Here is a 55,767-nt window from a genome sequence, read left to right on the forward strand (position 1 = left end):
CGCGTCGCCGTAGGCACCGGTCACCGCGAAGCCGGTCACCTCGGTCTGCCCGTAACCGCGGCCCATGCCGCCGCCGTTGCGGGTGAAGCGGCTCTGATCGGTGGGGACGGTGCCCTCCCAGAGCTGCGCGGCGACACTCGCGCGCAGGTGGGAGAGGTCGTGGCCGGCCTCGCGGTTCAGCGCGACGAGCTGCGCGATGGTCGGGGGCATGAGGTAGGCGTGGGTGCACTTCTCGCCCGCCAGCAGCGGGAGCAGTTCCTCGGCGACCACGCGGCGCACGACCACGTTCTTGCCGCCGTGGACGAAGGCCGGGACGCCCCAGAACTGGTAGTTGCCGATGTGGAACATCGGACCGGCGCCGAGGAAGGACGTCTCCGTGCCGATGTCCCCCATCCAGGCGGCGCTCGCGCCCATGGCGAGCAGGTTGCGGTGCGAGAGCATCGAGCCGGACTGCCTACCGGAGATCGCCGCGGTGTAGATGACCAGCAGGGCGGCGTCGGGGTCGACGTCGGCGACGGGGTCCTCCGGCGATCCGGAGGCAAGGAAGGACTCGTAGGAGTCGGCGCCCTCGGAGTCGTGGCGCAGCCACAACGCCCGGTGGTCGCTGCCGAGTTCGGCCCGGGCCTTGGCGACCGTGTCACCGATCTCCTCGTCCTGCCAGACGACGACCTTGGGGTCGAAGTCCTCGACGGCGAAGGCCATCTCGGGGGCTGCCCAGCGCCAGTAGCCGGGGCAGACCATGGCGCCGATCTTCGCGGCGGCGCCGAGCAGCTCCCAGATCCGGAAGGAGTTCTGGCCCAGCCACAGGATGCGGTCGCCGGAGCCGACGCCCGCGTCCGTGAGGGCGCCTGCGAGTCGGTTGGTGCGCTCGTCCAACTGGGGCCAGGTCAGCCGGACGTCGCCGTCGACGAGGGCGACTCCGTCGGGGAAGGACCGTCGGTGCTCACGGATGATGTCGCCGAACGTCAGGCGGCGGGCGCGGGGGTCTGGGGGTTGTCCCCCGGAATAACTCAGCACGTGGTTGCTCCCCATGGTTGGTCAGACGCGGCCGATGCCGACGCCCTTCACGTTGATGAACTCGTCCAGACCGGCCTTGCCGCCTTCCCGCCCGAACCCGCTCATGCCAACGCCGCCGAAGGGCGTGGCGGGCGAAGTGATCGGGTTCGGCCCGGGGTTGACGTACACCGTCCCGGCCTTCAGGCGCGGCACCAGGCGGTTGACGCGCGCGATGTCGCGGGACTGGATGTAGGCGGACAGGCCGTACTCGCTGTCGTTGGCCAGGGCGACGGCCTGGTCCTCGGTGTCGAACGGGGTGATGACCAGGACCGGTCCGAAGACCTCCTGCTGGGCGAGGTCGCTGCGGTTGTCGACGTCCGCGAAGACGGTCGGGGTCACGAACCAGCCGTCGGAGTCGATGTGTTCGCCGCCGTACACGAGCCGGCCGGCACCGTCCTCGACCGCCTTGTCGACCATGCCCTGGACGCGGTCGCGGGCGGCTTCGTTGATGAGGGGTCCGATGTACGTCGTGGGGTCGAGCGGGTCGCCCACGGGCAGGTGGGCGATCACTCCGGTGACCCGGGCGATGACCTCGTCGTAGATCGGGCGCTCCACAAAGAGCCGAGTGGGCAGTGCGCAACCCTGTCCGGTGTTGCTCATGGCGAAGGCGGCGCAGTACGGGACGACGGTGTCCAGGTCGGTGTCGGCGAAGAGCAGGTTGGCGGACTTGCCGCCGAGCTCGAAGACGACCGGCTTGAGGCTGAGGGCCGCGTCGGCCATGATGCGGCGCGCGGTGGCGGGGCCGCCGGTGAAGGAGATCTTGTCGACGCCGGGGTGGGTGACCAGGGCCGATCCGGCGTCGCCGAGCCCGGTGACGACGTTGACGACGCCCTCGGGGATGCCCGCCTCGCGGGCCAGGTCGGCGAAGAGCAGCGCGGAGAACGGTGTGGACTCGGCCGGTTTGATGACCACGGTGTTGCCGGCGGCGAGCGACGGCGGGACCTTCATCGCCAGCGACAGGGCGGGCGAGTTCCAGGTGATGATGTGGCCGATGACGCCGTACGGCTCGGCGATGGTGTACTCGACGTTCTCGTGCGGGCTGTAGGCCGCGCCGACCATGCCCTCGATCTTGTCGGCCCAGCCGGCGTAGTACTCGGTCCACTCGGCGACGTGCGGTCCGACGTTCTCCGCCCAGCCGCCGATGCACACGCCGTTCTCCAGCGGGCAGATCGCCGCGAAGTCGGGGATGTGGTCGCGCAGCAGCGCGGCGAAGCGGGTGAGCAGCCGGCGGCGCTCGGCGGGGCGCATGGTGCCCCACACCTCGAAGGCCTGGCGGGCGGCCGCGACCGCCTGGTCCACCTCGGTGGGCCCGGCCAGCGGGATGTATGCCTGGATGAGGCCGGTGGCCGGGTTGCGGTGCTCGTAGAGGCCACCGCTGGTGTCGGTGACGTCCTTGCCGCCGATGACCAGACGCGGCTGCGGCAGGTCGCGCTCCGCTCTCTCCTGGTGCAGCTCCACATCGACCGTGACCACGGGTACCCCCTAGAGACCGCGCAACACTGCGCACATCCAGGCTAAATAGCTAACCTATTTAGCCAAGCTAGTCAATAAGTTCAGGGCCTCCGGGTCGCGGCCTACAGACCCAGCGACCGCCCGATGATCTCCAGCATGATTTCCGAGGTCCCGCCGAAGACCCGCTGGACCCGGGTGTCGCGCCAGATGCGCGCGATCTCGTACTCGTTGACATAGCCGTAGCCGCCGAACAGCTGCATGCAGCGGTCGATGACCGCCCAGCCGGTCTCGGAGGTCCAGTACTTGGCGGCGGCGGCCTCCTCGGCCGTCAGCTCGCCCTGGATCAGGGCCATGATGCAGCCGTCCACATAGATCCGGGCGGCGTTCAACTTGGCCCTGATGTCGGCGAGCGCGAACCGGTTGGCCTGGAACTCCCCGATGGGCTGCCCGAAGGCGGTGCGGGTCTTGGCGTAGTCGAGCGCCAGTACGTAGGCCCGCTCCGCGGCCGCCAGCGAGGAGACGGCGATGGCGAGCCGTTCCGTGGGGAGGTTGCCCATCATGTGGTAGAAACCGCGGCCCTCCTGACCGATGAGGTTGTCGGCCGGGACGCGGACCTCGTGGAAGAAGAGCTCGGCGGTGTCCTGGGCCTTCATGCCGACCTTGTCGAGCTTGCGTCCCCGCTCGAAGCCCTCGGTGCCGCGCTCGACGACGATCAGACTGATGCCCTTGTGGCCGGCCTCCGGGTCGGTCTTGCAGGCGACGATCACCAGGTCCGCCAGGATGCCGTTGGTGATGAAGGTCTTGGAGCCGTCGATCACCCACTCGTCGCCGTCCCGGCGGGCGGTGGTGCGGATGCCCTTGAGGTCGGACCCGGCGGACGGCTCCGACAGCGCGAGCGCGCAGATCGTCTCGCCGCTGGTGACGCCGGGCAGCCAGCGGGCCTTCTGCTCAGGCGTGGTGAGGTTCATAAGATAGGGCGGGAGGACGTCGTTCTGCAGCCCGAGTCCTACGCCGACCGAGCTGGTGGCCGCCATCTCCTCGGCCATGATCGCGTTGTAGCGGAAGTCCCGGATGCCCTGGCCGCCGTACTCCTCGGGGAACTGCCAGCCGATGAGTCCGGCCTTGCCCGCCGCCGCCCAGGCGGCCCGGCTCACCTGCCCTTCACGCTCCCACTGCTCGGCGTACGGGGCGCATTCGCGCAGGTAGAAGGTGCGGGCGGTCTCGCGGAACAGCTCATGTTCCTCGGTGAAGATCGTTCGGCGCATGCTCGACTCCACTCAGGCATCTCGCTTATTTAGCTGAAGTAGTTATACGATAGCGCTGTATCGGGACCTGGGCGAGGGAGGGCGCGTGAGCGTACGGGACAAGGTGGCACTCGTCACCGGAGCGGGGCGCGGTATCGGCGAGGCGATCGCCGACCGGCTCGCCGCCCAGGGAGCCGCGGTCGCCGTCTGCGACCTGGACGCGGAGGCCGCCGCCAAGGTCGCGGGCCGCCTCGTCGAGCGGTACGGAGTGCGGGCGACGGGAGTCGGCGTGGACATCTCCGACAGCGCTGCCGTGCACGCGGCCGTGGAGCGGGTCACCGTCGAGCTCGGTCCGGTGGACGTCCTGGTCAACAACGCTGCCGTCGACGTCATCGGCCGCTTCGTCGACAGCACCGAGAACACCTGGAACCGCATCATCGACGTCAATCTGCGCGGCACCATCACCATGACCCGGGCCGTACTGGACTCCATGATCGAGAGCGGGCGCGGCCGGATCGTGCACATCGCCTCGGACGCCGGCCGCGTCGGCTCGTCCGGCGAGGTGGTGTACTCCGCGACGAAGGGCGGGGTCATCGCCTTCGGCAAGGCGCTGGCCCGCGAGGTCGCCCGGCACGGCATCACCGTCAACAGCGTCTGCCCGGGTCCCACCGACACCGCGCTGCTCGGACAGGTCGCCGACTACAGCCAGAAGATGTACGACGCGACCGTGCGGGCCATCCCGCTGCGCCGCGTCGCCCGGCCCGACGAGATCGCCGGTGTGGTGGCCTTCCTCGCGTCCGACGACGCCGCCTACATGACCGGGCAGACGCTCTCGGTCAGCGGCGGACTGACGATGGTCTGAGGTGAGCACTGTGCTGCGTGCCGAACTCCGCGACAGAATCGCCGTGTTGACGCTCGACCGGCCGGGGCAGCTCAACGCCCTCGGTTCCAGGACCGCCGACCAGCTGAAACTGGCCCTCGCCGACGTCCGCGACAACGACGACGTGCGCGCCCTGGTCATCACCGGTGCGGGACGGGCCTTCTCGGCCGGTGCCGACCTCGGTGAGATCGAATCGTTCACGGCACCCGGGCAGTTCCGTGCCTTCGTGGGGCGACTCACCGAGACGTTCGCGCTCCTTGAGGACTTCCCCAAGCCGTCGGTCGCGGCCCTGCACGGGTTCGCCTTCGGCGGCGGCCTGGAGCTGGCCCTCGCCTGCGACCTGCGGGTGGCCGAGCGCGGCACCCGGCTGGGTCTGCCCGAGATGAAACTCGGCGTACTGCCGGGCGCGGGCGGCACCCAGCGGCTGCCCCGCCTCCTGCCGCCCGCGATCGCCAAGCAGATGATCCTCACCGGCGAGCCGATCGACGCGGAGCGGGCTCACGCGCTCGGGCTCGTCAACGAACTCGCCGAGCCCGGCGGTGCGCTCAAGACCGCCGAAGCGCTGGCCGCGAAGCTGGCCGCCGGGGCCCCGCTCGCGCTCGCGGCCGGAAAACGCCTGATCGACTACGGCCTCGGCATGGACCTGGAGGCGGCGATCGCGTACGAGCGCGAAACCGTCGCGGTGCTGTTCAGCACCGAGGACCGGACCGAGGGACTCAAGGCCTTTCGGGAACGCCGACCGGGCGACTTCCGCGGCGTGTAGCAGGCGTACGGCGGGGGTTTTCAGACGTCCCGACTGATCTGGAGGTGGGCCGTGCGGCCACTGGAGGGCATTGCCGTGGTCGAGCTGGGCATGTGGGTGGCGGCACCGGCCGCGGCCACCATGCTCGCCGACTGGGGCGCGGACGTGGTGAAGGTGGAGGCGCCGACCGGCGACCCCAACCGCTACACGCTCAAGCACGTCGGGCAGGACATCGACAGCGCTCCCCCGTTCGAGACCGACAACCGCGGCAAGCGCGGGATCGTCCTCGACCTGCGCTCGCAGGACGGCAAGGACATACTGGAGCGGCTGCTGGAACGCACCGACGTGTTCGTCACCAACCTCCGCCCGGGCGCCCTGGAACGGCTGGGCCTGTCCCCGGACCAGCTGCGCACCCGCCATCCCCGCCTGGTCGTCGGCACATTGACGGGCTACGGCTGGACGGGCGCCGAGCGCGACCGCGCCGGGTACGACGTCTCCGCGTTCTGGGCCCGCCCCGGCATCGCCGCCATGCTCAACCCGGCCGGGGAGCCGCCGCCCGGCATCCGGCCCGGCCTCGGCGACCGTACGGCCGCGGCCAACCTGGTCGCCGGCGTGCTGGCCGCGCTCCTGCGACGCGAACGCACCGGTGAAGGCGGGGTGGTGGACGTGTCCCTGCTGCGGTCCGGTACCTACGCCAACGGAAACGACCTCGCCCTGCAGAACTTCTTCGGCAAGCGCGGCCGTACCCGCCACCGCACCGAGCACGAGTCACCCCTCTACAACTCCTACCGGGCCGCAGACGACCGCTGGTTCTGGCTGGTCGGCCTGGAGGGCAACCGGCACTGGCCCGGCGTCGTCAAGGCGCTCGGCCGTAAGGACCTGGAGACGGACGAGCGGTTCGCGACCGGCAGGGCCCGGCGCGGCCACGTACGCGAGCTGATCGCCGTGTTCGACGAGGAGTTCGCCAAGCGGCCCCTTGACGAGTGGGCCGAGCGCTTCGACGCCGAGGGCGTGTGGTGGGCGCCCGTGCAGACCCTGGCGGAGGTGGCGGCCGATCCGCAGGCGGAGGCGGTCGGGGCGTTCGTCGAACAGCCCGGCATGGGTGACGCGCCGCCGCTGCGGACGGTGGCGACTCCGGTCGCCTTCTGGGGCGTCGACGAGAAGCCGCGCGGCGGCGCACCGACCCTCGGCGAGCACACCGACGAAGTGCTCCGCGAACTCAACTGAACTCATCTATCTGGAGGTACGGCGTGGGCATCCTCGACGACAAGGTCGCCATCGTCACCGGCGGCGGCAGAGGCCTTGGCCGGGCGCACTGTCTGGCGCTCGCCGAGGCCGGCGCGACCGTGGTGGTGAACGACCTCGGCTCGGGCATACACGGCGAGCAGACCGGTGACTCCCCCGCCGACGAGGTCGTCGCCGAGATCACCAAGCTCGGCGGCCGGGCCATCGCCAACCACTCCTCGGTGACGGACTGGGCGGCGACCGAGACCATGGTCGCGGACACCGTCGCCGAGTTCGGCCGCCTCGACATCGTCGTGAACAACGCGGGGATCGTGCGCGACCGCATGCTGTTCTCGATGACCGAGGCCGAGTTCGACACCGTCATCGCGGTGCATCTGAAGGGCACCTTCGCACTCACCCGACACGCGTGCGCGCACTGGCGCGAGGCGTCCAAGCGAGGCGAGCGCGTGACAGGCCGCGTGATCAACACGACCTCCGGGACCGGCCTGTTCGGCAACCAGGGCCAGTCCAACTACGGGGCGGCGAAGGCCGGGATCGCCGGGCTCACCGTCCTCACCGCCCTGGAGATGCGCAAGTACGGCGTCACCGCGAACGCCATCTCGCCCATCGCGGCCACGCGGATGACGGACGGACTGGCCGTCGGCGAGTCCCTCCAGGCCGCCGAGGGCTTCGACCCGCGCGATCCCGCCAACGCCTCCGGAGTCGTCGTCTACCTGGCCTCCGACAGCGCGGCCTGGCTGACCGGCCAGGTCCTGCGCATCGAGGGCAACCGCCTCAACCGCCTGCAAGGCTGGACCGTCGCCGCCGTCCACCCCAGCCGGTCCGGCCAGGCCCTCGCCTACGACGAACTCGTCGACGCCGTACCGCAGTTGTACGCAGCCATGCCCGCGGGTCGGGCGACGGGCGCCGGCCAGTGAAGGGCCACGACGCCGCCGCCCTCGTGCTGCGCGCGACCCTCGGCCCGATGCTCTTCGCGCACGGCTGGAACAAGGTCGCCGGACCGGGCGGGCTCAAGGGCACCACGGGCTGGTTCGAGGCGCTGGGCCTCCAGCCGGCCGAGGTGCACGCCCGCATGGCGGCCGGCACCGAGATGGCGGCGGGCGTCGGCATCACGCTCGGCGCCGCCAACCCGCTCCCCGCGGCGGCGGCCGTCGGCCTGATGACCAGGCCGCGCGCACCGACCACCGCGGCAAGGGCTTCTTCGTCTTCAAGGGCGGCTGGGAGTACGCCGGTGTCGTGGGCGGCGCGGCCGTCGCACTGGCCGCGCTGGGCAACGGTCGGTACTCGCTCGACGCCCTGCTGCGACGCCAACGCGCGGGCGCCGGGCACGCGTTGCTGGCAGCAGGGATCGGAACGGCGAGCGCGGCGGCGCTGCTGGCGCTGTCCTACCGGCCCGAAAAGAAACCTGACGAGACAGATCAGTGAGACCGATGAGGGCAACAAGGGAGAGTCGACATGGACGCGGCTGACTTCAGCGCGGTGCTGTCCGAGGTCCGGCGTTTCGTCCGGGACCGCGTCGTGCCGCTAGAGGCGGAGATCGATGAGACGGACGAGATGCCCGCGGACATCCGCGAGGCGGCCAAGAAGATGGGCCTGTTCGGCTTCGCGCTGCCCGAGGAGTACGGCGGCCTGGGTCTGTCGATGCTCGAAGAGGCCCAGTTGATGTTCGAGTTGGGCTACACGACTCCGTCCCTGCGTTCGATGTTCGGCACGAACAACGGCATCGCCGGTCATGTCCTCATGGTCGGCGGCACGGAGGAACAGAAGGCTCACTGGCTGCCGAGGATCGCCTCGGGTGAGGTTCTGGCGTCGTTCGCGCTCACCGAGCCGGAGGCGGGCTCCGATCCCTCGACGCTCACCACGAAGGCACACCTCGACGGCGACGAGTGGGTGATCAACGGCGCCAAGCGGTATATCACCAACGCGCCGCTAGCTGACGTCTTCATGGTCTTCGCCCGCACCGACCCGGATGCGCCGCGCACCCGCGGCATCTCCACCTTCCTGGTCCCGGCCGGCACCCCGGGTCTCACCGTGGCTCCCAAGGACCACAAGATGGGCCAGTTCGGCGCCTGGACCGCGGACGTGTTCTTCGACGACGTCCGGGTGCCTGCCTCCGCGCTCGTCGGCGGCGAGGACGGCCTGAACCGGGGCTTCGGCACCGCGATGGGCTGTATCGCGCACGGACGGGTCCACATCTCCGCGCTGATGGTCGGCATGGCCGAGCGTCTGGTCGACGAGTCGGTCGCCTACGCGAGCACCCGCAAGCAGTCCGGGAAGCTCATCGGCTCCTTCCAGCTCGTCCAGGGTCTGATCGCCGACGCGCAGACCGACTACTACGCCGGACGCGCCACCGTCCTGGAGGCCGCCCGCGCCTTCGACGCCGGCACGGACACCAAGATCGGCCCGTCCTGCACGAAGTACTTCGCCAGCGAGATGGTGTGGCGGGTCGCCGACCGGGCGGTGCAGGTCCACGGCGGCGCGGGCTACATGCGCGGGGTCGCCGTCGAGCGCTTCTACCGGGACGCCCGGCTGTTCCGCATCTACGAGGGCACCAGCCAGATCCAGCAGGTCATCATCGCGAAGGCGCTGCTGGGTGAGGCGGCGCGCGGCTGAGCGGTTGGCGCAGACAAGGCAGAGGCCCCGGGATGACTCGGGGCCTCTTCTTGTCTTGCCGCTGCCCTCAGATCCCGAGCCGGTCCAGCAGCCGCTCGTGGTACACCGCCGGGCCGCCGAACAGCAGCTGCGAGGACTTGGCGCGCCGGAAGTACAGGTGGGCGGGATGCTCCCAGGTGAAGCCGATGCCGCCGTGGACCTGGATGTTCTCCATGGCGGCGAGCATGTACGCCCGTGAGCAGCAGGCGTGTGCCACGGCGGCGGCGACCGGGAAGTCCGGGGAGTCCTCGTCGGCCAGTCGGGCCGCCTCACGGGAGGCGGCTTCGGCGAGTTCCACCTGGACGAGCATGTCGGCGCACTTGTGCTTGACCGCCTGGAAGGAACCGATCGGCCGGCCGAACTGATGGCGGACGCGGGCGTAGTCCGCGCTCGTCTCCAGGCACCGCCGTGCCCCGCCCGCCTGCTCGGCGGCCAGCCCGACCGAGGCGATGTCGAGGACCCTGGCCATGATGCGGCCGCCCGCCCCCTGCGCCCCGACGAGCGTCGCGGGCACGGCGTCCAGGGTCAGCCGGGCCAAGGCCCGGGTGGCGTCCAGGGTTTCCATCGGCTCCGCCGTGAGTCCCGCGGCTTCCCGCTCCACCGCGAAGAGCGTGGGGCCTGCCACGGTACGGGCGACGACGAGGATCAGGTCGGCCGTCGTACCGTCGACGACGAAGCACTTGCGGCCGCGTACCGTCCAGCCGCCGTCGCCGTCCGGCACGGCGCGCGCGGAGACCATGGCGGGGTCCCAGGAGCCGTGCTCTTCGGCGACGGCGAGGGTGGCCGTGGTGCGTCCGGAGGCGATGCCGGGGAGGAGGCGCGCACAGGCCGCTTTGTCCCCCGATGCCAGCAGGGCCTGGGCCGCCAGGAGGACGGTGGCGAAGAAGGGAGCGCAGAACAGCGCGCGGCCCATCTCCTCCAGGACGACGCCGAGTTCGACCAGGCCGAAGCCGTCACCGCCGTACTCCTCAGGGATCGCCAGGCCCGGCAGGCGCAGTTGGTCGGCCGCCTGGGACCACACCGCCGGGTCGAAACGCGGCTCGCTCTCCATGAGCTTGCGTACGGCCTCCTCAGGCGACTTGGCCTCCAGGAACTCCCGTACGGATGACCGCAGTTCCCGCAGTTCGCTCTCGTCGGCGGTCACGGCCGCACCTCCTTGGCAGCGGCGGTCACCGGTTCCTTGGGCAGGCCCAGGACGCGTTCCGCGAGGATGTTCTTCATGATCTCCTCGGTGCCGCCGAGGATGCGCAACGCCGGGGTGGCGAGGAGGAGTTCGGTCCAGGCGTAGGTGCCCCACTGGCCGGTGTCGGCGATGATCCGGGGGCCGAGCACGTCGGACACGAAGTGCGCCGCCCGGGTCAGGTTCTGGCCGTACATCAGCTTCGACACGGACATCTCGGGGCCCGGCGCCACTCCGGCACGAAGCTTGCGCAGGGCGCGGGCGTTGAGGTGCTCGGTGGCCATGACGTCCACGAGCAGTTCGGCGAGGCGGGCGCGCAGGGCGCGGTCGTCCCACGTCCAGGTGGCCCGCATGAGCGCCGAGAGGTGGTCCGGTGACAGGGCGGCGGCCACCGGGCCCACCCCCTCGCTGCCGACGGTCGCGCGCTCGTTCATCAGGGTGGTCAGGGCGACCGTCCAGCCGCCGTCGACCTCGCCGAGCCGGTGGTCGTCGGGGATCCGGACGTCGGTGAGGAACACCTCGTTGAAGTCCGCGCCGCCGGTCATCTGCCGCAGCGGCCGGACCTCGACGCCCGGCGTGTCCATGGGGACCAGGAAGGCCGTGATACCGCGGTGCTTGGGCGCGTCCGGGTTCGTCCGGGTGAGGGCGAGGCCGATCTGGCTGTGCTGGGCGACCGAGGTCCACACCTTCTGCCCGTTCAGCACCCAGCTGTCGCCCTGGCGGACGGCCCGGGTCGCAACGCTCGCCAGGTCGGATCCGGCGCCGGGTTCGCTGAACAGCTGGCAGGCGATGGCGTCCCCGCGGTACATCGCGGGCAGCCAGCGGTCCTTGATGTGGGGCTGGGCGTGGGCCAGGATCGTCGGCCCGATCATGCCCAGGCCGATCACACTGAGCACACCGGTGTCGGCGACGTCGTACTCCGACTCGACGGCGTCGTAGAGCAGGTCGTGCACGGGGGTCAGGCCCCGGCCGCCGTACTCCACCGGTCCGGTGGTCCAGCCGAAGCCGTTCTCGTGGCGGATCCGCTGCCACTCCCGGGCCCGTTGCACGAACTCCCGCTCCTCGTCGGGCGGGAGGCTGCTGAAGTACGCCATCGAGTCGTCGCCCTCGCCCCAGGTGAAGGCGGTGCGGTCGGGGGCCTTCGCCGCGTGCGCGTCGAGGAAGCGGCGCGCCTCGGCGGCGAAGTCCTGCATGTCGTCGGATTCCATCGCGTTCGCTCCGCGGTCAGAAAGAGGTTCAGGTCGAGAGGATCAGGTCGAGAGGATCGTCACCGCCGACGCACCGGGCGCGCCGTACAAGTGGGTGTAGCCGACGCGCGGTGTGCCGGGGATCTGGCGGGTGCCCGCCGTACCGCGCAGTTGGAGGACGATCTCGTGGATCTGGCGCAGTCCGGACGCGCCGATCGGTTCGCCGTTGCCGAGCAGTCCGCCGTCGGTGTTGACCGGGAGCCGGCCGCCGATCTCGGTGGCGCCCTCGGCGATGAGGCGTTCCTGCTCGCCGTCCTTGCAGAGGCCGTTCTCCGCCATGTGGATGATCTCCGACCCGGCGTCGGTGTCCTGGAGCTGGGCGACGTCGACGTCCTCGGGGCCGATGCCCGCGCGTTCGTACGCGTCCCGGGAGGCGTCCACACTCGGGCTGTCCACGGGCTCCCCGACCGGGAACGACGGGCTCTGCACCTCGAACGCGCCGAGCCTGCGGCTGCGCAGGGCGGTGGAGCGGACCCGCACCGGCTTCCCTGTGTACTTGTGGGCCTGGTCGGCCCGGCACATCACGATCGCCGCCGCGCCCTCGTTCGGGCCGCAATACATGAACTGGCGCAGGGGGTAGTTGAGGACCGGGGAGGCGAGGACCTCCTCGGGCGTGAGGGGCGTGCGGCGCCAGGCCTTCTCGTTGCCGGCCGCGTTGCGGAAGTTCTTGGAGGCCACGCGGGCGAGCGTCCGGTGGGAGATGCCGTGCTCGTGCATATAGCGGTTGATCTTCATGCCGAAGAAGTGGGTGGTGAGGAAGAGCCCGGTCTGCCCGTACCAGGAGGGGATGCCGGCCACGGACGGGTCGGCGGCGAAGGCACCGCGCGGGTGCTTGTCCAGGCCGATGGCGATGGTCAGGTCGTGCTCGCCGGTCTCGATCGCGCGGGCGGCCAGCGCCACCGCCGTACCGGCCGTCGCGCAGCCGTTGAAGACACCGCGCAGGGGTACGCCGGTCAGGCCGAGCCGGCCGACGATCGCATCCGGGTTGGCGACCTCGTAGCTGCCGATGTAACCGCCCTGGATCTGCGGCCAGTTCACGCCCGCGTCGGCGAGGGCCAGCCGTACCGCGTCCGCGCCCATGTCCAGCGCGGGCTTGCCGGGGAAGCGGCCGAAGGGGTGCAGGCCCACCCCGATGATGACGGCCTCGGTCATGACGCCTCCTCCTCGGTCTCCGTGGATTCCTCGGTCTCCGTGGATTCCTCGGTCTCCGTGGATTCCTCGATCTCCGTGGATTCCTCGACCGGGGCGAACGCGAACGTCATGACCTCCGTGCCGTCGTCCTGCACGGTGTAGGGCACCAGCGTCAGCCGCATGTCCTGCCCGATCCGCAGCTTCTCCGGGTCGGGTTCGGTCAGTCGCGCCTCGACCAGCAGCTCGCCGGGGAGCTCGATGTATCCGACGGAGTACGGCTCGAAGGCTTCGGGGCCGTCGTACGGCGGGGACGGCGGGCGGAAGTCCTGGGTCGTGAACGTCCACAGCGTGCCGCGGTCCGCCAGGAGCCGTTCCTTCGACTCGTCGCCGGCGCACCGGACACAGGTCGCGGCGGCCGGGAAGCTCACCAGGCCGCACACCCTGCACTCGGAACCGATCAGCCGGAGGGGCATGGCGGCGGGCGGCCAGGTGAACAGGCCCTCGGCGACGGGGCGTTGTGCCGTCGTCATCTCAGGCTCCGTTCCGGTTGCCCAGGACATCGGCGTTCGGAGCCGCCTTGGCCACCAGGTTCGGGACGACGGAGGACAGCTCCTCCGGCGCCCAGCGGGCGTCGGCACTCGCGGTGGGGCCGTTGACCCAGCCCTCCAGGACCGTGATGCGGTTGCCGACGACGCCGAACACCCGGCCGGTGACCTCGCGCGAGGCGGCCGAGCCCAGCCACACCACCAGCGGCGAGATGGCCTCGGGGGTGAGGTCCTGGCTCTCGGCGGCCTGCTTCATCATCTCTATGTCGTCGGTCAGCCGGGTCAGCGCGGTGGGCGCGATGGCGTTCACCGTCACGCCGTAGCGGGCGAGTTCGGCGGCGGCGATGAGGGTGAGGCTGCCGATGCCGGCCTTCGCGGAGCCGTAGTTGGACTGGCCGGGGTTGCCGAAGATGCCGGACGGGGAGGTCGTGTTGATCACCCGGGCGTCGTTGTCCTGACCGGACTTGGCGCGCTCGCGCCAGTACGCGGCCGCGTGGCGCAGGGTGGCGAAGCTGCCCTTGAGGTGGACGGCGATCACGCTGTCCCAGTCCCGCTCGGTCATCGACACGATCATCCGGTCGCGCAGGATGCCGGCGTTGTTGACCAGTACGTCGAGGCCGCCGTAGGTGTCGACGGCCTGCTGGACGAGCCGGCCGGCGCCCTCCCAGGTGGAGATGTCGTCCGTGTTGGCGACCGCCTCGCCGCCTGCCGCGACGATCTCGTCGACCACGCTCTGCGCGGGCCCGGCGGAGGCGCCGGCGCCGTCCCGTCCGCCGCCCAGGTCGTTGACGACGACCTTCGCCCCGTGCGCGGCGAACGCCAGGGCGTGCGCCCGGCCGATCCCGTTGCCGGCACCGGTGACGACCGCGATCCGGCCTGCGACCACTCCTTCAGACATGCTCAATTCCTCCATCGGAAAGGTCAGTTGGCCTCGGCGAGCAGGACGCGCGGGTTGTCGCTGCCGCAGCCGCACCGGCCCACGACGACGCGTCCGGTGATGCCGAGCGGTGTCTCGGGCAGGGACGCGGTGCGCTCGTCCCCCGCGGCCACGGTCAGTTGTCCGTCCCGCTCGCCGAACCGCCATTCGGCGGCGTTGACATGGGCGCCGCTGCGTTCGGGGCACTCCAGTGCGAGAGCCGGCCCCATCGCCGAGATCACGGAGGCGGTCACCCCCACGGCACGCAGGAGGGGTACGGCGGCGGGCCTGGCCAGCACCACGGGCGTGGACCGGAACATCTCGCCGATGTCGGCCGAGCCGGCGAGCCCCTCCAGGGTCTCCGCCGACAGGCCGATCACGGCGTGCGGTGTCAGTTCGCGGTGGAAGACGGCGGTGCGGCGGTGGTCCCAGCCCATCGCCTCGGCGATGCCGTACGGCACCTTCAGCGTGCGCAGGGCGCCGATCACCGCACGGCCCCAGAAGCCCTCGAAGCCGGAGGCGGTCAGCAGGGCCCGCTGCCCGGCCGCGAGACCGTGCTCGCGCAGCCGTGCGGTGACCCACTCGGTGTCGCGGGCGAGTTCCGCCCAGGTCAGCTCCAGGTCCCGCAGGCCGTCGGCGGTGGGGAAGCGCAGGAGGTAGGCGAGTTCGGGGCGGGGAAGCGTCCTGGCACGGGCCAGGGTGTCGGCGCGGGCCATCAGGTCTTCACCACCCGGGGGAACTTGGCGACGCTGGTCATGGTCTTCAACAGGTCCTCCTCGGTGCGCATGTCGAGCACCGGCTTGACTCCGGTCCGCTCGCGCACGGCCTCGCTCAGGCGCCCGGCCAGGGCGTCGACGTCGCCGGTGAGATGGGGGTCGTAGCCGACGCGCAGCCGCAGTTCGTCGACCTCGCGCCGGTCCCGGACGATCTGGAAGACCCCCGCGACGGTCTCCGGCTGGTCCTCGACCGCCTGCCACACGTCCCGCAGGACGACGGAGCGTCCCTGGACTACCGTCTCGTCGCCGCGCCGCCCGGCCACCCACATGCGGGCGTGGGTGCGGCCGCAGCCGCAGGTGTCGCGGGAGAGTCGGACAAGGTCTTCGCTGCGGTAACGGATCAGCGGCGCGGCCCGGTTGTCCAGGTCGGTGGCGACCAGTTCGCCGAGGTCGCTCTCGGGGACGTCGTGCCAGCCGTGCTCGTCGACCTCGACGCACTCGGCGAAGACGGTGTCCTCCCACAGGTGGAAGCCGTCGTGCTCGCGGCACTCCCAGGCGGTGCCGGTGTCGGCGGCGCTGGTGTACTCGTAGACGTCGATACCCCAGTCGTCGCGGATCCGCTCGCGCATCTTCCGGCTGAGGGGCTGGCCGGCGCAGGAGGCGCCCTTGAGGGAGGAGAAGGCCTCCCTCAGGTCGGTCTTCTCGGCCAGGTGCTCCAGCTCCACCATCTGCGGATACATCATCTGCAGGTAGGCGGGTCGGTAGGTGCGCAGGGCCTCGACGACCTCGGGCATGTTGCCCATCCAGGTGTCGACCTCGATGACCACCGCGCCCAGCGCCTGGAAGCCGGCGTCCATGAAGTTGCGGAAGGTGCCGGGCGGGCTCAGGACTCGGTCGCCGGGCCTCAGGCCCAGCTCCCACAGGTCCCGTACCTGTGCGGTCACCAGGGGCGGGGCGTCCTGCCAGATCTCGGCGAAGAACTCCGGGTCGCCGGTGGTTCCGGAACTGGAGGAGACCGAGGTCAGCTCCTCGACCGGGACGCAGAGCAGGCCGGCGAAGGCGTCCCCGGTGCGGCTCCGGTAGGCGCGGATCATGTCCTTGGTGATGAACGGGATGCGTGCCCGGAAGTCCTCCAGGGACCGGATGTCGCGCGGGTGGACCCCGTGCTCGTCCCACAGCTCGCGGTAGAAGGCCGAGTTGGCGTAGGCGTACTCGACGAGCTCCAGGAGCTGTTTCTCCTGCCGCGCGCGCAGTTCCTGGCGCGGCATGGTCTCCACGTGGGGCTCGAAGTACCTGTCAGCGGTGTCCCTGTCACCGACCATGGCGCCTCCTTGCGGCTCAGTGCCCAGATCTTCCAGCTATCAGCGCAATCAGTCAACCAATTCGACGGATTAGACGAGGGGCTCGCACTCTGTCGATCTATATAGTTAACTATTAGAACTCATTCAACCACAGGAGGGCTGCCGTGAAGATCGTTGTCTGCGTGAAGCACGTGCCCGACGCCACGGCGGACCGCACCTTCACCGAGGACGGCACCACCGACCGGGCGTCGGTGGACTCACTGCTGTCCGAACTCGACGAGTACGCCGTCGAACAGGCCCTGCGCCTGGCCGAGTCGGACGCGGACGCCGAGATCAGCTATCTCACCGTCGGACCCGACGACGCACGTGATGCCCTGCGCAAGGCCCTGGCCATGGGCGGCGACGCGTCGATCCATGTCAGCGACGAGGACATCGAGGGCAGCGACGCGTTCGGTACGTCACTCGTACTGGCCAAGGCCATCGAGCGGCACGGCTTCGATCTCGTGCTGTGCGGAATGGCCTCGACGGACGGCACCATGGGGGTGCTGCCCGCGCTGCTGGCCGAGCGGCTCGGCGTCCCGGCCGTCACCCACCTCGAAGACCTGGCGATCGAGGACGGAAGCGTCACCGGGCGCCGCGAGGGCGACGGCGCCACCGTACGGATCCAGGGCGCGCTGCCCGCAGTCGTCTCGGTGACCGACCGCTCCGGGGACGCCCGTTACCCCTCCTTCAAGGGGATCATGGCCGCCAAGAAGAAGCCCGTCGAGACCCTCGGCCTCGCCGACCTCGGCATCGCGGCCGCACAGGTCGGCCCGGCGGGGGCGCGGTCGGCCGTGGACACCGCGACCCGGCGCCCGCCGCGCACCAAGGGCGAGATCGTCGCCGACGAGGGGACGGGCGGCATCGGACTGGCCGCGTTCCTCACCACCAAGAAGTTCATCTGACCGCGCCCCGCCCTGACCTGCCTGCCTGCCTGCTGAAGGAGTTGCATCACCGTGGCCGAGATCCTCGTCCTCGTCGACCACGTCGACGGTGCCGTACGCAAGCCGACCCTCGAACTGCTCACCCTGGCACGCCGCCTGGGTGAACCCTCGGCCGTCTTCCTGGGGCCGGGCGCGGACCGCGCGACCGAGGTCCTCGGCCGGTACGGCGCCCAGAAGATCCATGTCGTGGACGCCCCCGAGGTCGACGAGTACCTCGTCACCCCGGCCGTGGACGCCCTCACGCAGATCGCCGAGCGCACCAGACCGGCCGCGATCCTGCTGCCGTCCGGGCCGGACGGCAAGGAGATCGCCGCGAGGGTCGCGCTGCGGCTCGGCTCCGGACTCATCACCGACGCCGTCGATGTCACCGCAGGGCCCGACGGGCCGGTCACCGAGCAGTCGGCGTTCGCCGCGACATACCAGGTCACCGCGCACGTCACCCAGGGCGTGCCGGTGATCACGGTCAAGCCGAACGCCGCCGCCCCCGAGGCCGCCCCCGCCGAACCCGTCATCGAGAAGCAGGACATCGCCTTCGGCCCGACCGAGCACGCCGTCCGGGTCCTGTCCCGCACACCGCGGGAGCGCGGCGACCGGCCCGAACTGACGGAGGCCGACATCGTCGTCTCCGGTGGTCGCGGGGTGAACGGCGCCGAGAACTTCGCCCTCATCGAACGGGTCGCCGACGCGCTCGGTGCGGCCGTCGGGGCGTCCCGCGCGGCCGTGGACGCGGGCTGGTACCCGCACAGGCACCAGGTCGGCCAGACAGGCACCCAGGTCTCCCCGCAGCTCTACCTCGCCGCCGGCATCTCCGGCGCGATCTAGCACCGGGCGGGCATGCAGACGTCCAAGACCATCGTCGCCGTCAACAAGGACGCCGACGCACCGATCTTCGAGCTCGCCGACCACGGCGTGGTCGGGGACCTGTTCGCGGTGCTGCCGCAGCTGGTGGACGAGATCGAGCGGCGCCGGAGCTGATCTTTCACGGCCCGGCCTTCCCTTCAACGACCCATACATCTAAAATCGCTAACTGATTGCATCCATTGATGCGTGCAGCCCTGACCCGAAGGAGTGTCATGACGAAGATCTGGGTCAACTCCGGGGACTCCCATGTGATGGAGCCCGCCGACGTGTGGACCACGCGGTTGTCCGCGCGGCTGGGCGCGCGGGCGCCACGCAGTGAGCGCGGAGAGAAGTACGAGATGCTCTACATCGACGGCGAGCGCATCGACCGCCAGCTCGGCGACTTCATGGACGCGATGCGCCCGCCGGGCGCCTGGGACCTGAAGGTCCGGCTCAAGGACCTCGACCAGGAGGGCGTGTGGTCCCAACTGGCCTTCCCCTCCATGGGGTTCTGGCTGGTGTCGATCACCGACCGGGAGCTCGCCCGGGAGACCGTCCGGGCCTGGAACGACTGGGCCCACGAGGAGATCCTCAGCAAGAACAAGCGGGTCATCACCACCGCCTGTGTCTCGACGGCCGACATCGACGACGCGGTAGCCGAGGTGGAGCGGGTGGCGGAGCTGGGCTTCAAGGCGATCTTCCTGCCGTGTTCGACACGACCCGGCGAGGAATACGCCCTGGACCGTTGGGAGCCGTTGTGGACCGCGGTCGAGCGGGCGGGGCTGGTGCTCGGCTTCCACATCGGCACCGGAGCGCAGAACGTCGTCTTCCGCGGACCCGGCGGCGCGGTCGTCAACTACATGGAGACGACCTACCCGGGCATGCGGGTCGTGTCCCACATGGTCGCGGGCGGCGCGCTGGATCGTCACCCCGACCTGAGGATCCTCATCGCGGAGGGCGGGGCGGGCTGGGTGCCGGCCATCGGCGACCGGATGGACGAGGCCTACCGCCAGCACGGCATGTTCGTCCGGCCCAAGCTGAGCCGACTGCCCAGCGAGATCATCAGGCAGCAGGTGTACGCCTCCTTCCAGCACGACAAGAGCTCGGTGGAGATCGTCGAGTCGACCGGCTACCGCAACGTGATGTGGGGCGACGACTACCCCCACCTGGAAGGCACCTACGGCCACACCCAGTCCACGCTGCACGACCTGTTCGAGGGCGTGTCCGACGACATCCGCGACCGCGTCACGCGCGGCACCTTCAACGAGCTTTTCGGTCTGCCGGAGCGGACTCCCCAGGAGGCGGCCGTCTGAGCGGCGCCGACGGAACCACTGAGGTGACCACTCCCCCGTACCCCTCGCACCCCTCGCACTCCGCGGACCCTTCGTACCCCGCGGACCCTTCGTACCCCGAAGACCTGGAACGGCCCGGACTCGTCAGGACCGGGCGGTCGACCTTCGTGCGGCCCATCCGGCCGGAGGACGCCGACCGCCTGGTCGCCTTCGTCGGCACCCTGTCCCGCGCCACCCTGGCCTATCGCTCCCTCGGTCCGGTGGTCCGCGCCCGCGACGACGTCATCCGGCGCGGCGCCCACGTGGACTACCTCAACGAACTGGCGCTCGTCGCCCTCGCCGGTGACGAGATCGCCGGCCTGGTGCGCTACGTCCGCGACCCGGAGGAACCGGAACACGCCGAGGTCACGTTCACCATCCGGGACGACCACCAGAGCGAGGGGTTCGGCAGGCTGCTCCTGGAACACATCGCCGCCGCCGCGCGGGCACGGGGCATCCGGGTGCTGGAGGCCGACGTCCTCGCCGACAACGCCAGGATGATCAACGTCTTCCTCGGCTCCGGCTACCGGACCCAGGCCGGTCCGCCGGGCCAGATCATCCACTTCGAGATCGCCGTCGATCCGCAGGCCCAGGCCGTGGCGCGGGCCGAGCGCCGCGAGCAGACGGCTGTACGGCGCTCGCTCAAGCCCCTGCTCGAACCGCGCTCGGTCGCCGTGATCGGCGCCAACCGCGACCCGCTGACGATCGGCCACGAGATCGTCGCCAATCTCCAGCGGGGCGGCTTCGCCGGCAGCGTGTTCCCCGTCAACCCGCGGGCCGGGCAGATCGCCGGGGCGCGGGCGTACGCAAGCGTCCGGGACCTGCCCGAGCCGCCGGACCTGGCGCTGGTGGCCGTACGCGCCGAGGCCGTGCCCGGTGTCGTACGGGAGTGCGCGGAGGTCGGGGTGAAGGCGGTGGTCGTCGTCTCGACGGGCTTCGGGGAGACACGAACCGAAGGACGAGCCGGCGAAATGGAACTGGCGCGGTTCGCCCGCGCCTCCGGAATGCGACTCGTGGGCCCGAACTGCATGGGCGTGGTCAACACGACCCCCGCGGCGCGACTGGCCGCGACCTTCTCCCCCGCCCTGCCGACGCCCGGCCGGGTGGCGATGTCCAGCCAGTCCGGGCCGCTCGGGCTCGCGGTGCTCGACTACGCCCGGCGGCTGCGGCTCGGCTTCTCCGGCTTCGTGTCGGTGGGCCACGCCGTCGACGTCTCCACCGACGAACTGCTCCAGTGGTGGGAGGAGGACCCGGGGACCTCGGTGATCCTGCTGCACGTCGAGACCTTCGGCGATCCACGCCGGTTCGCCCGCGTCGCCCGCCGGGTCGCGCCGCGCAAACCCATCGTCGCCGTCCATCCCGGCCACGCGGACTCGGCGGTGAGCTCGCTGTTCGCCCAGTCCGGTGTGATCCGCACCCGGAGCCTCCAAGAGCTTTTCGACGTCGCCCTGTTGCTCGCCCACCAGCCTCCCCCGCCCGGCAACCGGGTCGCCGTGATCACCAACGCGGGCGGCCCGGCGGCCCTGACGGTCGGCGCGTGCGCGGCGAGCGGTCTGTGCGTGCCCGCGCTGGGTGAGCGCACCCGGCAGACGCTCCGTCCGGCCCTCGCGCCCCACGCCGACGTCTCCAACCCGGTCGACCTGACGCCCACCGCCACCGCCGCCCACTACCGGCAGGCGCTGGACGCCGCCCTGGCTGACGACGGGATCGACGCGGCCGTCGTCCTGTTCATGCCGCCGCTGGCGGACAAGCCGGACGAGGTGGCGTCGGCGATCCTCGACGCGGCCGCGGCCCGGCCCGACAAACCCGTGCTGGCCAGCTTCCTGGGCGGTGCGGGCGTCGCCGACCTTCTGCACCGAGGCGACCTGGTGGTACCGACGTACACCTTCCCGGAGGCCGCGGCCACCTCGCTCGGACACGCGGCGGCCTACCAGACCTGGCGCAGCACCCCGGCGGGCGTCGTGCCCGACCTCGCCGGAATCGACGCCGAGCGGGCCCGATCGCTGATCACCTCCTGTGCCCCTGGGCCGGTCCCCGCGGCGGTCGCCGCCGAGCTGCTCGCCTCGTACGGGATCGCCGTACGCGGGGGTGAACCGGGCCCCGGACCGGATGCCGGACCGCACGCTGGACCGGACGCGTTCCTCACCGTCCGCGCCGACCCGGTCTTCGGCCCGGTGGTCGCCTTCGGCCTCACCGGGGACTACGCCGACCTCATGGCGGACGTCGCCCACCGCGTCACCCCCCTCAGCGACCGCGACGCCCGCGAGATGGTCCGCTCGCTGCGGGCCGCCCCGCTGCTGGACGGCCGGGCCGGGGGCCCGGGCGTCGACCTCGCGGCCCTGGAGGAGACCGTCCTGCGCATCTCGGCGATGGTCGAGGAGCACCCCGAGATCGAGTCGCTGCAACTCCGTCCGGTACGGCTCCTGCCATCCGGGAACGGCGTGGCCGTCGCGCACGCGACGATCCGGCTGGCCGACGACACAGCAGCAGGAGGTTCCTCGTGAAGGTGGGCATCTACTTCGACCTGCGCAACCCGCCGCCGTGGCGGCAGAGTTGGTCGCGGGTGTACGGGTTCGCCCTGGAGATGTGCGAGGAGGCGGACCGGCTCGGCCTCGACTCGGTCTGGTTCTCCGAACACCACGGCTTCGAGGACGGCTACCTCCCCCAGCCGCTCACCATGGCAGCCGCGGCGGCCGCCCGCACCGGCCGGGTCCGTCTGGGCACCGCGGTCATCCCCGCACCGCTGCACGCGGCCCCCGAGATCGCCGAACAGGCCGCGCTCGTGGACATCATCAGCGACGGCCGCCTGGACCTCGGGCTCGGCACCGGCTACCGGGTGCCCGAGTACCGGCTGTACGGCGCCGATCTCGCCAAGCGCTACACCACGACCGATCAGCGGGTACGGGAGATCCGCGGCCTGTGGGCCGAATCCCTGGTCACCCCGGGCCCGGTCCAGGATCCGCTGCCGATCTGGCTCGGCTACCAGGGCCCGCAGGGCGCCCGCCGGGCCGGCCGGCTCGGCACAGGGCTGCTGTCGCTCAACCCGGCGCTGCTGACGCCGTACCGGGAAGGGCTCGCCGAGAGCGGGTACGACGTGGCGGCGGGCCGTATGCAGGGCTCGTTCACCACGTTCGTCACCGAGGATCCCGACGGTGACTGGCCGGTGGTGCGCCGGCACCTGGCGTACCAGTGGGACAGCTACCGCCGGTACATGGTGGAGGGCACCGACCAGCCGCTGCCCCGCCCCATCGACCCCGAGAAGTGGCGGCAGACGGGGCTGAGCGCGACCGGCGTCGGTCAGTTCCTGTACGGCACTCCGCAGGACGTCGCCGATGCCATCAGGGCGTACGTGGCAGGGTTGCCGGTGGAGGGCGTGTTCCTGTGGGCCTCGCTGGCCGGGATGCCCGAGGAGATGGTGGCCCGGCAGGTTCAGCTCATCGCGGGGAAACTGCGCCCGCTGCTTGCGGACGTCTGACACCCAGTCGCCTGACATTCCGACGCCCGACAAGAGGAGTCACACCATGTCCACGACGCCACCGACCGGGCCCTGGGCGGGGGCCGACTTCCAGGAGCCGCCCCGGACTCCCGGCGGGGTGGCCCTGTGCGGGGCGTGCCGCGTCGCCGGTTCCTGCCGGCTGGGAGTGGAGCACGAGCGGCTCGACGAGGACGGGTCGGCGCGGTTCGAGCTGTCCTGCCCGCGGGACCAGGAGGGCGGCCCCGATGTGGCGCACGGTGGCTGGACCGCGGCCGTGCTGGACGACTGCCTCGGCCATCTGCCGCTGCTGCACCGGGTGTTGAGCGTGACGGCGGAACTGACCGTGAGCTTCGTGAAGCCGGTGCCGGTGGAACGGCCGCTGGAGGTCCGGGCCTGGGTGGAGAAGCGGGAGGGCAGGCGCTGGTACATCGCCGGCGAGATGGTGCTGCTGCCGACGCGAGCCGTGCTGGCCCGGGTCTCCGGGATCTGGGTGACCCGGGACAGGGGCCACTTCACACGGCACCAGGAGTGGCTGGCGGATCAGGACGGCGAGGCTCAGTAGGAACAGCCGGCAGGCCGGGGTGGCGGGGCGCGGGAGGAACAGCCGGCAGGCCGGGGCGCAGGAGGAACAGCTGACGGCCCAGGGTGGTGGCGGGGCGCATGAAGACAGCTGGCAGCCCGGGGTGCCGAGGCTCAGAAGGAACAGCCCACAGCCCAGGACGACGAGGCCCTGAGCCAGGTCGGGGCGGCGGGGCTCAGTAGGATCTGAGCCCCATGCTGCGGGCTATGCCGTTGCGCTGGATCTGACTCGTGCCCCCGGAGATCGTGGCCACGATCGACTCCCGGTACCGGAAGCTCATCACACTCTCGGTCGAGAAGCCGTGCCCCGCGCAGACCTGCATCCCGAGCCGGGCGGCCGCCACGTACGTCTCCGAGCCCTTGAGTTTCGCCATCGACCCTTCCCGTGTGCAGGGCTTGCCCTGGGCGAGCAGCCAGGCCGCCCGATAGGCGAGCAGCCGGGCGGAGTCGATCTCGGTCTGCAGGTCGGCCATGGCGTGCGCGAGGGCCTGGAAGTTGCCGATCGGCCGGCCGAAGGCGTGCCGGTTGCGGGCGTAGTCGAGCATCTCGTCGAGCGTGGCCTGGGCGGCGCCCAGATATCCCCCGCTGATGATCACCTTCTCCAGCTCGATGTTGGAGAGCATCACCTTCCAGCCCTCGTCCCGCGGGCCGACGAGGTTCTCCTTCGGCACCAGGGCGTCGTTGAAGAAGACCTCGTTAGTGCCCAGGATGTGCCGGGCCAGTGTCGGCGTCCGGCGCACCTCGACGCCCTCGGTCGCGGGATCGACGAGCAGCAGACTGATGCCGCCGTGCTTGGGCTCGCGGGGCCCGGTCCGCACATACGTGGCGATGGTCGTGTCCGGCAGGCCGCCACCCGTGCACCAGGCCTTCTGGCCGTGGACGAGGAAGTCGTCCCCGTGGTCCTCGGCGGTGGTCCGCAGCGCCGCGGCGTCGGACCCGCTGTCGGGCTCGCTGAGGCCGACGGCGAGCCGGTGGCGGCCCGTCATCACCTGCTCGCGGATGAAGTCGCGCTGCACCTCGCTGCCCCACCGGAACACCGTGATGCCGGGGATGAGCACGCCGATGTAGCACATGGCCACGTCGAAGCTGGCCCGCCCGAGCTCCTCCGCGATGAGGATGAGCTCCAGCGGTCCGCCACCGTCACCGCCCTCGTCCTCGGCGAACGGGAGCGAGAACCACCCCAGCTCGGCCATCCCGCGAAACAGCTCTGGCGGTACGACGCCCTCCTCGTCCCACCGCTTGGCCTTCTCGGCCGGGCACACGTCGGCGACGAACTGCCGAGCCGTCGCACGCAACAGGTCCTGCTCATCGGTCAGCCCGAAGTCCACGGCCACTCCTCGCCAGCACTAGCCTATTCATCTATCTAATTGTTCTATGTTAGCGGATAGGGGGCAGCGGCAGTACTGCCTCTTCGGCAACGGCAGCGGCGGGGCACTCGTCCAACTGCTCATGTGCGGCGGGCCGCACGCGTGGGACGCGGCGTGCTCGTTTCATGCGACGCGTTCGGCACTTCCCGCCGGGCCTGACAGGCAAGACGCTCGCGTTCACCGGCGGCCGCTCCGGCACCTGCCGTTCGCGTTCGGGTGGCTGACCCTGCGCGGAGATACCGCCACCGCCCGGTGGACGAAGCCGGTGATGAAGCAGCACGAGATTCGCTACGGCGCCGCACGAACGCCTCGAGCGGCGGCGGCAGGCGCGCAACTCCTGCTCGCCGCAGCCGAACACCTGCCGGCCTTCGGGCATCCCGCCCTGATGGTCTGGGCAAGCGGAGACCGCGTGATGCGACCCGGGCACGGCCGATGCCTCGCCGAACCCCTCCCTCACACCCGGCTGGTCGACGTCGCGCACTGCAAGGCCATGAGGCCTGTATCCGCATCGCCCGGGCGGCCTGGGGGGCGGCCGACCACCGACCCGCCGCAGCAGGCGCGGCAGCCGTGGCGGCCGACCGCCGCCTTCGAGCCGATCGACTGCCACGGCCGACACGCCGTGCGAAAACGGCCTACTGGTCTCGCTTGGGCCAGGTGAGGCCCTGATCGGTCCAGATGACACCCTTGTTGCGGCAGAGGCAGAAGGGGTGGCCGACGGGGTCGGTGTAGACGCGGAAACCGTACCCGTCGGGACCGACGCAGTCCCGCTGCAAGGTCGCGCCGAGGGCCAGGACGCGGCGCTGTTCGGCCTCTATGTCGTCGACTTCGAAGTCTAGGTGGAACTGTTTGGGGTGCTCGCTGTCGGGCCACTGCGGGGCGCGGTAGTCCTCCACCTGGATGAAGGCCAGTTCGATATCGCCGAACTGGATGCCGGCCCAGTTCTCGTCACTGCCCTCCTTGACCGGGCGCCCAATCACCTCAGAGTAGAAAGCCGCCAGCCTCATCGTGTCCGGGCAATCGATGATGAAGTCGGTTAGTCGTAGCATCCCGCGATCTTGCCACAAGGCTCTCTGCCAACGGTGTCGGCCACGGCCGCCGCTTCACCGATACGCGGACCCGCGGACACCCGGGCACGCACCCTCGCAACCGAAACCGGCTCGGCCCGGACGAAACGTCCGGGCCGAGCCGCGTTCACCGCGAGCGACGCGGTGGAGGCCGCGCCGCACCGAAACAGGCGTCGGTTACGGGAACTGCGTGACTTTGGAGGGGACCGTGTCGGTGCCGGACGTAGGCGCACCCGTGTCGTTGACGACGTGGGCGTACTGTCCCTTGCCGCCCAGCGAGATCACCAACAGATCATGCATCCTGATACCCGATCTGACGGGCACCTGGAAGCCGTGGTGCTGCACGATGGAGGGATCCGAGGTGTAGTTGCAGTAGCTGCCCAGCCCCCACGCCTCATGCTGCGTCACGGTGTCGGCGACCTTGTAGGCCGCGTAGCCGACGATGCCGTCATGGGTGATGGCGGCCGCGTTCGGGGCGTCGTAGGCCTTCTCGTTCTGGAAGAAGATCGTGCGGCCCCGTTCGCCGCTCCACAGCACGTCGTACTTGTTGAAGTGCTCCACGAACAGCCCGGTGGCCAGGACGTCGTCGCCGTTGACCTTCAGCCCGTAGTCGGCGCGGTTGGTGTCCCAGCCGACACCGTCGCCGTGGTCGGCGCGCCACAGCCAGGTGTGGTCGATGACCACGTCGTCGCTGTTGACGACGACCGAGTTGGTCGCGAGCCCCGGGCCAGCCCCGCCGATCCGGACGAAGACGTCCTGCATGGTGGTGGGGTCGGCCGAGTGGTCGGCGGAGGCGCCGGGCTCGCCGATCCGCAGCAGCGTGTCGGAGTTGGCGCGACCGGCGTCGATGAGGAAACCGGCGAGCCGTACGCCGTCGACGTCGGCCACGTGCATGGCGTCGACGCCGTTGTCCGGCACGAGCGTGGCCAGGCCCAGTCCGAGCACCACCGTGTCGGGCCGCCGCACGTCGATGGTCTGGTCGAGGTGGTAGACCCCGGGGGTGAACAGCAGGTTCAGCCCCTGGGCCAGCGCCTGGTTGATGGTGGCGGCGGTGGCGCCCGGCTTGACGACATAGAACCGGTCCAGCGGGAGCGAGGTGCCCGCGTTCGCCGGCCAGGACACTCCGCGCGCATTGGTGCGCTTGGCGGGCACGAACACCTTGTAGGTGCTGCCGTCGAGGTAGAGGAAGGGTTTCTCGCGGGAGACGGGCGTCGTGTCGAGGGTGGTGTACGGGCCCGAGTCGAAGTTGGTCGCCGGCGCGCCCTGCACCCCGGTGAACGTCATGTTCCACACGCCGTTGGTCCAGCCGCCGACGGAGCTGTCGCGGGTGTACCACTGCTGCTGGGAGTACGGGCCGACGGTGCCGTCGATCCTGGAGTCGGCGATGTAGCCGCCGGAGGCCCAACCGTAGCCGTTGGGAGCCAGGTTGAGGCCGCCCTGGATGTGCATGCGACGGAAGGGCGCGGCCTGTGCCACGGCCCAGCGGTCGGTGCCGTTGGACGGTCTGATGGCGAGGTTCTCCGCCGAACGCCAGAAGTTCTGGGTGGCGTTGCCGTTGAACCAGCCCGCGTCGACGGTGACGTCACCGTTGATCTGGGTGTCGTCGGGGTTCAGTCCGAGGCCTGAGATCGAGGTGTAGAAGCCGAGTTGGGCGTTGATGCCGTTGTAGGTGCCGGGCTTGAGAAGGAACTGGTAGCGCCCCGAGCCGAACTGCGCCGATTCCTGCTGGGCGAAGACCTGGTCGAACTTCTGCTGAAGGTTCGGGGTGGAGGGGTCCACGACGATCACGTTCGGGCCGAGGTCACCGCCGCCCTGGATCGGGCCGCTGCCGCCGCCCGTGGTGCCGAAGACCTGGAACTCCCACGCGGAGTAGCCCCATTGGGTGGCGCGGTGGATGCCCAGGAGGCGTACGTACCGGCCTTGACCTGAGACGTCGAGGGTGTCGGTTCCGCCGTCTCCGCCGGTGACCGAGCGCAGGTCGGTCCACGTGCTGCCGTCGCTCGAAGACTGGACCTTGTAGTCCTTGCCGTAGGCGGCCTCCCAGTTGATGACGACCTGGCTGATGGAGGCGGTGGCCCCGAGGTCGACCTGCAGCCATTGGTCATCGGTGAATGCCGAGGACCACCGGGTGGCGGTGTCGCCGTCCACGGCCGCGCTCGCGGGAGTGCCGGCGTTCTCGGTGCTGGAGGACGTCGCCGCCCTGCCCTGGGACAGGTTGGTGTCGGCGCTAGCGGCCGCGGCCGCCGGGAGTTGGATGGTGGGCAGGGTGATCAGTGCTGCCGTTGCGGCAAGCGCGACACCCAGGGATCTGAGTCTCATGAAGATTCCTGCGGGTGCGTCGGGGAAGAGTGGGGAGCGCCTACGGCAGGGAGCTTGGGGACATGGTGAGTTCGCCGCGACAGCGCTTAGTTCACGTCTTGATTTAACTAATGAGTTACAAGTTTCGGCAAGCCTTCGGAAGTTGAAATCTTTCCGGGCCTACTCCCGCCGGATCCCTTGACATCTTGATGTCATGCCCTCAACACTCCTCCGCGAGAGAGCGCTCTCACATCTGCTGTTGCTGCCGTTGCTCCATCCCCCCGCACGCCGCACCGGCTTGAGGAGACTCCCATGCAGAGGATCGTCAGCGCCCCCACCGGCAGTCCCCCGGCCGCCGCCGCACGCTCCCGCGCGGCGCTCGGCCTCGTCGTCGTCCTGATAGCCGCCTTCTTCACCGTCCTGGCACCTACGCCCGCGCGCGCCGCTGACCAGCTGCTGTCCCAGGGCAGACCGGCCACCGCCTCGTCGACCGAGAACGCGGGCACCCCCGCGAGCGCGGCCGTGGACGGCAACACCGGAACCCGCTGGTCCTCCGCCTTCTCCGACCCGCAATGGATAAGGGTCGACCTCGGATCCGTCCAACAGCTCAGCCGCGTCAGCCTCAACTGGGAGGCCGCCTACGCGACCGCCTTCCAGATCCAGACCTCCACCGACGCCACGAACTGGACCACCGTCCACTCGACCACCACCGCGACCGGCGGCACCCAGAACATCACCGTCTCCGGCAGCGGCCGCTACGTCCGCCTCTACGGCACCGCGCGCGGCACCCCGTACGGCTACTCCCTGTGGGAGTTCCAGGTCTACGGCCCCGGCGGCACTACTCCCCCGGACGACTTCTGGGGCAGCACCACCGACATACCTCCGGCGAGCAACGCCGTCGAGGTGAAGATCCTCAACCGCACCAACGGCAAGTACCCCGACAGCCAGGTGTTCTGGAGCTTCAACGGTCAAACGCACTCCATCGCCGAGCAGCCCTACCTCGACATGCCCGCCAACTCAGCCGGCCGCATGTACTTCTACCTCGGCTCACCCAACAGCCCCTACTACGACTTCATCGAGTTCACCGTCGGCAACAACGTCTTCAACGGCAACACCACCCGGGTCGACGCCTTCGGCCTGAAACTGGCCATGCGCCTGCACACCAAGGACGGCTACGACGCCGAGGTCGGCGAGAACCGGCAGACCTTCGCCGAGGACCGCGCCACCACCTTCCAGCGCTTCACCGACGCCGTACCGGACCAGTTCAAGGTGCTGGCCCGGACCCAGGCCCCGTACCGGATCATCGCGCCCGGCAGCGACCCGAGCTTCCGCGCGGGCGGCGCCAACGCCACCTACTTCACCGCCTACGCCCAGTCCGTGGGCGTGAACGCGGCCACCTCCGACATCTTCGGCTGCGCCGCCTCCCTCGCGGGCAACCCCGACATGTGCGCCGCCCTCAACCGCCACGTCGCCACGCTGCCGGCCTCCCAGCAGTCCGATCCGGCGCAGTTCTACAAGGCGGCACCGGCGAACTACTACGCCAAGTTCTGGCACGACAACGCCATCAACCGCCTCGCCTACGGCTTCCCCTACGACGACGTGGCGGGCCAGTCCTCCTTCATCTCCCACGCCAACCCGCAGTGGCTCCTGGTCGCGGTCGGCTGGTAGACCGGAGGTCCGGACAGCGCTGAACACAACTGGTCGCCGAGCAGCGGCCATACGGCTGGGGCAGTTGGGCAGCTCAGGTGTTGCTGCCGGTTGCATCCGTGGCTACTTCTGCTCGGCGGCCGCCGCGAGCACCGCCCGGCAAGCTCGATGACTGGGCATTCGTCTTCGGCGAACCAGCCAGGTCGGAAGGCTGGAGCCGGACGATGCCGAGCCGTGGCCATTGCCCGGCGGGCCCGGCGGTGGAGACGGACGGCTCGTCATTGGCTCTCCTCACGCCATTCCCAGCCACCGCCAACCGGGCCCGGTTCTCCGGGGTGTTGGTCGCGGAGGCGAGATGCGGAGTGGCGGCCGCTCGCGCCTCGGGTTCAGGGGCTCGAGTTCAGGGTTCTGAGGGTCGACCGTGCGGCGGGTTCTCGCACCAGGGACGATCCCCGTACGCCTGGGTGATGGCAGCCGCCAGCCACTCTCGCTGACCGGCATCGAGCGCTGGGAGCAGAACCTGGAAGTCCTCCTCGTCCTTCGGCCGGGGCTGGGAGGCCTTGCAGAAGCGCTGCCCCTCTGGCGCCAGACAGGGCACGCCTTCTGGCGAGTTCCTGCCCAAGAGGTCGACGGGGCGTCGGGGCTGGGCACAGCGCCTGGAGATCCAGTCCGGGCCCTCCGCCTCATCGAGGATGATCTGGATCCGCCAGGGGTCCTCAGTGCCGGTCTGCGGATACGACAGCCTCGATCAGGCCGGGGAACCGACGGTCCAAGTCCTTCTTGCGCAGGCGCATGTAGAGCCTGTTCCCGGCGTCGCGCTGACGGACCAGGCCGGCCTCACGAAGCACCCGCCAGTGATGGGTGCGGCTCGACTTGCTGACGGGCAGGTCGAAGGAAGCACAGAGCCGCTCCTCATCCGGCCGCGCGGCGAGTTCGGCGATGACCCGACGACGGTTCTCGTCAGCGAGCGCCAGAAGAATCGGCCCGACTTCCAGATCGTCCACACCGGGGTGCGGCAACTCGCTCGGAGCCATCACTCCACCTCTCGACAAGGTACGACTACTGACGTACCTTCCATGAAGGTACGCCGCTAGACGTACCTTACCGCTGGAGGGGGTCATGTCCACACCTGTGTCATCCAGGCGCCGAAGCCTGTCACGTATCCGCTCGTTGCTCCGAAGGCTCCTGCTTGCCGAACACTCGCCTTTCATCACCCTCTGACCGGCCGACGAGCCTCGTCAGGGAGCGGATCGCCGAGGTCGTCGGCCCGGGGGTGGGCGAGGTCCGACAGGCTGAGCCACCGATGGCTCGACGACCGGTACCTTCGGGTCCCTTCTCGCGCGCTGCGGGCTTGGGCTGCGGCGCGTATCAAACGCCCTTCAGAACACGATCAAGTGCTGCCCGACCCACAGGTCCCCAGTGCGGCTTCCCGCCGGGGAGCCCCCGATCGCCGTTCTGCCCCATCAGCATCAGGAAGAGGCTCTTCATGGCGGCCAGCCCGCGGGCGCGCCGAACAGCCGCCTCGTCTGCATGCCCGTACATGTCGAAGAACCGTGAAGCCGTGCCCGCGGGGAGCAGCACCCATGCTGCGGCGAGGTCCCACGCCGGATCGCCGGCGAACATGTCGCCGAAGTCGACGATGCCCGAAAGGGTTCCGTCCGAGACGACGACGTTCGCGGGGTGAAGGTCGCCGTGCACCCACACCCGCGGACCTTCCCATGCCTGGGCCGCAACGGCGTCGTCCCAGACGGCCCGGACGTCGGCAGCGATGCCGTCAAGGGCCACGGCCTGGAGGAAGTTCTCGAAGCCGTCGGTACAGTTCCTGGGATGGGCACCGCGGTCCGCAGCGATCGGCGCCTCGGCGGGCGCCTCCACGTGGAGCGCTCGGAGGAAGCCTGCCAGCGTGTCGGCCGCGTGGTCGCCGTGGATGATCGAGCCGTGGTCCAGCGGCTCACCGGGGACCCAGGTCATCACGGTCCAGTGCTTGGGGAAGCGCTCGGTGGGTTCGCCGAACCGCACCGGGACCGGCACCGGGAGCGGCAGGCGCGGGGCCAGCAGGGGGAGCCACCGCCGCTCCTTGAGCTGGAGTTCCGGGGTGGGGTCCATGCGTTGCATGCGCACGGCCAACTCGTCCCCGAGGCGCCACATTTGGTTGCCCCAGCCGCCGACCACCTCACGGATGGCAAGCCCCGCAAGGTCTGGATGTTGCCCCTGCAGCAAATCGCGGACCAAGTCTGCGGTGATCTCGGTGTCGCTCATGTGACGTCACAGTACTGAGGAGGGGGGCGGACGGATTCCCGCTCTTCGGAACAGCCGGGCGTGATTCCTCCGACATCGTCAATCGGGTTTCAGAGGCCTGCCCTGCCCACCTGGCCTTCCGGGCCCAGGGTGAGCGCGATACGTACGTCGGGGAGGTGGGCAGCGAGTGGCCGCGCGCCCCGTCCGAGTTGATGGCAACCGATGGTGATGCCGCTGGTGGGTGTGGAGCCACCTCGTCGCGGGGTCGACGGTCAGCACGAGGTTGCCGCAGCAGGCTCAGTGTCGGGGCGGAAGGGAGCCGTCATGCCTGTTGACCCGGGGGCCGGGTACACGGTGCGTGCACACGACGTTTGGTTGGCCAAGGAGAGGAAGTCGGACAGTGGCGGTGAAGGCGATGGGGTGGGCGCACTCGTTCCCCATGTCCGAAGGAGTGCGCGTCGGCCGGGAGTGGACACGCAGGCGTCTTGAGTCCCTGCCTTGGACCGCTGCCGAGCCGGACACGGTTGACGCCGTCGTGCTGGCGGTGTCCGAGCTGATCACCAACGCGCACATCCACGCGCACAGCGACGCACACCTGGTCCTCACCTGGGACGGTGACTGTCTGCAGGTGAGCGTCCACGACGAGGACCCGTCGCTGCCGCGGCAGCGCGAACCGGAGCCAGGCGCGGTCTCCGGCCGCGGGGTGGCCATCGTGAGCAAACTCGCCGATGAGTGGGGGATGAGGTGCCAACGGCACGGCAAGACGGTGACGGCATGCTTCCGCCCGGCCGACCCCGCTGCCGCCACCGACCCTGCGGACAGCCCCAGTTGAGTTCTGCTCACCGGTGAAGCCCACTGTGGAGGACAGGCGTCATGCATCTGGCACGAGGATCGAGTGACGACCCGTACGCCTGGTTCTGGACCCTTGGGGCTCTCGCACTGTACGCACTGATCAGCTATGGGCTGACGTACCGGGCCCGTGTCCGGCGTGGATCCGTACATCCAGCTCGTGACGCCGTGCACGATCTCAAGGACCGAGAGGAACCACAGTCGCCCAAGCAGCGCTTCATCAGCCGCGTGCTCATGCTGTGCGGCGCGGGACTCACCGTTCTGGCCTCCGCCCTGACCAGCGGCCCGGTACGGATCGTGGCGGTCGGGTTCACGGCCGGCGTGGCGGTGGCCGCGTGGGCGTACTACGACTACCGCACGGAGAGGCGCGCTCCGCGCAGCGATGAGGCGGCGTCGGGGCACACTCGGACGGGCAAGCCCTGACTCGTGAGGCGTGGGCAGACACCGGGCAGACACCCTGACGGCGGCAGGATCATGTCGACCGCGACGACAGTCCGAATACGGCGTTTCCTCAGACTTCCCGGCCGCGGGCTGCCCCACCGAGTCGGCGCCCCAGCACGGTAGTTGACGCGGCACCGAGGCCGACACCGCCCCGGGCGCGACGCGAGCCGTGGGCCAAGCCTGCACGGCGGCGCGGCGGGGAGAAGGGTTCCCGACGCGGCGATACCGTCATGAGGTGACAGGAAGCAATGCCGACCGGCGGTGGTCCGAGTCCATGCCGGACGCCTATGAGCAGTACCTCGTGCCGGTGATCTTCCGGCCCTTCGCCGAGGATCTGGCCGCCCGGACGGCGGCACTCGCGCCTGCGCACGTCCTCGAACTGGCCGCGGGTACTGGCGTGTTGACGTCGTGTCTGCTCGCAACGGCACCCTCGGTCGAGGTGACGGCCACGGACCTGAACGAGGCCATGGTCACTCTCGGGTCGGCTCGTGCCCCGGGTGCGGTGTGGCGGCAGGCGGACGCCCAGCGGCTACCGTTCCCGGACGGAGGCTTCGACCTGGTGGCCTGCCAGTTCGGTGTGATGTTCTTTCCCGACCGGGTCGAGGCCTTCAGCGAGATCCACCGGGTGCTGGCGCCGGGCGGCCGGTTCCTGTTCAACACCTGGGGCCCGCTCGAAACGCACTCTTTCGAAGTCGCACTGCAGGCCGGACTGGAGCGGGCCTTTCCCGTCGACCCGCCGCGGTTCTTCCCGACGGTTCCGCACGGATATTCCGACCCCGCTGTCGTGGCCGCCGATCTGTCGGCCGCCGGGTTCGCTGTCGAGGACGAGCAGGAGTTGACGCTTCAGGGCCGGGCCGCGTCGACCGCCGGCCTTGCCACCGGGTACCTCACGGGGACACCGGTGCGCACGGCCGTTGAGGAGCGCGGAGACGGACCGGCCGTCCGGGCCACCGTCATCGAGGAGATGACGGCCCGTCTGGGCCCGGGACCGGTCACCGCGCCGATGACGGCGTACGTGTTCCTCGCCGCGGCCTGAAGGCCGACACCTGAAGGCAGACAAACGAGGCGTACGCCTACGCCGTATCCGTAATCCCGTTCAGCCGGCCTGCCGTGCCCGGAAGGCCGACTACGGGGCCCAGCGCCGTCGTACGAGACGATCGGCCCAGGAGGTAGGCAATGTCCCGGGTGGATACCTTGCGTCCGTAGCGCCGCCCGCGCAATTCCGGCACCTTGCCGCCGACCTGGGCGGCGGTGCGCTCGGCCCCCGTGGGTCCCGAATCACGTGACTCCTCCGGGGCGCGATGGCGCGTTCGCACAGGTGAAGCAGGGGCCCAGAATCCGGTCAGCCGGCATGAGCCTGGCTTTGGCGCCTGTCCCTTGGGCCACCAGCCGATCGTGAGGGCGACACGCGCGGAGGACCCGCTCGTGCGGGACCTCCAGTGCCGGTGTCGGCGCGTCGATGATCTCGCTCAGTGGTCGCCGGGGCGCGCCCCGATCAGCTCGGGGTGCGCCTGAGGGGTCCGTCCGCCTCGCATCGGCCGACCTTATTCCAGGTTTATCTTTCCCGTCCGTGCGCATCCGGGTGGGGACGGTATTTCTGAACGAGGAGGAAACGTGGGCATCATCGCCTGGATTCTGATCGGCCTGCTGGCCGGCGCCATCGCCAAGCTTCTGCTGCCCGGCAAGGACCCGGGCGGAATCATCATCACCATGCTGATCGGCATCGTTGGCGGCCTGCTCGGGGGCTGGCTGGGCAAGGTGATCTTCGGTGTCGACTCGATCGACGGTTTCTTCGACCTGTCGACCTGGATAGCCGCCATCGTCGGCTCCCTCATCCTGCTCGTGCTGTACCGGGTGGTCACCGGCAACCGGCGGTCGCACCGCCACGCCTGATGCAACGATCTCGGCCGGCCTGCCATGGAACGGTAGGCCGGCCGAGGCGTGTACCGCCGCCGACAGTACGGCGGCCGGCGGCAGTGGGTCAGCGCGCCGGCGCTGCCGGCGGTCCGCTTACGTGCCAGTCCGGAAGGCCGAGGCGCTCACCGAGCACGGGCATACGACCGTGCTGGCGCACCTCGCCAAGCTGTACTGGACGTGCAGCCCCCGCTTCCGGGCGGTCCCGAGACCGAGAAAGGCCGCCGGCGAGGGGCCGCACCAAGACTCCGCGTGCACCGGCATCGAGACCGCCGGAGGATGAGCCGGGCGAGGGAACAGTGCGGCGGATGGGCTCTTCGCCGACCACGGGACGGCTGCGGACTCAAGCAGACGTATCAGCGCGGCTGCCGGGCAGGAACGCCACGGTGGGCCACTCCGGGAGCGGATGCGGCGGACGTCGGTGCCGGCGCAGACCTCCCGGTACTGGATGGACCGACTGGTGTGCTCGGTCAGCGAGTACCACCCTCCCACGCACACTTCGCAGCCTTGACCCTGACGCTGGGTCAACCCTCCATCCTTCCGGCAGCGTGTCCGCGCAGTCGCGTGGAACAGCTCCGCAAAGGAGGGAGATGATCATGACGGCCCAAACGATCGCCGACCCGGTGATGCGCGTACAGGGTCTGGAGAAGTCGTACGGGAAACTCCGAGTGCTGCTCGGTGTGGACTTCGACGTGGCTCCGGGCAGCATCTTCGCCCTGCTGGGTTCCAACGGCGCGGGCAAGACCACGACCGTGCGGATCCTCTCCACCCTCCTGAAGGCCGACGCGGGAACGGCGAGAGTCAACGGCTTCGACGTCGCCGCGCAACCGGCTCGTGTACGGCAGTCCATCAGTCTCACCGGGCAGTTCGCGGCCGTCGACGAGATCCTCACTGGCCGGGAGAACCTCGCCCTCGTCGCCGGGCTGCGCCACCTCAAGGACCCGGGCGCGACCGCGGATGACCTGCTGAGGCGTTTCTCGCTGAGCGAGGCGGGCTCGCGGCGGGTGTCCACGTATTCGGGTGGCATGCGCCGCCGGCTGGACATCGCGATGAGCCTCATCGGGAATGCGCCCGTGATCTTCCTGGACGAGCCGACGGCCGGACTCGACCCCGAGGCGCGCATCGAGGTGTGGGACGCCGTCAAGAAGCTCGCCCACGACGGAACAACGGTGCTGCTCACCACGCAGTATCTGGACGAGGCCGAGCAGTTGGCAGACCGGATCGCGATCCTCCACCAGGGTCGGATCATCGTGAACGGCAACCTTGCCGAGCTCAAGCAGCTCTTTCCGCCCGCCAAGGTCGAGTACGTCGAGAAGCAGCCGACCCTGGAGGAGATCTTTCTCGCGGTCATCGGCGGCGGCGACAGGAGCAACGCCATTGGCACGACCACGGGGGTTCACGAATGACCGCGTACTTCTTCAGCGACACTGCCGCCCTCACGGGGCGGACCCTGCGCCATGTCACCCGCAGCATGGACACCATCATCACGACCGTCATCACGCCGGTCGCCATGATGCTGATGTTCGTCTACGTCTTCGGTGGCGCCATCGACACCGGGTCCGTTTCGTACGTGAACTACATGCTGCCCGGCATCCTGCTCATGACCATCGCATCGGGCATCTCCTACACCGCGTACCGGCTGTTCACCGATGTGAAGAGCGGGATCTTCGAGCGGTTCCAGTCCATGCCGATCGCGCGGTCGGGTGTGCTGTGGGCCCACGTCGTCACCTCCCTCGTCGCCAACATGATCGCGCTCGTCCTCGTCGTGGGCGTCGCTGTGCTCATGGGCTTCCGCTCAGGGGCAGGAGTGTCGGCATGGCTCGCGGTCGCAGGCATCCTGCTCTTGTTCACCCTGGCACTGACCTGGCTCGCCGTGATCCCCGGGCTTTCGGCGTCGTCGGTCGAGGGAGCGGGCGCGTTCGCCTACCCGCTCATCTTCCTGCCGTTCGTCAGCTCGGCGTTCGTGCCCACCAGGACGATGCCCGGCCCGGTGCGCTGGTTCGCCGAGCATCAGCCGGTGACGTCGATCGTCAACACCATCCGTGCTCTGTTCGCAGAGCAGCCGGTCGGCGACGACAACTGGATCGCGCTCGCGTGGTGTGTGGGCATCCTCCTCGTGGCGTACCTCTTCGCGATGGTCGCCTATCGCCGGAAGATCGCCTGAGGCAGGCTGAGACGCATGCTCACGATCAGCCAGCTGGCGGCGTACGCCGGGGTGACGGTGCGGGCGGTACGCCACTACCACAAGATCGGGCTGCTGCCCGAGCCCGAGCGCAACCGCTCCGGGTACCGCACCTACGACGCCGCCGCGGTCGTGCGACTGATCCGAATCCACACCCTGGCCGACGCCGGCGTGCCGCTGGCCAGGGTGCAGGCACTCCTCGACGCCGGCCCGGTGGAGTTCGCCGACGGCGTCCAGGAGATCGACAAAGAACTGCGCGCCGAGATCCGCCGACTGCAGAACACCCGCGGCCGACTCGCCAGGCTCGCCGCCGGAGAGCACCTCGCGCTCCCGCGGAGCGTCGTGGGCTACCTCGACCGGCTGCGCGGTCTCGGCGTCGGGGAGCGGTACATCGAGATGGAGAGGGACGCCTGGATCATGATCGCCGCCCAAGTGCCCCATCTGATCGACGCCGTGATCATAAAGAAGCACGAGGAACTTGACGACCCGGACATGACGAAGCTCTACGGCCTTCTCAGCGGGGCGCTCGACTGGCCGGCCGACGATCCGCGGATCGTCGAGATCGCCGACCTCCTGGAGCGCCTGATGATTCGCGCCGTGGAGGCCGGCGAGGTGGGCAACGACGGCTTCGACGACCAGTTCGTCGCCCTGATGGACGCCACCGTGGCGCAGTCCACGCCCGGCGCCGCGCGGCTGTTGGCGATCCTGGAGGAGCGGGGCTGGAGGGGCTGGACCCGTATCGAGCGAGTGCCCGCCGACAGACTCAACGCTGAGCTGCCGCCGTCTTGAAGACGGGTCGGCGCGCTGCCGTGACGTCGTTGAGCGGGCTCGTGCCGGCACGGAGGGTGGCAGTCTGCCGTGCCTACGTCCGGCAGGGCGGTTTCGGGGCTGCTCCGCTCGTCGCCGGTGCCGCAGCGGATCACCGTGCGTCGTACGGGACTTAGCCGGTCGATATCCGAAGCCGGCACCCCCTCCGCGTTCGACTCCGTGGACCCGGCTCCGTACTTCGGTATCCGCGTCCGGCCCTGAAGCACTGGACTGGGGTGTCACCCCGGTGCGAGCGCACCGGGATCCGCGGTTCTGTGTGCACGCCGGGTCGACACACTCGTACGAGAGGGGCCCCACCATGACCGCTCCGCTTCCCGTGATCTTCATCCACGGACTCTGGTTGCACAGCACCTCGTGGCAGCCGTGGATCGACCTGTTCCGCGACGAGGGATACGACCCGTCCGCGCCCGGGTGGCCCGGCGACCCGGACACCGTCGAGGAGGCACGCCAGAACCCGGAGAGCATCGCCGGTCACGGCATCGACGACGTCGTCGAGCACTACGCGACCCTGATCGCGGACCTGCCCGTGCGGCCCATCGTGATCGGCCACTCCTTCGGCGGGATGATCGCGCAGAAGCTGCTCGGCCAGGACCGCGCCGCCGCCGCGGTCGCCATCGACGCCGCACAGATCAAGGGCGTCCTGCCCCTGCCGCTGTCCGCACTGAGGGCAACGTTCCCGGTCTTCAAGAACCCGGCCAACAAGCACCGGTCGGTCTCGCTGACCGCGGAGCAGTTCCGGTTCGCGTTCGGCAACGCGCTCTCGGAGGAGGAATCAACCACCCTGTACGAACGGTGGACCATCCCCGCGCCGGGCAAGCCGCTGTACGAGGCCGCCTCCGCCAACTTCAACCCGCACTCGCCGGCGAAGGTCGACACGCAGAACAGCGGACGCGGTCCGCTGCTGCTGATCTCCGGCGGCAAGGACCACACGGTGCCCGAGACGGTCACCCGGGCCACCCTCAAGCAGTACCGGCACTCCGAGGCCGTCACCGACATCCTCAACTTCCCCGACCGCGGGCACTCCCTGACGATCGACGACGGCTGGCGCGAGGTCGCGGACACCGTCCTCGGCTGGCTGCGCAAGCAGAACCCGGAGGGCGGACGATGAGCTCCCCCACCTCCCCCACCTCCCCTGCCACCGGAGCCTCCGGTGCCGACGCGCACCTGGCCGGGCGTACCGTCGTCGTCACCGGCGCCGGGCGCGGCATCGGGCTGGCCGTCGTCGAGGCTTTCCTCGCGGCCGGCTCCCACGTGGTCGCCGGGTCGAGGGAACGCATCGAAGCCCTCGACCAGCTCGTGAAGCAGGGCGCTGAACTCACCGTCGTGGAGCTCGACCTCGCGACGTCCGACGGTCCGAACGCGCTGGTCGCCGAGGCCGTCGCGGTCCATGGCGGTCTCGACGTCCTCGTGAACAACGTCGGGGCGGTCCGGCCGCGGGTGGACGGCTTCCCGGGCGTGACGGACGAGGACTGGGACTGGACGTTCACGGTCAACTTCATGGCCGCCGTCCGTACGACCCGGGCCGCCCTGCCGCACCTGCTCGCCACCGGCGCGGGGCGCGTCGTCACCGTCTCCTCCGTCAACGCCCGGCTGCCGGACCCGCTGGTCATCGACTACGGCGCGGCGAAGGCAGCGCTGACCAACTTCTGCAAGGCCCTGTCCAAGGAGGTGGGGCCACACGGCGTGCGGGTCAACACCGTCAGCCCCGGCCCGGTGGAGACGGCGCTGTGGCAGGGTGCCGGCGGTGTCGCCGCCACCGTCGGCGAGTCCCTCGGCGTCGACCCCCGCGAGGTGGCCCGCGGCGCGGCGGGCCAATCGGCGACCGGCCGCTTCACCCGGCCGTCCGAGGTCGCCGATCTCGTGGTCTACCTCGCCGGTCCGTCGGCGGCACCGGAACCCCGTGGGCGTTGGGGCTGCTCGCCCGCTGCCGGGCCCTGATGACCGACGACGACACAGCCGAGCAGCTGTACCAGGAATCCATCTCGCAGCTCGAGAAGGTCCCGGTGGCCGTGGAGCCGGCGTGGTCGCGCCTGCTCTTCGGCGAGTGGCTCCGCCGCAGCAGGCGTCGTGCCGACGCCAGGGTCCAACTGCGGTCCGCGTACGAGTCCTTCGAGTCCTGGGGAGCCGCACCTTTCGCCGAGCGGGCGCGGGTGGAGCTGCTGGCCACCGGAGAGACGGCACGCAAACGAACCGTCGACACCCAGTTCGACCTCACCCCGCAGGAACTCCATGTGGCGGCACGGGCGGCGTCAGGGCTGACCAACGCGGAGATCGCCACCCAGTTGTTCGTCACCACCTCGACCATCGAGTTCCATCTGAGCAGGGTCTTCCGCAAACTCGGCATCACGTCCCGCAGGCAGATCGGACGCAGGCTGAGGGAAACAGCGGAACGAGCGACATATCCGGAGCGGACGGCAAGCAGCGCGTGAATGACCACGGTTACGCCAAGGCGTCACGCGGGCGGACGGGTGAGTCTGGCGGCCACGGCGTCGAGGACCCAGTCCAGGCCGGTCACGAAGGATGTCTCGGCGTCCACGTCCGTGCCGTCGTGGACCGCCTTGGCGAGCGCCGGGAAGCGGCCCGTGTCCAACATCTTCGTCACGTGCGGGCCGGAGGCGCGCTGCCAGTCGCGCTTGGACAGGCCTGTGGCGTGCTCGGCCCGGAGGTTCGCGATCTCGCGCCTGATCGCGCCGGTGAAGTAGGCACTGACGGTCTCCACGGCGCGCATGACGGTGTCGATGTCGGCGAGGCCGTCGAGGGCGGCCAGTTTGGCCTCGGTCACGGCGAGGCCGTTCGGGCCCAGGGTCGGCCGGCCGCCTAGCAGGTCGGCCAGCCATTGGTGCCGGAGAGCGGCCTGCCGAGTGCGGAGGGCGAGGCTGCGCAGTGCCTCCCGCCAGTCGCCAGGCTGCTCCTCGGGGAGGATCTCGGCCTGGACCTCGTCCACCATGAGGTCGAACAGCTCCTCCTTGGTGGAGATGTATCCGTACAGCCGCATCGGGCCGGCGTTCAGCCGGGCGGCGACCTTGCGCAACGACACCGCCTCAAGGCCGCCCTCGTCGGCCAGCGCGATGGCGGCGCCGACGATCCGCTCCCGGTCGAGCGGCACGGGGCGAGCCGACGGCTCCGGTCTGTCCCACACAGTCATGGTCCCACCGTACTGTTGCGATACATCGTCACGGATCAATACAGTGTATCGACATGAGACATCGCATCGCAGTGGTCGGGAGCGGCCCCGGCGGCCTCACCTTCGCCCGCGTCCTGCACCGCCATGATCACCTCGTCACCGTCCTCGAACGCGATCCCGGCCCCGACGCCCGCCCCCCGGGCGGCACGCTGGACCTGCACGAAGGACTCGGCCAGCGCGCGCTGGAAAAGGCGGGCCTGCTGGCGGAGTTCGAGGCGCTGTCTCGTCCCGAGGGCCAGGCCATGCGCATCCTGGACACGGACGGGACCGTCCTTCGCGACTGACGACCGCGTCCGGATGACCGGGCCAATCCCGAGATCGACCGCAGGCAACTCCGTGACCTGCTGCTGGCCCCTCTCGACGTCCAGTGGGGCCGGAGCGTGACACGAGTGGTGCCGGGGCAACAGGACGGCGCACAGGTCCATTTCGCGGACGGGCGACAGGAGACGTTCGACCTGGTGGTCGGCGCGGACGGCGCCTGGTCACGGACCCGCCCGGCGGTCTCGCCGGTGGCGCCGCACTACACGGGCGTCACCTCGGTCGAGACCTCCCTCGACGACGTCGACACCCGCCACCCGGACCTCGCCCGGTTGATCGGCGACGGTTCCGTGTCCGCGTACGGCGCGAACCGCTCCCTCGTCGCCCAGCGCAACAGCGGCGGCCACGTCAAGGTGTACACCAAGTTCCGCGCGCCGCTGGACTGGCACACGCACCTGGACCTCGCCGACGCCGAGGCCGTGCGAGCGAGCCTGCTGGCCCTGTTCGACGGCTGGGCCCCTCCCATCCTCGACCTCCTCCGCCACGGCACCGCCTTCGTCCACCGCCCCTTCTACGCCCTGCCCGTGTCCCACACCTGGACCCACGTCCCCGGGGTGACACTCCTGGGCGACGCCGCCCATCTGATGCCCCCGCTAGGGGCGGGCGCGAACCTCGCGATGCTGGAAGGGGCCGAACTCGCCGAGTCCATCGCCACCGCTCCCGGAGATCTGGACGAGGCCGTCCGCGCCTTCGAGGAGCGGATGTGGGCACGGGCCGGTCGGTGGGCGAAGATCACGACAGCCGGACTGGAACGCCTCGTCAGCCCCGATCCCGCCGAAGCCATCGCCCAGTTCGACCAGGTCCAGCCATCCTGACGGCCAAGCGCGGGGAGCGCGGACGGGGATGTTGACGGCCTCTGCGAGCGACGGCATGATGACCGACTGCGTGGCCTACGCCGAACCTCCCGCGACCGTCCCCAGCACGGTCTCCCGTCGGAGGCAAAGGGACCAGCGTCTCAGGCCGTTGTCGCAGTCCGATCGCCTGGAGCGAGGTTGCTGGGGAGCTGTCGTTCAAGGCGTGGAAGGCCGCGATGACTGCCCGTAGGAACTTCAAGCGCCAGGTGCGTGCCCGCGCCGCCAAGACCGGCGAGTCCTACACGTCCGCCCTCCGGCACTTCCTTCCGACTCCCTCAGGAGACGTCATGTCGGAAGCAAGGAACCCCGAAAGCGTACGGCTCGCCGTAGCGCAGACCCCGGTACGCGAAGACCCCCGAGACGTTGAAGCGCTGCGCGCGAGCGGACGTGAGGTCCGTGCTCTGATGCGCGAGGCCAGTGCTCGGGGGGCGAGGATCGCGCACTTCCCGGAAGGCGCGCTCTGCTTTCCCAGCAAGCTCGTGATGTCCGTCGACGGCCCGGACGCGGTCGGCCCGGCGGACTGGAGCCGGTGCCAATGGCCGGTTCTGCAAGCGGAGTTGGCTGCGATCGCCGGGTTGGCCGGCAGGTTGCGGTTGTGGACGGTGATCGCGTCGGTGCACCGTCTCACCGACCCGAACCGCCCCCACAACAGCCTTTACGTCATCTCCGACCGCGGCGAGGTCGTCACGCGGTATGACGAGCGCCTGCTGTCGAAGACGAAGGTCTCGTACATGTACTCGCCTGGCGTCTCCCCCGTGACCTTCGAGGTCGACGGTGTGCGCTTCGGCTGCCTGCTCGGCATGGAGATCCACTACCCGGAGTTGTTCGCGGAGTACGAGAAACTGGATGTCGACTGCGTCCTGTTCTCCACGAGCGGCACCCCGGGCAATACCGCCGCCCAGGCCCAAGGCCACGCCACGGTCAACAGCTACTGGGTCAGTTTGTCCGTACCCACGCAGCACCCCACGCCATCCGGAATCGTCGCTCCCAACGGCGAATGGCTTGCGCGGTGCCCTGCGGACGGCTCCCTGTCGGTAGCCGTCGTGAACCTCGACGACAGTTCCGAGGCAGCTGCCGACGCGGTGACCTACGGGCGTCCCTGGCGTCGTGAGGCGCGCGCGGGCATCTACGCCGAGCACCAGGTGAACGACCCGCGCAGCGAAGACCGGACAACGGCCTTCTAGAGATCTCCGAGGGTGCGGGCTGGCGGCCGAGGAACGGGCTCGATGTGAGCAAGTCCGGCCCGTGGCCGCCGATCCGATCGAAGTGGGGGCCGGCGACCGGGAGCCGGCCCGGCGGTTGAGGGTGACCCGGGTGTCGGCGAATCGCCGGAGGCGGGGGTTGGCTTCAGGCGGTCGACGGACCCTTGCCTCCAAGGTCGCCGGCGGCGCCGCTGCAAGCTCGACCGGACACAACTTCCGGTAAGAGGCGGACGGCGGACTTGGGCGCCCGGCTGTGCTTCGGGGACGACGCCGGCCAAGGTCTGAGGGCGCCCAAGGGCCGCACCCGAGGCTCGACCGTGGTCCCGCGAAAGGCCGTCGCAAGGGTTTCACCGAGTCCGACCACGTCCGTCACCCCCGACGAAGGCGTGTGGTCGCACCGCCCTGGCAGAGTTTCGTCGGGCTTTCAGCGGGTGATCGAGACGGCGAAGGGCGCGAAGCCGCTGGATCGGATCACGTGGGGTACGAACAGGATCGCGGCCTCGGCGGCCCGCGCGGTCTCGATCCCGCCGAGGTCCGTGATCCACTCCTGCTGCCAGCTGAGGTCGCCGAGGAGCCCGCGTACGACCTGCTTGGCCTCCGCGTCCTCGCCTGAGAGGAAGACGGTCGGTGTCTGAGTGAGGGCGGTGGGCGCGGTCATCACCGTGTAGAGCATCGTGTTGAGCGTCTTGACGACCCGGGTGTCGGGGAGAGCTTCTTGAAGTCGCTCCGCGAGGCTCGAGCCGGGATAGAGCAGGTCGGCGGGCAGTCCGTCCGGTCCGTCGACGGTGGCGTTGGAGACGTCCACGAGAATCTTGTCCCGCAGTTCCTCGCGCAGCGCGATGAGCCGTTCCAACGACCCGGCGCCCGGGGTGGCGTTGATGACGATCCGCGCTGTCCGGGCGGCGTCGGCGGCAGAGCCCGGTGAGCGGTCCGCCACGGTCACCTCGTGTCCGGCCCGGGTGAGGGCCGGGGCGAGGCTGCCGCCGACGCGGCCGTTTCCGAGAACTGCGATCCTGGTCATGCTGGTGTGGTCCTTTCGGCGTTTTCGGTTCTTGTGGCAGTCGGTCAGCGGGAGAGCGTGGTGACGGCGTCGGTGTGCACGCCGGGCGCGGCGGCCAGGAAGCTCTCGCTCTCCGGGGTCCAGGGGCAGCCCTCGGCGTCGGAGATCCGCCCGCCGGCCTCGGCGACGAGCAGCGCCCCGGGAAGCAGGTCGGCGCGGGCCCCGGCGAACTGCCAGAAGGCGTCGATCCGGCCGGCCGCCACGTTCAGCAGGTGCAGGGTGGCGGGCACGGATGTGCGTACCACGAGCGCGTCGAAGAGCATCGCGGTGATGGAGGAGCCGATGCGCCGCACGACCGTCTCGTCCTCGTCCGGCCTGGCCTGGCTCGTCGCCACGAGGCTCAGGCCGAGGTCCGTGGTCGGGGACACGTGCAGAGGGCGGCCGTCGAGGTGGGCGCCGGCACCGGCGAGTGCGGTGTAGGTCTCACCCGTCAACGGCAGGTGCACCGCGGTGAGCACCGGCTGGTTGTCGCGCACGAGAGTGGCGGTCACCGCCCAATCCGGCAGGGCGTGCAGGTGGTTGACGTTGCCTTCGGCCGGATCCAGGACCCACCATTCACCGGGAGGCAGGGCCCCGCCCGCGAGTTCGTCCTCCACCAGGCGGGCGTCAGGACGCAGGAGGGCGAGGCGCGGGCGCAGGATGTCGAGGGCCACGTCGTCGTTGGCGGCGAGCGCCCGCATCAGCTCTTCGCGGGTCTCGTAGCGGACCACGTCGCCGAACCTCTCCCGCAGCGCCGAACCCGCATCGCGCACGGCTATCGCGGTCTGCGCGAGCAGGTCGGCGTCGGACGTGGAGTCGACGGTGGCGGCGATCCCGGTGGTCTGAATCGACTCGGGCATGGCGGTGCTCCCATCTGAGCAGGGGGGATGAGGCGGAGGCGGACCAGGCGGAAACCGTCTTTCTCTCGCGCCTGCACCTCGAAGATAGGAGGGCCCATCATTAACTGCAAGTGCATGTAAAGCACGGCTAGGATGACTCTCATGCAATTGGACTTGAACCTGCTCGCCGCGCTCGATGCGCTCCTGGAGGATGGCAGCGTCGCCGGGGCTGCTGCGCGGCTGCACGTCACCGCCCCCGCGATGAGTCGAAGCCTCGGCCGGATCCGGCGCACGACGGGGGATCAGATCCTTGTCCGTACCGGGCGCACGATGACCCCGACGCCGTACGCGATCGCGGTCCGGGAACAGGTTCACGAGCTGCTGCAGCAGGTCCAGGGAGTCCTGGCACCGAGCCGCGAACTCGACCTCACGACGCTCGAGCGCACCTTCACACTCCGCTGGCACGACTCACTCGTCGCCCTCGGCGGCCCCGCGCTTCTCGCGGCCGTACGCGAGCAGGCGCCGGGCGTGCGCCTGCGCTTCGTCGCGGAGTCGAGCTTCGACACCCCCGAGCTGCGGCGCGGCGAGATCGACCTGGAGGCGAACGCGAACCGCCCGACCGCACCCGACCTCCGCGCCGATCGGGTGGCCGAGACCCGGCACGTCATCGTCGTGCGGCGCGGGCACCCGCTCACCCGGGTCAAGGCCGTCACCGCCGCGCGATACGCCGCGGCCGAGCACATCACGGTCTCTCGGCGCGGAAAACTCAGCAACGCCCTCGACGACGCTCTCGCGCGGCTCGGCCTCACCCGACGGGTGGTGGCTGGCGCGCCCACCGACGGGGCCGCGTTCGAGTTCGTGCGCGGCTCCGACCTCCTCGTCACAGCCCCCGAAGCGACGACGCGTTCAGCGGCCACGGCTCTCGGTCTGACCCTGCTCCCCCTGCCGTTCGAACTGCCGCCGGCCGCGGTGTACCTGTCATGGCATCAGCGCTATGACACCGACCCCGCACATGTCTGGCTACGCGATCTGGCACGGACCGCGTTGGCGGCCCCGCCGTGACCCACACCTCCCCTAGGGATCAGTCATCTTCGGCATCGATCATGCGGGGAGCCGCAAGACGCCCTACCGGCGTACCGCCGAGATCAGTCCGCCGGGCCGCTCCTCGCGCTGCGGCGGGGTGCCGACCGGGCGGCCGTAGGCGGCAGCGCACTCGCGCAGGGTGTGGCTGCGGGCCTCCCAGCCGTGCCCCGCCAGCCAGGCGACCGGGTCGTCGGGCATCTCCGAGATCCACATGGCCGCCGCCGATCCCGGCACCGCGTCCGCGCCGAAGCGCTCGATCACGCCCCGCGAGCCCAACGTCAGACCCATCCGACTGCCTGCCGCCGACTGCGCACTGATGTGGGCCAGCAGCAGCTCCACCGCATCCTCGGGCAGATAGATCAGCAGTCCTTCGGCGATCCACGCGGTCGGCTCGGCCGGGTCGTGCCCTGCGGCGGCCAGCGCGCCTGGCCAGTCCTCCCGCAGATCCACCGCGACGGTGATCCGTTCGCAGCGCGCGACGGCCCGTTCCTGGCGCAGTACCGCGGCCTTGAAGTCCAGTGGGGCGGCGGTGTCCACCTCGAACAGCCGGGTGCCCTCGGGCCAGTCCATCCGGAAGGCCCGGCTGTCCATGCCCGCGCCGAGCAGCACGACCTGCCGGACTCCGGACGCGCAGGCCCGCCGCAACAGGTCGTCGAGGAACTTCGTCCTGATGACGATGGAGAACGACACGGCGAGCCGGCGGCGTCGCGCGCCCTCGTCGTCGGGCAGCGGCGGCGAGGCGGGCCACAGGCCGCCGGCGGCAGCGAAGGCCCGTGCCAGTGGGTCGCGGAACAGCGCGTTCTCCCGCTCGGTCTCCAGCGCCCGCACCCTGGCCACCCCCACCGACGTGGCCCACACTCCCGACGGCTGCACCCGCTCCTGCTCATCAGTCACCACGCCACCCTAGAGGGTCGGTTCAAGGTGGCCTGATGAGCGGAGCTGGTCCTCTGACCGGAAGGGAGGCAACGCCTGATCAACTGAAGACCCCCGGCTGCTGGGCCGGTTCAGCCTGTCTGGGCGAGGAGTTCCTCCGACAGGGCCCACAGGCGTCGGCCGTTGTCCGGGTCCACGGCGTAGCGGGCGACGCCGTGCAGGGTGCCGGAGCGGCGGTCGACGATCTCGGTCTCGGCGCAGTCGACGAAGTAGCGGCCGCCGACGCCTTCGAGCAGTGGCGAGGTGGCGAGGAGTGCCGATGTGGCGGCGCCCTGTTCGACGGATTTGATCAGCTCGGCGGGGACGCGGCCGCTCCCCCGGCCGCCGGTGTGCCGTTGCAGGTTCGTGTAGACGGCGCCCGGCATCAGGGCGTTGGCGGTGATGTTGTCGTCGGCCCAGCGGCGGGTCGCTTCCACCGCGAACAGGACGTTGGCGGTCTTGGACTGTCCGTAGGCGAGCCACGGGTCATAGGGGCGGAAGGCGAAGTTGACGTCGTCCCACACGATCGGTGACTGCTGGTGACCGGTGGAACTCACCACTACGACACGGGCGTTGCCGTCGGCGGCCAGCGCGGTGTGCAGGCCGGTGGCGAGGGCGAAGTGGCCCACGTGGTTGGTGGCGAACTGCGACTCCCAGCCCTGCTCGGTGTACTGCTCGGGGCAGGCCATGACACCCGCGTTGTTCACCAGGACGTGCAGCGGGCCCTGCCAGGCGGTGGTGAAGGCCCTGACGGACGCGGGATCGGACAGGTCGAGGTGCAGGGTCCGCACGTCCTGGTTGCCGGTCGATCCGGTGATGTCCTTGGCGACGCGTTCGCCCGCCGCCACGTCCCGTACGGCGAGCGTGACGGTCGCACCGGTCGCCGCCAGGGCGCGGGCCGTCTCCGCCCCGATCCCGGAGGAGGCGCCGGTGACCACCGCACGGCGGCCGGTGAGGTCGATCCCTGACACGACCTCGTCGGCGGTGCTGGAGAAACCGAACGGGGTGGTGATGGCACTCATGAGTGAACTCCTTGCTGTGTGCTCAGGTGTGGCGCGACGGCTCCGCGCGTTCAGGGCGTGAGGATGCCGTCCTGCTCCACCGGAGGGGTGCCGTCGTACCAGTCCAGGGCCTTGCCGAAGCGGATCAACTCGCCGTACAGGGCGGGATCGGCGCCTTCGGTGAAGACCAGGTCGAGCAGGGCCGCGGCGGCCTGGGCCGGTGACTGCGCCTGGCTGTAGTCGCTGAACCAGGGGCGCGAGGTGGCGGTGTCGACCATGCCGGGGCACACGGACGCGATCAGTGTGCCGGCGGCGAGGTCGCGTGCGCGGCGCTCGGCGGCGAGGGCACGGACCGCGGCGACCTGGGCCACCTTCGAGGGCACGTTCAGCCAGACCGGCCAACCCGCCTCCTGCGCGGTCCTGTTGTGGATGGCGCCGCGCCAGGACTCGACGGCGTACTCGACCTGGTCGAGGCTCGCACCGTCGAACAGGTGGCGCAGCCGCGGGTCGAGACGGCCGAGGGTGCCCAGGCTGCTGGCCACGACCAGCAGCCGACCGCCCGGGCGAAGGACAGGGCCGAAGGAGCGCAGGATCGCGTGCGTGGCGGTGTTGGAGACGTCGATGAACTCGTCCGCCCGCTCGGCCTGTGACTCTTCGGGTCGTAGGCGGGTGACGGCGTTGGAGATGACGACGTCGACGCCTCCGTGCCGGGCGCGGAGGTGCTCGGCGAGGCGGGTGATGGCGTCGGTGTCGGTGACGTCCAGAACCCGGCCCTCGACACGGGCGCGGGTAGCGGGCAGCCGGCTGACCTCGCCGGCTGCGTCGGTCACGCGGCGGTGGCTGCGGCCGGTGAGCAGGACCAGGTCGTCCGGGCTCATGCGGGCGGCCAGTCCTTCGACCAGGGCGCGACCGAGTCCTTGGTTGGCGCCCGTGACGAGGGCGATTCGGGATGCGTTCACGCATGCCACGCTAGGAACCCCTCGTCCATGAGTCCAACGAAAGTTCGGCACGGGTAGCATGCGTAAACGTCATGGACTTCTCGGATGTGTCACTCACCGCTCTGCGCGTCTTCCGCGCCGTCGCCGAGCAGGGAACCTTCACCGCGGCCGCCGCGTCGCTGGGTTACACCCAGTCCGCGGTCTCCCGGCAGATCGCCTCGATCGAACGGGCCGCGGGCGCCGAGCTGCTGGAGCGCCGGCGCGACGGCGTACGGCTCACCGCGGCCGGGCGGGTCGTCCTGCGCCGTGCGACGACCGTGGTCGACGAGATCGACGCGACGGCCCGCGAACTGTCCGGCCTGCCCGGTCAGGCGGGCACGGTCCGCCTGGGATGGTTCCCCAGCGCCGGCGCCGTTCTGGTCCCCCGCACCCTGGCCGCACTGCGCCGCACGGACCCGGACCTGCACATCATCGGCCGGGAGGGCAGCACCCCTGCGCTGGTACGCGCCGTGCGGGCCGGCAGCCTGGATCTCGCCCTGCTCGCCTCGGCCCCGCCCTTCCGGCCGCCGGACGCCGAATCGCCCCCGCTCGTGCTGCAGACACTCACCGAACGCGTCCTCTGCCTGGCGGTGCCCACCACCCACCCCCTGGCCCGCGGCGACTACGTCGACGTGGCCGACCTGCGGGGACAGCGCTGGATCGCCGGTTCCTCCTCCGGAGAGGACAAGCTCATGGGCGTGTGGCCGGGCCTGGACGAGCGGCCCGAGATCGCCCACACAGCTCGCGACTGGCTCGCCAAGCTCCACCTGGTCGCCGCCGGCTGCGGACTGACCACGGTGCCCGCCGTACTCGCATCCGCCGCGCCACCCGGCGTCCGCGTCCTGCCCGTCCGCGGCGGCCCCCAGGAACAACGGCGCCTGCTCCTGGCCCGCCTCCCCAACCCGCCGACCACCCCGAGCGTGCGCGTGGCAGCCGCCCTCCGCGCGACCGCCCTCGCCGCAGACACGCCCCTTCCGGACACACCTCCCTCGTGACGAGGAAGCGAGCACGTACGGCGGCGCCCGCACAGATGCTCAACGGCCGCTTCCCGCACGGGCGGAGGGCGGCCCGCGAGTGATGCGTACGGCCTCTCCGCGCCGCCGACGAGGATCGACAGTCAGTCCCCCGCCGTCTCGATCAGTTCGAGGAGATTGCCTTCCGGGTCGGCGATGTACGCGTACCGCATGCCTTCGGACACGCCGGGCGCAGGGGGCGACACCGGGGCCGCGCCGCACTCGACGGTCAGGCGCGCGAACGCGGCGTCGAGATCCCCGACCTGAAGAGCGAGGTGGGTGAAGGTCTGCGCGGCGGTGGCGGCGAACGGATCGGCGGGCGAGACGGGGCTCGAGCCGGGACGTTCGACGAACTCCACCCGCAGGCCCGCCGTATCGCTCAGAACGACGGTACGCACGCCCGCCTCGGGCATCTCCAGGCGCTCCGCGACATGGGTCAGCGCGAAGGCGTCGCCGTACCAAGCCTCCTGAGCGGTCAGGTCGCCGACCGACAGGCTGATGTGGTGGAAACGGACAGGGGTCAGGGCTCCCATGGTTAATACCTTTCACCTGGTAAGTGGTGTTAACCTTAGCTCCATGAGCCCTCCCGTCAAGCGGCGTCCCACCGGCCACCACCACGGGGACCTGCGCAACGCCCTGTTGCTGGCAGCCCTTGAGCTGGTCGGCGAACGAGGCCCGCACGGCTTCACCCTCGCCGAGGCCAGCCGCCGGGCCGGAGTGAGCGTCGCGGCGCCGTACAAGCACTTCACCGACCGGGAGACGCTGTTGGCCGAGCTCGCCACGCAGGGCTACCGCGAGCAGCGGGACCGGTTCGCCGTGGCCGTGGCTGCCGACGAGGACCCGGTGGAACAACTCGCGTCCTTCGCGTCCGCCTACGTCCGTTTCGCCGCGGAGAAACCGGCCCTGTTCGACATCACCTTCAACGCGGGCCTCGACAAGTCCCGGTTCCCGGATCTGGCCGCGGCCGGAGACGAGGTGGCCCGCCTCCTGCTGCCGGTGGCCGGCCGGCTGGCCCCGGACCAGGAGGCCGCGTTCGACCTGCTGCTCCGCGTGGCCGCCGCCGCTCACGGCCTTGCCGTATTCCTACGCCAGGGCCTGTTCGGAGTGGGCAGCGGAGCCCTCGCCGACACGGAGGAGAAGGCCGCCCGCACGGCTCGGGACATCGCACGGCAGCACAACGCCTGATCGACTAGTCGTTCACGAACTGGTCATTTGCCGACACCGTGGGCGAGAAGGCTCTCCGCGGTGTCCTCGATGGTGTCCTCGATGGGACGGGGCCGCCATCCGAGGAGCCGTTCGGCCTTGGCGCTCGTGGCGTCGAGATCCCGGCCGAGCTGATGCCTCAGCAGGCGCAGTTCCGGGTTCGCGACGCCCAGCGCGCGTGCGAGCCACACGGGCAGTTCACGGGTCGGGGCCTGCGCGGCGCGTTCACCCAGGCGGTCCCGCAGGATGCGCGCGATCTCGACAACACGCAGGCTGTGCCCGGCGATCGCGAGGAAGCGTTCGCCGGCGGCTGCCGGATCGGCCATCGCACGCAGGTGCAGATCCGCAACGTCCCGGACATCGACGAAGCCCATGCCGAAGGGAGGGCACGCGGGCACCCGCCCTTGGAGCATGCGGCGCACGAGACGCAAGGAGGGCGGGTCGTCGGGGCCGAGCAGTGGCCCGAGGACTCCTACGGGATGAATCGCCGTCAGTTCCAGAGTGCCGCCCTCTTCTTTGATGAACTGCCAGGCGGCGCGCTCGGCGAGCGTCTTGGACCGCTGATAGGGCGGGATGTCGGCGTCGACGTCGGTCCAGTCCTCCTCGGTGAACGGCGTCGAGCGCGGCGGATGCCCTATTCCCACGGCGCCGAAGGCGCTCGTCAGGACGACCCGACGCACGCCGGCGTCCCGGGCGGCGCGCAGCACCCGCAGGACGCCCTCCCGTGCCGGGACCACCAACTCGTCGTCATCGGTCGGGGTGAGGCGCAGCGTCGGCGAGGCGACGTGAAGAACGTGGTCGCAGCCGGCGACGGCGTCCTCCCAGCCGTCGGGATGTTCGAGGTCGGCGCGTACGACCGCGAGACGGTCGTCGTCGAACGTCGTCGCCGCGTGGAGCCAGGAGCGCAGTTCCGGCTCACGCTGTGGGTTGCGGACAGTGGTGCGGACGGTGTGCCCGGCGTCGAGCAGGGCCCGCACACACCAGCTCCCGATGAATCCTGTTCCTCCGGTGACCAGTACGCGTGTCATGTGTGTCTCCTCAGCTCGCGAGTCGTGTGTCGAGAGACGTCAGCGGGTGCTTGGCATCACGCCGTCGGGCAGCGGCCACACTGCTTCCGAGGAGGGCGTGGCCGATCATGATGGGGTAGATCACGGCGCGCTCGAACATGCCCACGTTCCACATCCAGCCGGTGAACACGTCCGCCATGAAGAGGGGAAACGCGACCAGCCCGGCGGTGCCGAGCGCGACACTCGCGAGGGACCGGCCCCTGCTGAGACCGATGCGGGTTCCGCCGGATCCGACGACGATCGCCATGAGATTTCCGGCGAGCATGACGCCCTGCGCGCCGAGGGTGTGAAACGCGATCAGGCCGTTGTCGACGTTCGCGAGGGAGCCCTGGAAGATGCCGACGAGCGAGACCCCGGTGCCGGCGAGGACGGCGAGCGTCACGACGAGGGTGGGGCGCACGCCCTGGCGCGGGTCGAACACGAGGAAGGCACCGACGACCAGGAGGATGCCGTAGATCACCCAACCGGTGTCCATGACGGCGCCGAGCGGGGAGTTGGCGACCTGGCCGAACGCGGTCTGCGGCGGGCCGGTCAGGCCGAGGTGGCTGACCCAGTTGTACAGGGGCGAGTACGGCGGGTCCTGCCATGCGGCGGCGGTGACGAACTCGGCGGTCCAGGACACGAGCGGGCCGAGGAGGATGAGGAGGGCTCCGGCGCGGGCAGCCGCGCCGGAGCGGACGATGGGGTTCATGCCAGAGCCATGCCGGGGACGCGCTGCCGGATGGCCTCCATCTCGGCCTCGTCGGAAACACCCTGCCAGTCGTATCGGGGGGTGTACGGCGACTCCAGGGCACGCAGCTCGTCAGCAGCGAGCTCGATGTCGAGGGAGGCCACGGCTTCGTCGATCTGCCGGATCGAGCCGGCGCCGACCAGCGGTGCGGTGACGACCGGCTGACGGCGCAGCCAGGCGAGCGCTATCTGCGCGCGGCTCGCGCCGTGGGCGTCCGCGACCTGGCCGACCGCGTCGATGATCGCGTGGTTGGACCCCTCTTCCGCGGGCGAGTACAGCAGGTCCGCATAGGCTCCGTCGGTCTCGGAGCGCGCCGTCGAGCGGGCGTCGTCCCAGCCCCGGGCGAGGCGGCCGCGGGCCAGCGGCGACCAGATGATCGTGCCGACGCCCTCGTCCAGGCACAGCGGGATCATCTCCCGCTCCTCCTCACGGGCGAGCAGGTTGTAGTGGTTCTGCATGGACACGAACCGTGCCCAGCCGTTCTGCTTCTGCAGGTTGAGCGCCTTCGCGAACTCCCAGGCGTGCATGGACGAGGCGCCGAGATAGCGGACCTTGCCTGCCTTCACGAGGTCGCTGAGCGCCTCCAGCGTCTCCTCCCACGGAGTGGCGTGGTCGTTGCGGTGGATCTGATAGAGATCGATGTAGTCGGTGCCCAGGCGGCGCAGCGAATGGTCGACCTCGGTCATGACCGCCTTGCGCGACAGTCCCCGTCCGTTCGGTCCCAGCCGCATCGGGTGGCGGAGCTTCGTGGCGATCACCACGGCGTCCCGGTCGGCGAAGTCCTTGAGTGCGCGGCCGAGGATCTCCTCGCTGGAGCCGTTCGAGTACATGTTGGCGGTGTCGAAGAAGTTGATGCCCGCGTCCAGGGCGTGCTTGATCAGCGGGCGCGCCTCCCGCTCGCCCCTCGACCAGACGGGGTGGCCCCGGTCGGGCTCGCCGTAGGTCATCGCGCCGATGGCGATCGGGGACACGTCGAGGCCGGTCGTGCCGAGCTTGATGTATTGCATGACGCTCCTTAGAGTATGCGGAGAGCTCTCCACATAACGTAGTGGAGAACTCTCCACTTAGCAAGGTGAGGTCCCGTGGTCCGTTCAGACGCCCTTGAGAACAGAGCGCGCATCCTCGCTGCCGCCCGCGAAGCGCTCACAGCGGACGGCAACACGTCGATGAACCAGATCGCCCAGCGCGCAGGGGTCGGCGCCGGCACGCTGTACCGCAACTTCCCCACGCGCGAAGCGCTGGTCCTGGCCGTCTACCAGGACGAGGTCACCCGCATCGTCGGCACCGCGCCGGAGCTGCTGGCGAAGATGCCGCCCCTGGAAGCGCTTCGCCACTGGACGACCGACCTCGTCGAGGCCATGCGCAGAAAGCACGGCCTGGGGGACGCCCTCAGCCCGGGTGCGCACCAGGCGATCAGCGAGCAGAGCTACGGCCCCGTCGTCGCCGCCATCACCGAACTCCTCGACGCCGGCAAGAAGGACGGAAGCATCCGCGTGGACGCCGACCCCAGTGACTTCCTCCAACTCACCGGCGCACTCTGGCGCGCCGCGTCCACCCCGCAGGACCGCGCGCCCCACATGCTCGCGCTCATCCTCGACGGCCTCCGCACGCACCGGTAGACGCCGAGCAGCGCAAATTGGCCACGGCAATCTGCAACTCCTGGTCCCCGATACGCTGTTGGTTGGGGATCGGGGCTTCGGGGGTTCGGTTTCGGGGGATCGGGGGTCAGTGGTGACAGGTGGTCATCAAGACGTCCGTACGGTCGAGGTGCCACCGCGCTTGGGAGCGATCGCCGATCTGACGCCGGTGCGTGACCAGGAGCGGCCCACGTGGCTGGCGCTGGGCGAGGACGGGACGATCAGCCGCTGGGACGTGACAACCGGCGATCACGAGGCAGTCGGGACCACAACCGTTGCGGCAGAACCCGACCACGAACCATGGAACGACCGCGAGCTTCGCACACGCCTGCACGCCTCCCACGACGGCAGGTTCGCCGCGGTGG

At 70.3% G+C, this 55,767-nt stretch carries 54 protein-coding genes and 4 pseudogenes (2 of these 58 running past the window's edge); 33 read left to right on the forward strand and 25 right to left on the reverse strand.

The window, feature by feature from the left end:
• From H293_RS0124365 to H293_RS0124375, 3 genes are all read right to left on the reverse strand, one after another.
• Positions 1 to 1,017, reverse strand: partial view of an AMP-binding protein gene (locus tag H293_RS0124365; protein ID WP_259294525.1) — the 5' portion only. The gene continues 588 nt to the left of window position 1, outside the view; the window shows 1,017 of its 1,605 coding nt (coding positions 1-1,017); it begins with the start codon at positions 1,015 to 1,017; its stop codon lies beyond the left edge, outside the window.
• A gap of 21 nt (positions 1,018 to 1,038) precedes the next feature.
• Entirely contained in the window at positions 1,039 to 2,529 is a 1,491-nt protein-coding gene (locus tag H293_RS0124370; RefSeq protein WP_020120458.1) for an aldehyde dehydrogenase family protein, read from the reverse strand.
• A gap of 101 nt (positions 2,530 to 2,630) precedes the next feature.
• The gene (locus H293_RS0124375; RefSeq protein WP_020120459.1) at positions 2,631 to 3,773 is read right to left on the reverse strand and encodes an acyl-CoA dehydrogenase family protein; all 1,143 of its coding nucleotides are present in this window, start codon (positions 3,771 to 3,773) and stop codon (positions 2,631 to 2,633) included.
• An 85-nt stretch (positions 3,774 to 3,858) separates the two neighbouring features.
• Between H293_RS0124375 and H293_RS0124380 the strand changes: the two genes are divergently transcribed.
• From H293_RS0124380 to H293_RS0124405, 7 genes and pseudogenes are all read left to right on the forward strand, one after another.
• Entirely contained in the window at positions 3,859 to 4,614 is a 756-nt protein-coding gene (locus tag H293_RS0124380; RefSeq protein ID WP_020120460.1) for an SDR family NAD(P)-dependent oxidoreductase, read from the forward strand.
• Between the two features lies 1 nt (position 4,615).
• Positions 4,616 to 5,395: an enoyl-CoA hydratase/isomerase family protein gene (locus H293_RS0124385; RefSeq protein WP_028808148.1), complete on the forward strand. Its 780-nt coding sequence runs from the start codon at positions 4,616 to 4,618 to the stop codon at positions 5,393 to 5,395.
• A gap of 51 nt (positions 5,396 to 5,446) precedes the next feature.
• Complete coding sequence (locus H293_RS0124390) at positions 5,447 to 6,601, forward strand: CaiB/BaiF CoA transferase family protein (RefSeq protein ID WP_028808149.1); 1,155 nt, start codon at positions 5,447 to 5,449, stop codon at positions 6,599 to 6,601.
• A 23-nt stretch (positions 6,602 to 6,624) separates the two neighbouring features.
• Entirely contained in the window at positions 6,625 to 7,536 is a 912-nt protein-coding gene (locus H293_RS0124395) for an SDR family NAD(P)-dependent oxidoreductase (RefSeq protein WP_020120463.1), read from the forward strand.
• Positions 7,537 to 7,583: 47 nt separating this feature from the next.
• Positions 7,584 to 7,721 (forward strand): annotated as a pseudogene (locus tag H293_RS60255) (DoxX family protein); the annotation flags it as partial.
• Positions 7,722 to 7,855: 134 nt separating this feature from the next.
• Positions 7,856 to 8,044, forward strand: a complete 189-nt coding sequence (locus tag H293_RS60260) for a hypothetical protein (protein ID WP_020120464.1) — start codon at positions 7,856 to 7,858, stop codon at positions 8,042 to 8,044.
• A gap of 30 nt (positions 8,045 to 8,074) precedes the next feature.
• Positions 8,075 to 9,232: an acyl-CoA dehydrogenase family protein gene (locus H293_RS0124405; RefSeq protein WP_020120465.1), complete on the forward strand. Its 1,158-nt coding sequence runs from the start codon at positions 8,075 to 8,077 to the stop codon at positions 9,230 to 9,232.
• 67 nt (positions 9,233 to 9,299) lie between these two features.
• Here the strand turns inward: H293_RS0124405 and H293_RS0124410 are convergent, their stop codons facing one another.
• Genes H293_RS0124410 through H293_RS0124440 form a run of 7 tightly spaced genes read right to left on the reverse strand, consistent with a single transcriptional unit; the run spans position 9,300 to position 16,328 of the window.
• Complete coding sequence (locus H293_RS0124410; RefSeq protein WP_020120466.1) at positions 9,300 to 10,415, reverse strand: acyl-CoA dehydrogenase family protein; 1,116 nt, start codon at positions 10,413 to 10,415, stop codon at positions 9,300 to 9,302.
• On the reverse strand, positions 10,412 to 11,659 hold the full coding sequence (locus H293_RS0124415) for an acyl-CoA dehydrogenase family protein (RefSeq protein WP_020120467.1): 1,248 nt from the start codon (positions 11,657 to 11,659) through the stop codon (positions 10,412 to 10,414). The genes H293_RS0124410 and H293_RS0124415 overlap by 4 nt, the downstream gene beginning before the upstream one ends.
• Before the next feature lie 42 nt (positions 11,660 to 11,701).
• Entirely contained in the window at positions 11,702 to 12,850 is a 1,149-nt protein-coding gene (locus H293_RS0124420) for a thiolase family protein (RefSeq protein WP_020120468.1), read from the reverse strand.
• Complete coding sequence (locus tag H293_RS0124425) at positions 12,847 to 13,359, reverse strand: Zn-ribbon domain-containing OB-fold protein (RefSeq protein ID WP_020120469.1); 513 nt, start codon at positions 13,357 to 13,359, stop codon at positions 12,847 to 12,849. Before H293_RS0124425 ends, H293_RS0124420 begins: the two co-directional genes overlap by 4 nt.
• A gap of 1 nt (position 13,360) precedes the next feature.
• Entirely contained in the window at positions 13,361 to 14,272 is a 912-nt protein-coding gene (locus tag H293_RS0124430) for an SDR family oxidoreductase (RefSeq protein WP_028808150.1), read from the reverse strand.
• A gap of 23 nt (positions 14,273 to 14,295) precedes the next feature.
• Complete coding sequence (locus H293_RS0124435; protein ID WP_020120471.1) at positions 14,296 to 15,006, reverse strand: hypothetical protein; 711 nt, start codon at positions 15,004 to 15,006, stop codon at positions 14,296 to 14,298.
• Positions 15,006 to 16,328 carry a phenylacetate--CoA ligase family protein gene (locus tag H293_RS0124440; RefSeq protein WP_020120472.1) on the reverse strand — a complete coding sequence of 441 codons (1,323 nt, stop codon included), beginning with the start codon at positions 16,326 to 16,328 and terminating at the stop codon, positions 15,006 to 15,008. Before H293_RS0124440 ends, H293_RS0124435 begins: the two co-directional genes overlap by 1 nt.
• A gap of 161 nt (positions 16,329 to 16,489) precedes the next feature.
• Between H293_RS0124440 and H293_RS0124445 the strand changes: the two genes are divergently transcribed.
• From H293_RS0124445 to H293_RS0124470, 6 genes and pseudogenes are all read left to right on the forward strand, one after another.
• Entirely contained in the window at positions 16,490 to 17,251 is a 762-nt protein-coding gene (locus H293_RS0124445) for an electron transfer flavoprotein subunit beta/FixA family protein (RefSeq protein ID WP_028808151.1), read from the forward strand.
• A 51-nt stretch (positions 17,252 to 17,302) separates the two neighbouring features.
• Positions 17,303 to 18,265 (forward strand): annotated as a pseudogene (locus tag H293_RS52860) (electron transfer flavoprotein subunit alpha/FixB family protein).
• A 98-nt stretch (positions 18,266 to 18,363) separates the two neighbouring features.
• A complete protein-coding gene (locus tag H293_RS0124455) occupies positions 18,364 to 19,443 on the forward strand; it encodes an amidohydrolase family protein (RefSeq protein WP_020120476.1) in 1,080 nt (359 codons plus the stop codon).
• Positions 19,444 to 19,466: 23 nt separating this feature from the next.
• Positions 19,467 to 21,965, forward strand: a complete 2,499-nt coding sequence (locus tag H293_RS0124460) for a bifunctional acetate--CoA ligase family protein/GNAT family N-acetyltransferase (RefSeq protein WP_020120477.1) — start codon at positions 19,467 to 19,469, stop codon at positions 21,963 to 21,965.
• Positions 21,962 to 22,936: an LLM class flavin-dependent oxidoreductase gene (locus H293_RS0124465; protein WP_020120478.1), complete on the forward strand. Its 975-nt coding sequence runs from the start codon at positions 21,962 to 21,964 to the stop codon at positions 22,934 to 22,936. The genes H293_RS0124460 and H293_RS0124465 overlap by 4 nt, the downstream gene beginning before the upstream one ends.
• Positions 22,937 to 22,982: 46 nt before the next feature.
• Positions 22,983 to 23,498 carry a PaaI family thioesterase gene (locus tag H293_RS0124470; RefSeq protein ID WP_020120479.1) on the forward strand — a complete coding sequence of 172 codons (516 nt, stop codon included), beginning with the start codon at positions 22,983 to 22,985 and terminating at the stop codon, positions 23,496 to 23,498.
• A 193-nt stretch (positions 23,499 to 23,691) separates the two neighbouring features.
• Here the strand turns inward: H293_RS0124470 and H293_RS0124475 are convergent, their stop codons facing one another.
• The 3 genes from H293_RS0124475 to H293_RS0124485 all read right to left on the reverse strand — a co-directional run bounded on the left by H293_RS0124475 (position 23,692) and on the right by H293_RS0124485 (position 28,265).
• The gene (locus tag H293_RS0124475) at positions 23,692 to 24,843 is read right to left on the reverse strand and encodes an acyl-CoA dehydrogenase family protein (RefSeq protein ID WP_020120480.1); all 1,152 of its coding nucleotides are present in this window, start codon (positions 24,841 to 24,843) and stop codon (positions 23,692 to 23,694) included.
• Between the two features lie 671 nt (positions 24,844 to 25,514).
• Entirely contained in the window at positions 25,515 to 25,928 is a 414-nt protein-coding gene (locus tag H293_RS0124480) for a VOC family protein (RefSeq protein ID WP_020120481.1), read from the reverse strand.
• Positions 25,929 to 26,123: 195 nt separating this feature from the next.
• The gene (locus H293_RS0124485) at positions 26,124 to 28,265 is read right to left on the reverse strand and encodes a discoidin domain-containing protein (protein ID WP_020120482.1); all 2,142 of its coding nucleotides are present in this window, start codon (positions 28,263 to 28,265) and stop codon (positions 26,124 to 26,126) included.
• Positions 28,266 to 28,556: 291 nt separating this feature from the next.
• Between H293_RS0124485 and H293_RS0124490 the strand changes: the two genes are divergently transcribed.
• The gene (locus H293_RS0124490; protein WP_020120483.1) at positions 28,557 to 29,912 is read left to right on the forward strand and encodes a beta-1,3-glucanase family protein; all 1,356 of its coding nucleotides are present in this window, start codon (positions 28,557 to 28,559) and stop codon (positions 29,910 to 29,912) included.
• A gap of 695 nt (positions 29,913 to 30,607) precedes the next feature.
• Here the strand turns inward: H293_RS0124490 and H293_RS0124495 are convergent.
• Both H293_RS0124495 and H293_RS0124500 read right to left on the reverse strand, forming a co-directional pair.
• Positions 30,608 to 30,925, reverse strand: coding sequence for an ArsR/SmtB family transcription factor (locus H293_RS0124495; RefSeq protein WP_020120484.1), 318 nt, complete (start codon positions 30,923 to 30,925; stop codon positions 30,608 to 30,610).
• A gap of 334 nt (positions 30,926 to 31,259) precedes the next feature.
• Positions 31,260 to 32,150, reverse strand: a complete 891-nt coding sequence (locus tag H293_RS0124500; RefSeq protein WP_020120485.1) for a phosphotransferase — start codon at positions 32,148 to 32,150, stop codon at positions 31,260 to 31,262.
• Between the two features lie 379 nt (positions 32,151 to 32,529).
• On the opposite strand from H293_RS0124500, the gene H293_RS0124505 reads away from it, so the two are divergent.
• From H293_RS0124505 to H293_RS0124550, 11 genes are all read left to right on the forward strand, one after another.
• The gene (locus tag H293_RS0124505) at positions 32,530 to 32,961 is read left to right on the forward strand and encodes an ATP-binding protein (RefSeq protein ID WP_020120486.1); all 432 of its coding nucleotides are present in this window, start codon (positions 32,530 to 32,532) and stop codon (positions 32,959 to 32,961) included.
• Between the two features lie 41 nt (positions 32,962 to 33,002).
• Positions 33,003 to 33,401 (forward strand): hypothetical protein, encoded by a 399-nt coding sequence (locus H293_RS59265; RefSeq protein WP_020120487.1) that lies wholly within the window; start codon positions 33,003 to 33,005, stop codon positions 33,399 to 33,401.
• 292 nt (positions 33,402 to 33,693) lie between these two features.
• On the forward strand, positions 33,694 to 34,455 hold the full coding sequence (locus H293_RS0124515; protein WP_020120488.1) for a class I SAM-dependent methyltransferase: 762 nt from the start codon (positions 33,694 to 33,696) through the stop codon (positions 34,453 to 34,455).
• Between the two features lie 578 nt (positions 34,456 to 35,033).
• Positions 35,034 to 35,312 carry a GlsB/YeaQ/YmgE family stress response membrane protein gene (locus H293_RS0124520; protein ID WP_020120489.1) on the forward strand — a complete coding sequence of 93 codons (279 nt, stop codon included), beginning with the start codon at positions 35,034 to 35,036 and terminating at the stop codon, positions 35,310 to 35,312.
• Between the two features lie 121 nt (positions 35,313 to 35,433).
• Positions 35,434 to 35,616 (forward strand): hypothetical protein, encoded by a 183-nt coding sequence (locus H293_RS58480; RefSeq protein WP_158694437.1) that lies wholly within the window; start codon positions 35,434 to 35,436, stop codon positions 35,614 to 35,616.
• A 313-nt stretch (positions 35,617 to 35,929) separates the two neighbouring features.
• Complete coding sequence (locus tag H293_RS0124525) at positions 35,930 to 36,739, forward strand: ABC transporter ATP-binding protein (RefSeq protein ID WP_028808155.1); 810 nt, start codon at positions 35,930 to 35,932, stop codon at positions 36,737 to 36,739.
• Positions 36,736 to 37,497 (forward strand): ABC transporter permease, encoded by a 762-nt coding sequence (locus H293_RS0124530; protein WP_020120491.1) that lies wholly within the window; start codon positions 36,736 to 36,738, stop codon positions 37,495 to 37,497. The genes H293_RS0124525 and H293_RS0124530 overlap by 4 nt, the downstream gene beginning before the upstream one ends.
• A 15-nt stretch (positions 37,498 to 37,512) precedes the next feature.
• The gene (locus H293_RS0124535) at positions 37,513 to 38,304 is read left to right on the forward strand and encodes a MerR family transcriptional regulator (RefSeq protein ID WP_020120492.1); all 792 of its coding nucleotides are present in this window, start codon (positions 37,513 to 37,515) and stop codon (positions 38,302 to 38,304) included.
• A gap of 337 nt (positions 38,305 to 38,641) precedes the next feature.
• Positions 38,642 to 39,451, forward strand: a complete 810-nt coding sequence (locus H293_RS0124540; protein ID WP_020120493.1) for an alpha/beta hydrolase — start codon at positions 38,642 to 38,644, stop codon at positions 39,449 to 39,451.
• Positions 39,448 to 40,281 (forward strand): SDR family NAD(P)-dependent oxidoreductase, encoded by an 834-nt coding sequence (locus H293_RS0124545; RefSeq protein ID WP_020120494.1) that lies wholly within the window; start codon positions 39,448 to 39,450, stop codon positions 40,279 to 40,281. Before H293_RS0124540 ends, H293_RS0124545 begins: the two co-directional genes overlap by 4 nt.
• Entirely contained in the window at positions 40,281 to 40,772 is a 492-nt protein-coding gene (locus H293_RS0124550) for a helix-turn-helix domain-containing protein (RefSeq protein WP_078612660.1), read from the forward strand. The genes H293_RS0124545 and H293_RS0124550 overlap by 1 nt, the downstream gene beginning before the upstream one ends.
• Before the next feature lie 23 nt (positions 40,773 to 40,795).
• Here H293_RS0124550 and H293_RS0124555 read toward each other — a convergent pair whose 3' ends face one another.
• Positions 40,796 to 41,488, reverse strand: coding sequence for a TetR/AcrR family transcriptional regulator (locus H293_RS0124555; RefSeq protein WP_033415635.1), 693 nt, complete (start codon positions 41,486 to 41,488; stop codon positions 40,796 to 40,798).
• A 53-nt stretch (positions 41,489 to 41,541) separates the two neighbouring features.
• On the opposite strand from H293_RS0124555, the pseudogene H293_RS52865 reads away from it, so the two are divergent.
• The 3 genes and pseudogenes from H293_RS52865 to H293_RS62000 form a co-directional block, all read left to right on the forward strand.
• A pseudogene (locus tag H293_RS52865) lies at positions 41,542 to 42,660 on the forward strand (FAD-dependent oxidoreductase).
• Between the two features lie 326 nt (positions 42,661 to 42,986).
• Positions 42,987 to 43,883, forward strand: a complete 897-nt coding sequence (locus tag H293_RS0124565) for a carbon-nitrogen hydrolase family protein (RefSeq protein ID WP_259294528.1) — start codon at positions 42,987 to 42,989, stop codon at positions 43,881 to 43,883.
• 19 nt (positions 43,884 to 43,902) lie between these two features.
• Positions 43,903 to 44,271: pseudogene (locus tag H293_RS62000) on the forward strand (hypothetical protein); the annotation flags it as partial.
• A gap of 54 nt (positions 44,272 to 44,325) precedes the next feature.
• Here H293_RS62000 and H293_RS0124570 read toward each other — a convergent pair.
• A complete protein-coding gene (locus H293_RS0124570) occupies positions 44,326 to 44,922 on the reverse strand; it encodes an NADPH-dependent F420 reductase (protein ID WP_020120500.1) in 597 nt (198 codons plus the stop codon).
• 44 nt (positions 44,923 to 44,966) lie between these two features.
• Positions 44,967 to 45,800, reverse strand: a complete 834-nt coding sequence (locus H293_RS0124575) for an inositol monophosphatase family protein (RefSeq protein WP_020120501.1) — start codon at positions 45,798 to 45,800, stop codon at positions 44,967 to 44,969.
• A 141-nt stretch (positions 45,801 to 45,941) separates the two neighbouring features.
• Here H293_RS0124575 and H293_RS0124580 point away from each other — a divergent pair, with 141 nt between their 5' ends.
• Positions 45,942 to 46,841: a LysR family transcriptional regulator gene (locus H293_RS0124580; protein ID WP_020120502.1), complete on the forward strand. Its 900-nt coding sequence runs from the start codon at positions 45,942 to 45,944 to the stop codon at positions 46,839 to 46,841.
• A 63-nt stretch (positions 46,842 to 46,904) separates the two neighbouring features.
• Here the strand turns inward: H293_RS0124580 and H293_RS0124585 are convergent, their stop codons facing one another.
• The 3 genes from H293_RS0124585 to H293_RS0124595 all read right to left on the reverse strand — a co-directional run bounded on the left by H293_RS0124585 (position 46,905) and on the right by H293_RS0124595 (position 49,734).
• A complete protein-coding gene (locus H293_RS0124585; RefSeq protein ID WP_020120503.1) occupies positions 46,905 to 47,720 on the reverse strand; it encodes a class I SAM-dependent methyltransferase in 816 nt (271 codons plus the stop codon).
• A gap of 146 nt (positions 47,721 to 47,866) precedes the next feature.
• Positions 47,867 to 48,796, reverse strand: a complete 930-nt coding sequence (locus H293_RS0124590) for an SDR family NAD(P)-dependent oxidoreductase (protein ID WP_020120504.1) — start codon at positions 48,794 to 48,796, stop codon at positions 47,867 to 47,869.
• 50 nt (positions 48,797 to 48,846) lie between these two features.
• Positions 48,847 to 49,734 carry an SDR family NAD(P)-dependent oxidoreductase gene (locus H293_RS0124595; RefSeq protein WP_020120505.1) on the reverse strand — a complete coding sequence of 296 codons (888 nt, stop codon included), beginning with the start codon at positions 49,732 to 49,734 and terminating at the stop codon, positions 48,847 to 48,849.
• Between the two features lie 71 nt (positions 49,735 to 49,805).
• Here H293_RS0124595 and H293_RS0124600 point away from each other — a divergent pair, with 71 nt between their 5' ends.
• Positions 49,806 to 50,747 (forward strand): LysR family transcriptional regulator, encoded by a 942-nt coding sequence (locus H293_RS0124600; protein WP_020120506.1) that lies wholly within the window; start codon positions 49,806 to 49,808, stop codon positions 50,745 to 50,747.
• A 122-nt stretch (positions 50,748 to 50,869) separates the two neighbouring features.
• On the opposite strand, the gene H293_RS0124605 is transcribed toward H293_RS0124600, so the two are convergent.
• Positions 50,870 to 51,298, reverse strand: a complete 429-nt coding sequence (locus tag H293_RS0124605; RefSeq protein ID WP_020120507.1) for a VOC family protein — start codon at positions 51,296 to 51,298, stop codon at positions 50,870 to 50,872.
• A 43-nt stretch (positions 51,299 to 51,341) separates the two neighbouring features.
• On the opposite strand from H293_RS0124605, the gene H293_RS0124610 reads away from it, so the two are divergent.
• Positions 51,342 to 51,950, forward strand: a complete 609-nt coding sequence (locus tag H293_RS0124610; protein WP_020120508.1) for a TetR/AcrR family transcriptional regulator — start codon at positions 51,342 to 51,344, stop codon at positions 51,948 to 51,950.
• A gap of 23 nt (positions 51,951 to 51,973) precedes the next feature.
• On the opposite strand, the gene H293_RS0124615 is transcribed toward H293_RS0124610, so the two are convergent.
• Genes H293_RS0124615 through H293_RS0124625 form a run of 3 tightly spaced genes read right to left on the reverse strand, consistent with a single transcriptional unit; the run spans position 51,974 to position 54,772 of the window.
• Complete coding sequence (locus H293_RS0124615; RefSeq protein ID WP_020120509.1) at positions 51,974 to 52,996, reverse strand: SDR family oxidoreductase; 1,023 nt, start codon at positions 52,994 to 52,996, stop codon at positions 51,974 to 51,976.
• Positions 52,997 to 53,006: 10 nt separating this feature from the next.
• Positions 53,007 to 53,726 (reverse strand): DUF998 domain-containing protein, encoded by a 720-nt coding sequence (locus H293_RS55145; RefSeq protein ID WP_020120510.1) that lies wholly within the window; start codon positions 53,724 to 53,726, stop codon positions 53,007 to 53,009.
• On the reverse strand, positions 53,723 to 54,772 hold the full coding sequence (locus tag H293_RS0124625; protein ID WP_020120511.1) for an aldo/keto reductase: 1,050 nt from the start codon (positions 54,770 to 54,772) through the stop codon (positions 53,723 to 53,725). Before H293_RS0124625 ends, H293_RS55145 begins: the two co-directional genes overlap by 4 nt.
• Before the next feature lie 75 nt (positions 54,773 to 54,847).
• Here H293_RS0124625 and H293_RS0124630 point away from each other — a divergent pair, with 75 nt between their 5' ends.
• Together H293_RS0124630 and H293_RS0124635 are read left to right on the forward strand one after the other, a co-directional pair.
• On the forward strand, positions 54,848 to 55,384 hold the full coding sequence (locus H293_RS0124630) for a TetR/AcrR family transcriptional regulator (RefSeq protein ID WP_020120512.1): 537 nt from the start codon (positions 54,848 to 54,850) through the stop codon (positions 55,382 to 55,384).
• A 160-nt stretch (positions 55,385 to 55,544) separates the two neighbouring features.
• Positions 55,545 to 55,767, forward strand: the 5' portion of a protein-coding gene (locus H293_RS0124635) for a WD40 repeat domain-containing protein (protein ID WP_020120513.1). It continues 779 nt past the right edge of the window; only the first 223 of its 1,002 coding nucleotides appear in the window; it begins with the start codon at positions 55,545 to 55,547; its stop codon lies beyond the right edge, outside the window.

This window comes from Streptomyces canus 299MFChir4.1, assembly GCF_000383615.1.
Classification (GTDB): domain Bacteria; phylum Actinomycetota; class Actinomycetes; order Streptomycetales; family Streptomycetaceae; genus Streptomyces; species Streptomyces canus_C.

What these genes read in the sequence shown, in the direction of transcription:
- H293_RS0124430 (WP_028808150.1), bottom strand. Translation starts at nt 14,272, where the DNA reads ATGTCTGAAGGAGTGGTCGCAGGCCGGATCGCGGTCGTCACCGGTGCC.
- H293_RS0124625 (WP_020120511.1), bottom strand. Translation starts at nt 54,772, where the DNA reads ATGCAATACATCAAGCTCGGCACGACCGGCCTCGACGTGTCCCCGATC.
- H293_RS0124470 (WP_020120479.1), top strand. Translation starts at nt 22,983, where the DNA reads ATGTCCACGACGCCACCGACCGGGCCCTGGGCGGGGGCCGACTTCCAG.
- H293_RS0124375 (WP_020120459.1), bottom strand. Translation starts at nt 3,773, where the DNA reads ATGCGCCGAACGATCTTCACCGAGGAACATGAGCTGTTCCGCGAGACC.
- H293_RS0124555 (WP_033415635.1), bottom strand. Translation starts at nt 41,488, where the DNA reads ATGACTGTGTGGGACAGACCGGAGCCGTCGGCTCGCCCCGTGCCGCTC.
- H293_RS0124440 (WP_020120472.1), bottom strand. Translation starts at nt 16,328, where the DNA reads ATGGTCGGTGACAGGGACACCGCTGACAGGTACTTCGAGCCCCACGTG.
- H293_RS0124600 (WP_020120506.1), top strand. Translation starts at nt 49,806, where the DNA reads ATGGACTTCTCGGATGTGTCACTCACCGCTCTGCGCGTCTTCCGCGCC.
- H293_RS0124455 (WP_020120476.1), top strand. Translation starts at nt 18,364, where the DNA reads ATGACGAAGATCTGGGTCAACTCCGGGGACTCCCATGTGATGGAGCCC.
- H293_RS0124610 (WP_020120508.1), top strand. Translation starts at nt 51,342, where the DNA reads ATGAGCCCTCCCGTCAAGCGGCGTCCCACCGGCCACCACCACGGGGAC.
- H293_RS0124480 (WP_020120481.1), bottom strand. Translation starts at nt 25,928, where the DNA reads ATGCTACGACTAACCGACTTCATCATCGATTGCCCGGACACGATGAGG.
- H293_RS0124540 (WP_020120493.1), top strand. Translation starts at nt 38,642, where the DNA reads ATGACCGCTCCGCTTCCCGTGATCTTCATCCACGGACTCTGGTTGCAC.
- H293_RS0124415 (WP_020120467.1), bottom strand. Translation starts at nt 11,659, where the DNA reads ATGGAATCCGACGACATGCAGGACTTCGCCGCCGAGGCGCGCCGCTTC.
- H293_RS0124615 (WP_020120509.1), bottom strand. Translation starts at nt 52,996, where the DNA reads ATGACACGCGTACTGGTCACCGGAGGAACAGGATTCATCGGGAGCTGG.
- H293_RS0124435 (WP_020120471.1), bottom strand. Translation starts at nt 15,006, where the DNA reads ATGGCCCGCGCCGACACCCTGGCCCGTGCCAGGACGCTTCCCCGCCCC.
- H293_RS0124570 (WP_020120500.1), bottom strand. Translation starts at nt 44,922, where the DNA reads ATGACCAGGATCGCAGTTCTCGGAAACGGCCGCGTCGGCGGCAGCCTC.
- H293_RS0124495 (WP_020120484.1), bottom strand. Translation starts at nt 30,925, where the DNA reads ATGGCTCCGAGCGAGTTGCCGCACCCCGGTGTGGACGATCTGGAAGTC.
- H293_RS0124530 (WP_020120491.1), top strand. Translation starts at nt 36,736, where the DNA reads ATGACCGCGTACTTCTTCAGCGACACTGCCGCCCTCACGGGGCGGACC.
- H293_RS0124565 (WP_259294528.1), top strand. Translation starts at nt 42,987, where the DNA reads ATGTCGGAAGCAAGGAACCCCGAAAGCGTACGGCTCGCCGTAGCGCAG.
- H293_RS0124405 (WP_020120465.1), top strand. Translation starts at nt 8,075, where the DNA reads ATGGACGCGGCTGACTTCAGCGCGGTGCTGTCCGAGGTCCGGCGTTTC.
- H293_RS0124515 (WP_020120488.1), top strand. Translation starts at nt 33,694, where the DNA reads ATGCCGGACGCCTATGAGCAGTACCTCGTGCCGGTGATCTTCCGGCCC.
- H293_RS0124575 (WP_020120501.1), bottom strand. Translation starts at nt 45,800, where the DNA reads ATGCCCGAGTCGATTCAGACCACCGGGATCGCCGCCACCGTCGACTCC.
- H293_RS0124525 (WP_028808155.1), top strand. Translation starts at nt 35,930, where the DNA reads ATGACGGCCCAAACGATCGCCGACCCGGTGATGCGCGTACAGGGTCTG.
- H293_RS0124535 (WP_020120492.1), top strand. Translation starts at nt 37,513, where the DNA reads ATGCTCACGATCAGCCAGCTGGCGGCGTACGCCGGGGTGACGGTGCGG.
- H293_RS55145 (WP_020120510.1), bottom strand. Translation starts at nt 53,726, where the DNA reads ATGAACCCCATCGTCCGCTCCGGCGCGGCTGCCCGCGCCGGAGCCCTC.
- H293_RS0124485 (WP_020120482.1), bottom strand. Translation starts at nt 28,265, where the DNA reads ATGAGACTCAGATCCCTGGGTGTCGCGCTTGCCGCAACGGCAGCACTG.
- H293_RS0124425 (WP_020120469.1), bottom strand. Translation starts at nt 13,359, where the DNA reads ATGACGACGGCACAACGCCCCGTCGCCGAGGGCCTGTTCACCTGGCCG.
- H293_RS0124590 (WP_020120504.1), bottom strand. Translation starts at nt 48,796, where the DNA reads ATGAGTGCCATCACCACCCCGTTCGGTTTCTCCAGCACCGCCGACGAG.
- H293_RS0124420 (WP_020120468.1), bottom strand. Translation starts at nt 12,850, where the DNA reads ATGACCGAGGCCGTCATCATCGGGGTGGGCCTGCACCCCTTCGGCCGC.
- H293_RS0124490 (WP_020120483.1), top strand. Translation starts at nt 28,557, where the DNA reads ATGCAGAGGATCGTCAGCGCCCCCACCGGCAGTCCCCCGGCCGCCGCC.
- H293_RS59265 (WP_020120487.1), top strand. Translation starts at nt 33,003, where the DNA reads ATGCATCTGGCACGAGGATCGAGTGACGACCCGTACGCCTGGTTCTGG.
- H293_RS0124580 (WP_020120502.1), top strand. Translation starts at nt 45,942, where the DNA reads ATGCAATTGGACTTGAACCTGCTCGCCGCGCTCGATGCGCTCCTGGAG.
- H293_RS0124545 (WP_020120494.1), top strand. Translation starts at nt 39,448, where the DNA reads ATGAGCTCCCCCACCTCCCCCACCTCCCCTGCCACCGGAGCCTCCGGT.
- H293_RS0124550 (WP_078612660.1), top strand. Translation starts at nt 40,281, where the DNA reads ATGACCGACGACGACACAGCCGAGCAGCTGTACCAGGAATCCATCTCG.
- H293_RS0124605 (WP_020120507.1), bottom strand. Translation starts at nt 51,298, where the DNA reads ATGGGAGCCCTGACCCCTGTCCGTTTCCACCACATCAGCCTGTCGGTC.
- H293_RS0124500 (WP_020120485.1), bottom strand. Translation starts at nt 32,150, where the DNA reads ATGAGCGACACCGAGATCACCGCAGACTTGGTCCGCGATTTGCTGCAG.